This window comes from Trichocoleus sp. FACHB-90 (genome assembly GCF_014695505.1).
GTDB classification, from domain to species: domain Bacteria; phylum Cyanobacteriota; class Cyanobacteriia; order Cyanobacteriales; family FACHB-T130; genus Funiculus; species Funiculus sociatus.
In genome coordinates this window covers 1-47,049 of sequence record NZ_JACJOK010000018.1, presented here as the reverse complement: position 1 = coordinate 47,049, position 47,049 = coordinate 1, and the positions used below count along the sequence as shown (strand labels likewise).

Below are 47,049 nucleotides of genomic sequence, written 5' to 3'. Positions count from 1 at the left end.
GTTTCTGATTACTTTAGCCCGTCGTTTAGGCTGTCGCACTGTTCCCGATTGTATCCGCGATCTTGCCAATCAGGTTCACCAGGTTTTTCTCTGGCTAACATGAAACCACCCTGCCAACCCCCCTTAAAAAAGGGGGGCTTAAGAAAAAGTTGTCTTAACGTTTCCATTCCCCCAACCCCCCTTTCCAAGAGGAGCTTAAGAAAAAGTTGCATATTGCGTTAATTCTTAATTAACAGCCTCTCGCCTCTCCAGGGCGATCGCTCTTGGCTTTTGGGACGACGACCCTGTTCAGCACTCAACGCATAACTCTGGGTCAGCAACCACAGCCACAAAGCCGGATATCGGTCTTCCAGCCAAGGTTGTAGGCGCTGGATGAAGCCGGGGAACCAACCCCCCAGCAACCAGAGATATACAGCATTCAGAGTAAAGCTGAAGTAACTGCCCAGCCAACGCAGGATATCCTTTGGCCCCGCAAGTTCCCAAATCCAGGGCAGCAAAGAGGGGTTTTGCCAAGCAGCTATTAGCGCTAGGCGATTAAAGGTCAGCCAATCCACTCGGTCTTTAATAAAAGTATCTGCCACCTCTGGTGGTTCCGTCGCCAAAAGTCCAAAAAAGGTATTCAGCATCGAGTTAATCCGTTGAGGTGGCAAATAACGCCCCGTGGGAACCATCATGCCTTTGGAAAAGAGCCAGGTGACTGAGACGTTGCTTTGATAAGCGCGAATCTGGTTTAATTGACGCGCCTTCAACAAATCATGCTTTAGTGCAGTATCCAAAAGCGCCGTCAAACGTCCCAAATTGCGGACTAAAGAGCCAAAACCAGTAAATACGAGAGGAGATTGCAGAGAAGCCGCATCGCCAATGCCAATCAGTCGGTCATAGGCGACAGTGCGATCGCTACCTCCCACACTAAAATGACCCGGAATATACCCAAACGTCGGCTTTTTCCAAACCAACTTCTCCATATCGCACCGACGATACTCCGGCAAAATTGTAAAGAAGTCTTCATACATCTCTAACAAAGAGCCGGGATTATCGGGATGCACCTGATGGTAATGGAACAGATAAATAGTAATTTCCTCACCTTCCGCCGGGAATAGCTCCCAAATCAGCTGTCGTCCCCGCGAGATATCCCCGTGACTGTTCAACACATCGCCATACTGGGAATCCCAAACCCCAGGCTCAAAACCACTGGCAATGACAGCCCCCACCGTAGGACAGACACTATCAAAAGCGCGATCGCCATTCAGCTGCCACGCAATCGGTGACGCAGTACCCATCGCATCCACCAGCAACCGTCCAGCCGCTTGTCGCGGCGATTGGCTAGGTAGATGTTTCGCCGAAACTACAACTTCCTTTTTCCCAACATCAGCCCGGATAAACTCCGTCTCATCCCAGATTTCGCCCCCAGAAGCCAACAGCTTTTCCCCGCACAGTCGCAGCAGTTTCTCCGAATCCAAACCCACATTCAGCACCGTTGGCGTATGCAAAATCTGTGCTTTCAGCTTAAGCGGATTGTTACCATCGAAAAATTTGTTAAACCCGTCTACATACTCTGCTGCGATAATGCTTTCAAACTCCGCAGGGGTAAACAAACCCAAATTAATTAAACTTTGGAACTCATCGCGGGAAATATTCCACTCCCGGTTCATCCGTCCGAAAGGCAGCCTTTCCAGCAGCAGCACCCGATAGCCGAGTTTAGCCATAACAGCCGCGTGGATGACACCCAAAGCACCACCGACATAAATTAAGTCGTAGCTGGGGATTGGGGATTGGGGATTGGGGATTGGGGATTGGGGATTGGGGATTGGGGATTGGGGATTGGGGATTGGGGATTGGGGATTGGGGATTCTCCCAGTCTCCCCTGAATCTGAAAACACTACCTGACGGGCTTGCTGCGGATTGCGGACACTTTCTCGCCAACGCTGCTCCCACCAGTAGACGCGGTTAAGGTCATACTCGCCATTGGGCATTTTCTGAAAGAATCTGACTGTTTCTGGGTAATAGGGAGCCAAAGCCTCGAAGATAGATTGCTGCGACAAATCAATCTTTGGTGGTTCTGGGTACTGGTGGGGAAACTGGCGTCTCAGGCCTGAGTTGAGTTGTTGCAGGATTTGTTTTTCATTGGGGACGCGATCGCCCCAACGAAAAACCTTCAGGTAAGTCGTCCGCTGTACTGACCAAACAAATATCGAGAGTTCGGTTTGCGGAATCTTCGCCGTTTCGCTTGTATCGGTGTTGTTAGTGTTGCCACCACCCCTAAATTGCAGCCTAATACCATCGGATGTGATAATTTTCTCACCCAAAGATAGATGCTCGAATTCCTGCTGTAACCAGACACGGACGGCGGCTGTATCCGGGGTAGGAACTTCTAAGTAACAAATTTCTCTCATATTGGTGATCTCCATTAGGGAACCTCTTACTGAGGAAGACAGAGTAAACAGGTGTCAAAGTGCGCTAAACTTCCGGATACGAATTGCTTAGAATTGATTAAAAAAGTTTACACAAAGCTCATTTTCTTAATGTAAAGGGTGCAACTGTTGTACGGGCGGGAAACCGCTCTTGACGAAAGCCCTGAGCGCATGGTAGAGGAGCCAGTTTCTAGGAAGGCAAAAGACAAAAAAAAGAATTTTTTTGTTTTTTGCCACCTCCTCCCCAGTCCCTAATCCATAATTTCCCGTCCCTACGCCATGAATTATCCCATCCCAGCTAGTCCCCAAGAAATTGTCGATTTACGTCAAAAGCCTGTCGATGAAGAGTTAGTCGCAGCCGCGATCGCAGGCGTGATAAATATTGCCCGCCAAGAAGGGCAGTCTTTAGACGAGTTAACTGCCCAAGTGCTAGCAGAAGATGGTCTGCTAGATCCGGCGCAAAGAAGCTGGCTTAGTGACATTGTTGCCCAAGCCTGGGCTAGTCTATAAAAGACTGGAACGTTAAAAAATCGTGAAGGACATCATCAAGCATATCTTCTCAGCTTTGCCGCAGTGGATGAGTTCTCGGCTGTTTGGTTTGATATTTACAATTCGAGCAGCAGGGTTATTGCTTGCAGCCTTGGCGCTGTGGGGATTTGCCCAGATCGCTGACGAAGTTTTAGACAAAGAAAGCCAATTTATCGACACGGCAATTTTACTGGCTCTCCAGCGTCTGCATACGCCGCTACTAGATCAAGTAATGACAGGTATCACCTTTTTCGGCGAACCGGAGTTGCTGCTAATCATCTGTCTCGGCTTCGCGGCTTGGTTGTTGCTGCGAGGTAATCGGTCACAAGCGACAACCCTCGGAATCGCCTCTTTGGGTGCCGTTGGCTTAAATTATTTGCTCAAAGACCTATTTGCCCGCGATCGCCCGGCGCTGTGGGATCGGATCGTTGATGTCCGCTACTACAGCTTTCCCAGTGGTCATGCAATGATTTCAATGGTCGTCTACGGCGCGATCGCTTACTTGCTGATTAAAAACTTCGGCAAGTGGAGCAATTTGATTATCATCACCACAGTTGCATTGATTTTCAGCATTGGTCTGAGTCGGCTTTATCTAGGTGTCCACTGGCCCACTGATGTCTTAGCTGGGTATGCAGCAGGCATAGTGTGGTTAATGACCTGTATCTTCAGCCTGGAATTCTGGCAATATCGCCAGGTAAGCAACTCAAAGACAGTAGCGCGTAGTGAATAGGGATTGGGGATTGGGGATTGGGGATTGGGGATTAGGGAATTGGGGATTGGGGATTGGGGATTGGGGATTGGGGATTGGGGATTGGTAAAAAGTCTTACCTAGTCCCTAGTCCCCAGCCCCTAGTCCCTAGTCCCTAGTCCCCAGCCTCCAGTCCCTTTTCTCTAGTACCTTGCTCCCGAATATACTGGTTTCCATATTCTTCACCGCCTTGTTGTTGGGAGCGGATGAAACGACAGTAGCCGTTAAGAGCTTTTTCAATTTGCTCTTGGATCTGCCTAACCCAGCTTAATTGTTCTGTAGTACAGTATCCGACGCTTTCAGCAATGATGAAAGCACTTTTGGTTTCAGCCAAGGAACCACGAGCAATGTAGAGAAAACGCAAACGATCTAAGAAGTGATAGCGTCCATAGCCCTCAGCGATATTCAATACCAGGCTACAGGCTGATCGTCGCAATTGATCGCTCAAATTATAGCGTTCGCGCTCTGGCAAACTATCTGCCAACCGATAAGCTGCCTTAAGTAGCTTAAGGCTATCTTGATAAAATTCTAAAGACTCAAAACCTTTTTCTCCGATACATCCTAATCTGTAATCTTTGTTCTTCCCCAGTCCCCAGTCCCCAATCCCCAATCCCCAATCCCTAGCCCCTAGCCCGTCCAACCAGGGACGCGATCGCATTCACCAAAATATCAGGATCAATTGGTTTGGGCAGGTACATCTGAAAGCCTGCGGATAGCGCCTGTATTTTGTCTTCTTGCCTGCCATAAGCCGTCAGCGCGATCGCTTTTAACATCTCACCTTGTCCCTTCTCTTTGAGCCTAATTTGGCGAATCAAATCGTAACCATTGGCCTTTGGCATTCCAATGTCACTCACAAGTACATCAGGCTGGAATTTTTCCAAAGCTTGCAAAGCTTCATCCACAGAGGAAACTGCTGTCACTTTCGCACCTTCCCCTTCCAGAATCATTACCAGCAAATCCAACGTATCAGGGTCATCATCAACACTCAGCACTTGTAACCCATCAAGTAATTTTGAATTTTGGATTTTGGGTTTTGGATTGTCTGTTCTCGGTTCGCTGGCTTTCCTGGCATCTATTATGGGGAGATTGACGATAAACGTTGCTCCCTGTCCTTCTCCTTTACTTTCTGCAAAAATAGTCCCGCCGTGCAGTTCCACCAGTTGTCGAGCGATCGCTAATCCCAAACCTAATCCATTGCGCGAGCGTGTAGTGGTACTATCTGCTTGGCGAAAACGTTCAAAAGCATACGGGAGAAACTCGGCGCTAATGCCTTCACCTGTATCGCTAACGGTGATCCGGGCGTAGGAGATTGGGGATTGGGGATTGGGGATTGGGGAAGATAATAATTCTTGTTTTTGGCTTTTACCTTCCTCTTTTTGAACCTCTGTTGAGGGAATCGCCTTTTGCCTTTCTATTTCCCCATGTTCTAAAGAAAGGTGGACTTCTACTTGTCCGCCTGGAGGTGTAAACTTGATGGCATTAGAAAATAGATTCCAGACAACTTGCTGTAAGCGATTCAGATCGCCCATCACCACGAATTGTGGATTTTCGACAAGGGGCGGATCGGATTTTGAATTGATGGGAATTGGGGATTGACTCTTGACTGGGGAATCTTCCACTCTCCCATCCCCTGAACCCAAGGGAGAATCCAAAATCAAAAATCGAAAATTGATTGATTTGGCTTCGGCTGATAACCGGACAGTATTGAGAGTATTTTCAATTACTCCCACCAGATTCACAGGTGATATCTGTAGTTGCATTTGTCCTCGCATCAAGCGAGAAGTATCCAGAATATCTTCAATTAACTGATTCTGCTGGAGGGCGTTGCGTTCAATAACTTCCAGACTGCGCTTTCTGGTTGCTTCATCGAAGTTGCGACTGCGTAGCAATTGCGTCCAACCTAAAATTGCGTTCAAAGGGGTGCGGAGTTCGTGAGAAACGATCGCTAGGAACTCATCTTTTAAGCGATTTGCCACCTCTAATTCTTCTGCGTATTGCCGCAGTTCTACCTCCCGCTGCTTGCGATCGCTAATGTCCACATCAACCCCGATCATCCGCCTAGCTTTACCCTTTTCGTCGGATAAAACTTGACCTCTGCCTACCAGCCAGCGAACGCTACCGTCACTCCTGACAACGCGAAATTCTTGGTTAAAGTTCGTTCTGGTTGATAAAGCATTGCTTATGCCTTTGTCAACTACTTCTCGGTCTTCTGGGTGAACGCAGGCGAGAAATGCCTCATAAGTTCCCTGGAAGCTGCCTGGAGCCAAACCAAATAACCGTTCGCAATCCTCAGACCAAATCACCTCACCTGTTAAAATATTCCAGTCCCAGCTACCCATCTGGGCAGCAAAGAGCGCCAATCTCAGCCGCTCCTCACTCAGTTGCAATTCCTCAACAGCGGCAGCATATTCCCGACGCATCTTTTGCTTTTCCAAAGTGTCCCGCACAGCGATCGCTAAACGATGCAGAGGTTTTCGTTTTAGGACATAATCGCTTAACCCGGACTTCATCCCCTCCACAGCAACTTCCTCGCTGCCGCTATCAGTACACATAATTACTGGGCAGTCTGGATACAAAGCTTTAATAGCATTTAGAAGTGTCAAGCCATCAGTCCAGCCCAGCTCGTAGTCTACGATTGCTAGATCGAAATTGCCCATTTGTAGCACTTTGTCAAGACTTTTGGCATCAATAGGCGAAGTAAATTCAAGCTGGGGAAACTCTTGCTGAAGTTGCCGCGTAACCAGGATGCGATCGTCTGGATTATCGTCAATTAGTAGTATGCGTAACATGGGGATTGGGGGCTGGGGACTGGGGACTGGGAATAACGAATCTTGAATGCTGAAATTTTTTTATTTATCCTTTATAGTTCATCATTCCTCATTTTTCCTGAGTCGTTAATTGCCCCCTGTAAATCTCCAGTAGTCACTTATTCTCTCTGAGTAACCTTACCCAAAAGCGGCTGCCCTGACCAACCTGGGATTCTACCCCTACTTTACCCCCCATCCGTTCTACTGCTTTGCGGACAATTGCCAAACCGATGCCAGTACCGGGGTAAGTTTCCTCACCGTGCAACCGCTCAAAAACTCCGAAAATTTGCGATCGCTTCTCACTGGAAATACCGATACCGTTATTTTCTACCCACAGGCGTACAAATTCTCCCTCTGTTTCTCCTGATATTCGCACTTGCGGCTGTATGCCAGGAGCTACGAACTTGATGGCGTTTGAGAGCAAGTTGACCACAACTTGTAGTAACGTAGTGCGATTACCCTGCACTACAGGTAATGCCTCTACTACACTTACCTGAGCATCTCGCTCTTTAAGTTCCCTTTCCAGTTGAGACAGCGCTTGTGCGACAACAAAGGAGAGATTAACAGGCTCAAGCTGTAATGATAGCGCTGCTCAATTGGCTATAGCTCAGCAAGTCCTGAATCAAGGTATTCAACTGCTCTGAAGCAGCCACAATGCGAAGAAGATAGTCCTCTGCGGTGGCATCAAGTTGAGGTATATAATCCTCTAACAGTAACTGAGCAAAGCCCTGAATGCCCCGCAAGGGCGCACGCAAATCGTGGGAAACAGAGTAAGCAAACTCCTTAAGTGAGGCGTTGACTTCCTCCAGTTCGGCGGTGCGTTCCCTGACTCGACTTTCCAAGCTTTCATTGAGTTGTCGTAGGGAATTTTCAGCCTGCTTACGCTCAGTAATATCTTCTAGCAAGCCTTCTATGTAAGTCTCATCTTCAGGGGTATTCAAAGTTTGAGTCAGTAAAAGCCATTTCACTTGACCATCAGCTTGTGGCAGTTGAACTTCACAATTTTGGAGCGTAGGTATATTAGTGGATCGACCATGATGCTCGCCATCCGCTAATTCAGAGGCAGGCTGGACACTTATTCCACAAAAGTCATCCAAAAGCGAACGCAAATTTATCCCTTGTTCTACTGCTGTCGAACTTAGCCCCAACAGACGCATGAATGCACTATTACTCTCTAGCAGACGACCTTCTGGAGTAGTCCGAAACACGCCGACGTTTAATTGATTCAGAAGAAACTGAAGACGATTTTCCAGACGTGCTACCTGACGCTTTGCCGTCACTCGTTCTAAAGCTGAACGCACGGCAACTGCAAGGCGGACGAAGTGCCTGGGAGATTTGATAATGTAATCATCTAAGCCAGCTTTCATGGCTTCTACCGCTATCTCTTCGTTCCCGGTATTGGTGAACATGATTACAGGGCAGTCCGGATAGCGGGATTTAATAATATTGAGAATTGTTAAACCATTGTCCCAGCGTAGCTGATAGTCTGTAACTACCAGGTCAATGCGATCGCTAACCATTGCTTGTGCCAAATCCTCTGCTGTGGCAACTTCCGTGATCCGCAGGTCTGAAAATTCTCGGTTTAGCTCGCGAGTAGTTAAAACCCTATCATTCTGGTCATCATCGATTAAATGGAAATGTAGCATTAGAAACTGGAGACTGGGGACAAAAAAGGCAAAAGGCAATCATGCCAAAAAAAGAATCTTCGCTTTTTCCCTTTTCCTTACTCGACTCCACTCAGTCGAATTTCTGGCTGTTCGTTCAACAGCAGCCAATACAACTTGAGGGTTTTCATCACTTCTATTAAGGCGGTAAGACCAATAGGTTTAACCAAATAAGAATTAGCCCCTAAGTCGTAAGCATGATTAATATCAATATTTTCTTGAGAGGAAGTTAAGATAATCGCGGGCAGACGCTTGAGTTCGGGTTGCTGCCGTAGCCATGCCAGAACTTCATGACCTGAGCGGCGAGGCAATTTCAGGTCTAATAAAACTAGCGTGGGTATGGGATAACGCTCTCGGTCGGCGTATTCACCGCTACCGCTGAGATAGAAAACGGCAGCATCTCCGTCACTGACGACTTGCATTGAGGCATTGGCTAAATTCGCCTTGCGGAAGGCACGCTGGGTAAGAAGAATGTCGTTAGGGTCATCTTCTACTAGCAAAATGGTATGTGTTGTGGTCATTGGGGGCTGGGGACTAGGGATTAGGGATTGGGGACTAGGGGCTAGGTACTGGGGGCTGGGGGCTGGGTACTGGGGGCTGGGGGCTGGGGGCTAGGTACTAGGGACTAGGTACTGGGTACTGGGTAAGATTCTTCCTCTTCCTCTTCCCCAATCCCCAATCCCCAATCCCTAATCCCCAGCCCCTCTTTTTAATTCAATCCAAAAGCGGCTTCCCTGTCCAAGTTTGGATTCTACTCCTACTTGTCCGCCCATGCGATCAATGCCTTTACGGACAATCGCTAAACCAATTCCTGTACCGGGATAAGTCTCGATTCCATGCAGGCGCTCGAAAACGCGAAAGATGCGTTGCTGGTGTTCGGGAGCAATACCAATACCATTATCTACCACCCAGAGGCGCACCCAGTCACCGCGCATTTCAGCGCTGACTTGCACTTCTGGTTGTACGCCCACATCGACAAATTTAATTGCATTCGTCAGGAGATTGGCGATCGCTTGAACTAAAGTAGGGCGATGAGCAATTACTTCTGGTAGCGGCGAAGTAATTGTAACTTGAGCTTGCTGTTGCTTTAAGTCACCTTCTAGTTGAGCGATCGCTTCTTTCATTACATCTGTTAAATTTATCACCTTCAGTTGCAAGTCAGCGCGGCTGAGTCGGCTATAAGCAAGTAAGTCTTGAATCAGATTTTCCAACCGCTGGGCAGAAGAAACAATGCGCTGGGCATACTCTTCACCCAGGTTGTCTAGAACATCGCCGTAGTCTTCCAGCAAAGCTTCTGCAAAGCCTTGCATCGCTCGTAAAGGGGCGCGGAGGTCATGGGAAACTGAATAAGCAAAGGCTTGTAGTTCGTCGTTTGCTTCTTGCAATTGCAGAGTGCGCTCAATTACCCGCTCCTCCAAAGTTTCGTTAAGCTGTCTAATTTCGGCTTCTGCTTGTTTGCGAGCCGTAATATCATTGAGCATCCCGACCATCCGGTTAGGATGGTTCTCGGCATCATACTGGAACCGCCCGAAAGAATTTACCCAGCGTATGCTGCCATCTGGCAAAAGGACACGATACTCAGTTTGAAAGTCCTGCTGATCTTTTCGTGATGTTTGTATGCCCGCCTCAACTCGTGGCAGGTCTTCAGGATGAACGCGGTCTGCCCATTCTTTGTAGCTTCGGTTCGGCTTGCCTGGTTCATAGCCAAAGATGATTTCGTGATAGATTGTCCAAAATATCTCATTAGTGGTTATATTCCAATCCCACGATCCCATTTTGGCTGCGTCTAGTGCTAAGGCTAGGCGTTCACTCTTCTGGCGCAGCTTTTGGGCTTCCTGTTGGCGTAGGGCGCGATCGCGTCGCATCAGATAGTACACTAAACTCAGCAGTGCCAAGCTGACAAAGGTGGCAAGGGTAAATGTAAGTATGGTTCGTTGGAGACTCGCTTTTGATTCTTTAATCCGAGAAACCAAAAGTTGATTTTCTATATTTTTCATGTCAGCGATTTGCTGACGAATGCCATCCATAATTTGCTTACCCCGGTTGGTTCGGACAACCTGCTGGGAAGCTTCAAAGCCTTGTTCTCGCCGTAATTGGATTTTTTGTTCGAGATCGATTAGTTTAAGAGCGATCGCACCCTCCAAGGACAGGATGCGCTGCTGCTGTTGTGGATTATCTGCGGTTAATTGCTTGAGAGATTTGATGTGAGTATTAATTTCGGCGATCCCACTCTGATATGGTTGCAGATACTGTTCTTCTCCCGTAATTAAATAGCCGCGTTGTCCGGTTTCGGCATCTTTTAAGGTGGAAAGTGTCGCCTCTAGTTCATTTAAAACCTGATAAGTATGACTTACCCACCGCTCATTTTCAAACACCTTTAGAATGTTGCGATAGGATACTACAGCATTGGTGAGGATAAGCACCAGTGTTACCCCAAGCCCGACTGTAATTTGTTGTGCAGATCGTTTCATGGCGGTAGACGGTGTTGCTTGACGCTTATACCATAAGGTTATCAAGTTGCGCGCAGGCGATATCGGCAGCATTCAATTTTTTTAATGTTGCCGACATATATCGGTAATCCGAATTTGATCTCATTTATAGATTCAGATAATACTCGAACCGCTCCCGGAGTTGTTCAACAGTTAGATTCTGGCTCCAATATTCCGTTAAGGCGTGACCAAATGCCCAAGCGTTGCGGTCGGGTGAGGCAGCGTTTTCCAGCAACAAGGGCCAAAGGGATAATAAGTCAAAGTTAAGAAGGTTTTCCCCCGGCTTCAACAACGAAAACAGATCATACGCCATCTGGAGTTTGCCAAGAACGACGGGCAACTGTTCCACGGGAATTTGCTCTGCCAGGAGATATGCTAGGGTTGGTCGTCCGGTTGTCAGCGTAGCGATGAACTGGAGAACGGGACTTTTGAGCAGTGCAGCCAGTCCCTGAGTTGTCGTCATCTGAAAGGTGTAGCGGTCGATGATTTTGGCAGCGGCGACAGTGCGGGCTTCTAGGTTACGCAAAAAGCGGGCAAGGCGGAGTTGCTTGGTAGGTGCGATCGCATCCACCAGTGCCAAAGATAGCGCCTCTATGCCCCAAGCGACTCGACCTGTTTTGATGTCACCCGTCACAACAGGTAAAACTAAATTGCAGAAATCATTTAGACGTTCAGCGCGATACTTGGTGGCTTCCCGGATAGAAATTTCCTTCGGGCGATCGCCTGATTCCCAGTTGTAGGGCGGATTCCATTCGCGGATGGGACGCAGCCGATCTACTTGGGTGACAATTGCGATCGCGCTCAAGTCTGCAATGTCTGCTTTCATATCTTTGAGAAAGTCCACATCCATTTGCAGTGCCGGATCGAGGGCTGGAGTTACCAACAACAGCAGATCCGCGTTTGTGGCATAATCAAGCACCAATTCCCGCAGATCCGCATGGTTCACTTGTTCGTAACCGGGCGTATCCCAAAGGGTTAGCGTTTCTCCATTTTGGAGCTGCCACTGGTAATTCTGAATTTTATCAGTGCTGGGCAACACATCCACGGCGGCTCGATCTGCCTGAAACAGCGTATTAATCAAGCTGCTTTTTCCAGACCCAGTTCGTCCCGCCAGTAGAATATTGACAGGTTTTTGCTCAACCGCCTCCGCAGGTTCTGCTTGAGCTAAGATTTCTCTCAGGGTTTGGGTCTTTGCCTTGGGTAGCGTCGGTGCAGCAGAGGATTCTGAGGCTGGCAGGGTAGTGCCGCCGTAGAGAGCGATCGCTTGCCGGCATAAGTTCCTGAGAGCCGCTTCCCGCAACATCTGGCTCAAATTTCCCAGTAGCTCCTGAGTTGCCTGGTTGCTGGAACGTTGGCTGGCTACTTTTGCCACCGCCACCGCTGGGTTCAAAAGCCACTGCGCCCAGTTCCAGACTTGCCAAAGTTTCCGAGCCGATGGCTCCAGCTTGCGATAAACTCCGTAGGCTTCGTATGCTTGCCCAATCGTGACTTGAGCGAGGGCAGGGGATAACTGCTGTATCCACCGATCCAAATCATCGACCGTTCCCCTAATCAGTCCGAAAGCTTGAGGAACGTAAATGTTGAGTAGGGGATACTTTACTTCCGGATTATAGACATGAGCGATCGCACTGACAAGATCCTGACATCGCTGCCAAAAAGTTTGCCAATCTTCCCAAATTGGGCGATCGCTTTGTGCGGCTTTCAATATCTCTTGGAACCCGGCTTCTACTCGACTAGCGGTGTCATTTCCCTCTACTAGCCGTACTGTGTCTTCTCTACCAGATTCCAGTTCTGCACTAACTTCCGCTATTACAGATTCTATCTGCGCGATCGCCGGTCGAGTCCACTTCACCAGCAGCCAACGCCAACCCACGAATACGAGAGTAAATACAGCCCAAATCCAATTAATACGCCACTGGTGAATCTGCAATCCTGCCGATACCAGCAAGAAACCGACGATCGTTGCAATCGGCGTTGCCAACACCACCCACTGCCACACCTTTAATCGCATCATTACCCCACCCCTCGATTAGACTTCTTATACCGTTATTGTCCCTAACATTCCTCTGATGCTAGACCCCATAATGGGGGATAACATGAGGAATCAGCGTATGCGATCGCTGTTGGTGGTTTAACGACGTTTGGAACAAGTTGATGTGCGCCTTAGCCAAAGATGCGCCAAAGAATAGTGATAGAAGTTTAACGCCGTATGCAACTTTACAGTCAGAATCCACCAATTTATGGGGGCTTTCTTAAAGTTGCACATCGCGTAAGTTTAATATTCCTAAAGGGGCGTTGACATGAAACTGAAAATTTTACTGACAACAGTGCTGCTGACTTTCGCTTATCCTACAGCAGCATTTGGACCGAGTAAGGATAATCTGATTTACGGCGAGGCGATATTGTTAGCAAGTCTCGCAGCAGATTACATCTCCATTGGCAAGCTTGAGCCTGCTACACGGCTTCTTGATGAGGTATCTTCAGTCAGCCAAACAGTTGGCGGACTTTGCCCCAGATTGAGGCTATTGACAGATATGGCAGGCCAGTATGCTCTTCTAGGGCAGCAGGCACGTAGCGAGGCTATGTTTTCGCAAGTTCACAAGGCTGTTTCGATCAGGCAACCTTGTGAAGCTGAGGAGTCTTCCTCCAGCCGGAATGACCCACCAGCTTGGGTAATTGGGGCCATTTCGTTGCATGCTTATGCAGGGCGATATGATGTTGCACTAGCAATTGCCGATGGATTAACCGGAGAGAAGGGTTTTAATCCGCAAGATAGCGCATATGCAGAGAATTCTGGTATTGACATCCTTTTGGAGTTGCCATATCAATTAGATGATGTGAAATTACATGACCGAGCCACAGAGCTTCGCAAATATTTAGCAACCCTAGCCAACCGATATAATCAGGCTGGTCAAACCGATAAAGCTGGGAAAATATGGCATTTCCTAGCTAATCATTACAAGAGCATTGGTCAGCCGGAACGAGCGAGCGAATTTCAGAATTTAGTGGCGCAGGTGGGGTACAAACCAGAAAATCCACCATCACCACCGGGAAATCCAAACGCACCAGCTATTCAGCTATTGAGTCGTTGTCTACAACTAGAAACTTCCAATTTATTCTGGATGATCCCGGAAGTTCTGAGTAAGGAAAAACTGGCTCTGCTCATGGAAACCTGTAACAAGATTGCTACCACAGAAACCACAGAAGTTTCTACCCTCAGAGCCAGCTTATTAAAACAAATGGATGGGTTTGTGCAAGAAATTGCCGATCCAATCAAGCAGGGTAAGGCATTAGTCGCGGTTGCAAATGTATATTCGCAACTTGGTGAGAAGGACAAAGCAATCAAGCGACTTGGCCAAGCAGTATCTAGAGTTAGGAGCATTAGCGAACGTCTCCGCCAAGTTGGCCCGAAAAATCCGACTGGCTTAGATCGCAATTCCTTAGTGCCTCAAAATTTACCTCAAGCCAATCAGCTGGTTTCGACAGCGACAGATGCAGAAAGTCTTGTCGCAAGCATTGTCGAGGGATATCTACAGATAGGACAAATCGAGCAAGCCGTTGAAATTGCCGAACAGGTTCGGACTGGAAAAATTTACCTTCTCGCCAACTTCAATTACGCCTATGCACAAATCGCGCCTAGTATCGTCCAATTCTATGCACAAGCAGGACAGTTTGAACGAGCTTTTCAATTGGGAGGAACGTTCGGGGGAGGGAAAAGTAATGCACTGATGTATATTGCTCAGGAGTATTCAGCCAAAGGACAGCATGAGCAGGCAATTCAAACAGCTCAAAAGATTTCTGGGCTTGAATTGCAGAGTCCTGCACAGATTCTCAACGAAATGATTCTGGCAGCAATTCAGGCAGGGGAACTGGATTTGGCAGTCCGCTCAATTTCCTCTCTTGATAAGGCATCCAATCAGACAATGCAGCCAATAAACTTAAGCGGTGTTAAAGATGAATTGTGGCTTGAGGTAGTTCGTTCTTATGCACAGCGAAACCAGTTTGATATGGGTCTCAGAATGCTTGAAAGAATAGATAGAGACGGCGTAAAAGTAGAAGCATTAAGTCTACTTGTCCGTAACTTGGCTAAGGCAGGAGATGATAGACAAGCTTCTGAACTGATGGATCGCGCAGTGGCGATCGCGCGTTCAGTCTCACCCTAGTCGAGTGAGGCGACAATTTAAGGAATTTAGCGCGATCGCCTCACCCAAAGAGGAGGTGCCAGCCAACCAGAGCGATCGCCAGATCTGCCAGTAGATGACTGATATAACACGACCACAGGGAACGGTAAGTCAGATAGCACCATGACCACACAGCACCAGCAATGAAAACTCCCAGGGAACCTAACACCACAACAAGCCCGTTCCCGATGTACCCTGTCAGGGCAATAATATGATGCAGCGTGAAAAATAATGCAGCGAGATATACCGCACCAATTCCTGGAAGTAGGACTTCGCATTTGCGATACACAAACCATCGCCAGATGTATTCTTCGATCAGCGAGTTAATTACAGTAAAGTAGAAGGCACCGATCAGATAAACGGTGGGGGTAGCAATGCCGACCTGTTGTGCTTTTGCTCGAACATCGACCGAATCGATCCAGCGCTGCCCAACAATCCAGTAAGCACCGAGAATAATACCAAACATGAGCATTCCTAAAATCGTTCCAGCTAGGAATTCCCGTCGCGAAGGCACAGACAGGACGACTCTCCCCTGATCGATCCACAAAAACCATATCAGGGGTAGTGCCAGTATCCAAACTCTCGTCAGGACGAAGAGGAATTGTCCTACTGCTCCTGGTATGTACAACCTGCCAGCGATACCAATGCTGGCAGCAGAGACGAGTAGGAATAAAGCTAGCACTGCATTTTGAGCAGAATTAGTTTTGAGCATTCTGGATTTTGTTGGATTGTTATTAACCCTTTGTCCAATATAGTTAGATTTGAAAGTAGCTGGTCAGAACATACTTGTTAAGGTTTAATTCCCTTAAATCGTTCTTGTGATGAACTCCCGTCCAAGTATTTGTACCAGGAAGCAAAGCGCGATCGCTTTTGGTGAACTAACAGAGCGATCGCTGGTTTAAATTGGTTTTGGTTGCACGTAGGCGAAGCGTGCGATCGCCTGCGATCACGTCCTAAAGAGGTGACATCTCCTACACTGAATCAGAGATTACAGTGTAGGCTTCCAAGACAATCCGGCTATTGCTTAGGAGGCTCTTGGCTTTAAGAACGGAATGCCCTACCGCTCTGTTTTTTATATTTATGGCTGCATTATGATCTCGCTCTAGACTACACCCACAATGGAAGCAGTTATGCCAACGAACGTGCAGCTTCTTTGGTACTTTCTCGCCACAATTGGAGCAATTTTGTGAAGTATTATGGGCGCTGACTGGGACAACCAACAAACCAGCATTCTCGGCTTTGTTTGTCAGTATCGACAGAAAGTTTGACCACCCAGCATCCAATACAGATTTAGCCAATCTAGTACGAGCAAGACCTTTGATGTTTAAATCCTCATGAGCAACTACGTCATATTTTGATAACAACCAATTAGCTGTTTTGAAGTGGAAATCTTTTCGTTTGTCTGCAACCTTCTTATGTTGCTTTCCTAGTTGTTTGATGGCTTTAAGCCTACCATTGCTTCCTTTTTTACGGCGTGATACGCGCTTTTGAAGGACTCGCAGACGTTTTTGAGACTTGCGGTAGTGCTGAGGGATAGCAACAGTTTCGCCCTCAGAGGTTGTCAAAAATTCCTTTAAACCAACATCGATTCCAGTGATTTTGTCTGGGTCAAAGTCGGGCTTAATTCCTGGAACAGTTTTATCTTCCAGGGAAAGTGTTAAGTAATAGCCGTCTGCTTTTTTAGTGATAGATGCAGTTTTGATTTGGAAACCACATGGGATAGGGCGATGCAAGATAACCTTGACCTTTCCGAACATCGGCAGGTTAATTAGATTGCCTTGCAAACATCCCTCTTTCATCTGGGGATAAGTGAAGGTGCGATAACGGTTACGAGGTTTAAACCTTGGCTTGCCACTTCGCTTGCCATTGCTATCACCCTTGAGGAACCTGTCAAACGTTACTTTGACTCGTTTGACGACATCCTGAAGAACTTGAGAATAAATTTCACCGTACCAAGGATGAGTTTTCTTGAGCTGAGGTAACGTTTTCTTTTGACTGAAATAATCGGGGTTGTCCCTTAACTCAGGTAAATGGCACACCAAGGGACAAGCATTGACAGGTGAACGATTTTCCTCGTACCAGTGAAACCTATCAGCCAACAAATAGTTATATTGGCTACAGAGCATTGATAGCCATCTATCAATGTCTGCGGCTTGCTGTTTTGTTGGACGTAATCGGTACTGATAGGCTGTTCTCATGACATAATTGTAGCATACAGCTATACAACAAGAACAATGAATCAGGTCAACTTCAGGGCAACGGATGAAGAGTTAGCTCACTTAAAAAAATACTGCGAAATCAAGAAAAGACAGCAGAGTGAAGTTATTCGTGAGTTAATAAGGAAGTTATCAATCAAGGGGGCATTGAACCCCATCGATTGACCGCCTATCCATCCCAACGCCAACTTGAGTACAAGTATGGCGTTGGGATGGATAGGCGTTAAGCTAAGCTGGGAGCGGGCTTCCATTACCTGTGCAACAGTGACCTTATGCTAACGGTAACGATTGAGGAAATTCAGCGAGATATTGCAACTTACCTTCACCAAGTCGAAGCAGGTGAGACTGTTATTGTCATGCAAGCAGGAAAGGCTGTTGCTGAAATTAGACCAATTTCACCAACCGTTAAGCAACTTCGACCTTTTGCTCTTTGTGCTGGAGAGTTCACTGTACCAGATGATTTTGACACTCCATTACCAGAGACATTCTGACCGCATTTGAGGGTACATGAAGCTACTGCTTGATACTCATGTGTTTCTTTGGTTCATCAGTGGAGATCGCCGATTATCAAATGACCTGCTTGAGAGTATCCGCGATTCAGACAATGAGGTATATCTGAGTGTTGTCTCAGTATGGGAAGCAATTATCAAGTATCCATTAGGCAAGCTACCACTGCCAGAGTCTCCCGAAACTTATCTACCCAAACAGCGCGATCTCCATCTCATCGCCAGTCTTCATCTAGATGAAAATAGTGTTGCTCAACTTGCCAATCTACCCCTGTTACAGCGAGATCCATTTGATAGAATACTCATCTGTCAAGCTGTAGAGCATGGTTTGACAATTGCCACAGTGGATGCGGCAATTCGCGCCTATTCAGTTAGCGTCATTTAGAGTATCTAAACAGCACTGTAGTGGGCGATCGCTCGTTCAGTCTCACCCTAGTCGAGTGAGGCGAGAATTTAAGGAATTTAGCGCGATCGCCTGTGTCAAAAAGTCAGCAGCGATCGCTTTTGGTGAACGAACAGAGTCGCGCTCTTTCTAAGTTGGTTTTAGCTGCACTCTTACGCCAGCGCGCCTATTTCACTGCAAACTGGAGTAGCGATAGGACTATCTCAATACTGGATAGTGAACAACTGTTGACAATTGAGTTGTAAGTTTGCCTATCGTGCGCTTTAGAATATTTGAAGTTAGCAGTGACTTTCTCGCATAAGCTCGAAAATCTCCTACTACTTGGCAAGTGGGGCGATTTAGCGCGGGTTTTCTGTCTGGCGAATGAGCGCAATTATAACTGTGGAGTGACTTATCCTATCTTAGAGACTGTTATTCTAAAAATAATGGCTATAAAGCCTGATTGGAAAATGTAACATAATTTACAACCCAATAAGTTTTTAATTTAGCATAATTTCGGATGTTAGCTATTTAGTTTAGGTTACGTAACTATTAATCTAACTTATCTAGATTTTAGATTTTTTCCTTTTTTGCTTGGTCTTTTCTTACTCTTCGTTACATTTTGGAGAAACTATGCAAGCTCAGAACAGCATCTATGAAGTAGCTATCATTGGAGGGGGAGTCTCTGGAACCGCCTTACTATATAGCTTAAGCAACTATACCAACATAAACCGCATTGTTTTAATAGAAAAGAATTCAGAAGTTGCATTAGAAAATTCTCATAAAACAAGTAATAGTCAAACACTTCATTTTGGCGACATAGAGACTAACTACACTTTAGAGAAAGCTCAAAAAGTCAACAAAGCTTCAAGCTTAGTTAAAAATTATATTTTGAGAAACGATCCGCAGCAAGAAATCTACAGCAAATACCACAAAATGGTTTTGGGTATAGGAAAAGAACAAATTGAAGAACTTAGAGAAAGATACAAAGAATTTAAGTCGCTGTTTCCCAAGTTGAAATTGATTGTAAAAGAAGAAATTGAATCTATAGAACCTAATTTAGTAAACGATAGAGCGCCTGAAGAAGAAATCTTGGCTTTGTTTACTGAAGAAGGTTACACGATAGATTTTCAGAAGCTATCCCAATCATTTTTAGAAGGAGCAATTAATAAGGCTCAAGAAAGAATTGATTTAATGATGGAAACAAAGGTTAAACATATCAAAAAAGAAGGAAAACTATATCGGATTCAAACTGATAAAGAAGTAGTGGTTGCTAAGGTGGTTATTTTTACAGCAGCAGCCTATAGTTTACTGTTTGCCAAATCTTTAGGATATGGGAAAGATTATGCGCTCCTGAACGTAGCAGGGAATTTTTACCTTGCACCAGGGGTTTTAAACGGTAAAGTCTATACTGTGCAGATGAAAGAGATACCTTTTGCAGCTATTCATGGAGATTCAGAAGTTCACGATCAAAGTAAGACTAGATTTGGCCCAACTGCCAAAGTTACTTTTCAGTTAGAGGGGCGTAACTATGCTAGTATTTTTGACTATTTTAGAACAGCGGGACTCAGTATTAATGCTTTTTTAAGCTTTTTCAATATCCTTTCAGATAAGGTGATATTGAAATATATATTGAGAAATTATGTTTACGATATTCCCTTAATTGGCAGGAGGTTATTTTTAAAAGAAGTTCAAAAAATTGTTCCTTCATTACAATTGAGCGATTTGAAGCTGGCTAAAGGGTATGGAGGAATTAGACCTCAAATTGTGAATCTTAAGACTAAGCGCCTTGAGCTGGGAGAAGCTAAAATTTTAGGAGAAAATATAGTATTTAACATAACGCCTTCTCCTGGGGCTTCAACTTGCTTACAAAATGCCGAATATGATACAGAAAAAATTCTAGATTTTCTGGGTCAAGAGTATACATTTGACAAGAACCGATTCTTGCAAGATTTAGGGGATGAGCAAGCTTTGGCTCAAATTACATAACTATTGCATGGCAGTTGTCTCAATTTTTGATTCCCTTAAACCGTTCTTGGGCTGTCTTAAACGCTTCTTGCATAACAGACTGAATTTTCTTAGGGTCTGGTTTCTTGCCCCCCATTAAATCCCCAAAGTAGACGCAGGCGCCTTCGCCCAACGCCCAAGTGTAGGCAGCTGCCCAGGAAGCGGCTATTACACTCCCGATACCGGGTATGAATTTGATCAACTCTCGCCCGACTGCCCGCGCCAGAAACCCACTAGCGATCGCGCTGACAATACCGCCCGCCTGCGAAGGAGTCACGGTTTGCCCGTACAAATTCCCTAAAATACCCACCATCGATACTTGCAAAGCAGTCAGCACTGGCATGGTGGCAAATGGTAGTGGCACAGCTTCAACCGTGGCTGCCATGATGGAAAATGCCAACATATAGCGTCGTCCGACATCCCGGTAAAGGTTGCCAATTTTCTCGCTAGCTCCCTTATCCAACAACTGATAAATTGCACGGGCTTCAGCTTCCGGGAGTAGGTCTGCTAGAGCATCTCTGAGCGCCTCTAAGCCATAAAATACCGGATCGTAGCCGTCTTCTTCTAGAGTGAAGTCAATCAATACTGCGCGATCGCACACTCCGGAAAAGGCTTGCTGGAGCGCGGCGAAGGCTCGATTTACCTCCTGAATGTCAGGTGGATAAGTAGGATGATCGGCGGTATCGTTTGGATAAACTTCATGCAAGCAGGTGACAGCCAACAGACAGGGAACATCTGGATGCTGCTGACGCAATTTCTGTGCAATTTGTCGCAGCGTGTCGGTGGCAAAATCATTGATTTTGACGGTCAGAATCAAGATTTTGGCGCGGTGAGTTTCCTGTTGCAAATCTCCCACCAACTCCCGCACAATCGCCTGAGTGTCCTGATTGACATCTCCTAGCCCGACTGTATCTGTAAAAATGAGCAACGGCAGATCGTCAGAAGGATAGGCATAGCGTTCGGTGTGCTGGGTGTGGGGACGAAATCCCTGGCCCACAATCTCAGATGAAACGCCCGTCAGTCCTCGCACAATCGAACTTTTCCCAGCTTGGGGCTTACCAATCAACAGGGCTTCTGTGGTTGGTAATTCGGCTCGAACACTCTCTAAAATCTCTGCAATTCGATCTTCGCTGACGCTAAACAACCCAGCAGCCTTCTGAGCCGCTTCTATGGGTAGGAGTTGCCTCAAGCGTGTTGTTGCGTTGTTCCAGACACCTGCAATGCGGTTTATCGGGGAATCATCGACTGACCCAGTTGTTACATCAGTCGGTTCACTCAATTGCTGAGAATTAGCTGAAGGCGAGTCAGCATTACGTTGCTCAGTCATGGGCATCAAAAAAGCGGATAGGTTCAGACTACATCCTGTCTATTATCCAGACTACAAGCAACGGCACAAGAAGATCCGCTTTTATAGGGTTTCTCAGTTGTATCAAATACAGAAACTAATCCCCAGCCCCTTCTCTTCAAGGGAAGCAGGGCGGTTTCATTTATTAAAAGAAAATTCTGCAACCTTAATTTTGGTTAGCGGTAGGGGCTTTTTGATTGCATGGAACGAGGCATTGCATACACTTGGGGTCTACGGTCGAAAAGAGGCTAATGTCGTTTCCGTGCGATCGCAAGTCTAAACTTTCAATGCAACCTCTCTTGTTAGCTCTAGCAGCCTGGTGGGAATACTGAGAAAGGACGCGATCGCGCTGCTTAAGTTTTAGCAACCAGGAGAAAATCATGAGTTTGACAGTTACAGCAACGTTTATGCTTGCTGACTGGATCGCCAAGGGACTTGCAGATGGAACCTTTGAGCGCGTTGGGGGTGTGATCCGGGAAGTGGGGACGAAACACGTTGTTACGTGGTTGCGTGACATGGGAGCAAATTCTTCTCAAATACCAACGCCAGCTGGTTCTTCTCCGAATTTACTCAACCTTATTTTCTCTGGAGGGAGTTTGGTTGCTTCAGTGGCTAACGCCGCTGTTTCAGGAAAAGGATTAGCTGATGTTAACCAGCGTTTGGGTGGAATTGAGCAACAAGTAGGAAATATTCAGCAGGGTTTGCAACAGGTTCAAGGAATTTTGCAAGTGGCTTCTGCTGCTAGCGTACTAAATCTAGGTGTCTCAGTGATGGGATTTGCTGTATTAAACCAGCGTCTCAACGAACTGGAACAACGACTAAAACAGAGTGAGGAACTGTTAAACAAAATTAACCGCAAAATTGACATTGGATATTATGCTAATTTCAAAGCTGCTATTGGTCTGGCGATGAATGCCTTTACGATGACCAAAGTGGAAAACAGAGAACGTATGGCGATTGAAGCTATAAACCGTTTTCTAGAAGCTGAACATATTTACACTGACTACACAGACAAAGAACTTGAGCAAGGTAGCCAGATCGCTGATGAATATCTTTTGACCTTATCTCTAGCTTATATTGCTGAAGCACGTTGTCATCTTGAGTTAGGAGAACCCGAAACAGCACTAAGTCGCTTCCAAGAAGGCGCGAAAGTTCTTCGTTCTCGTATTCATAAATATGTTGAGCTTCTACTTACTTCTAACCCAGCCGCTTACTTACAGCCTCAGGGCAAGCGCATCTCAAATGCTATTGACAAGCGGGTTGAGAGTTTTCATCAATTTGGGTTAAACAAGCAGCCAAAATCTTGAGCATGTAATTATTATCCATAGCAGCTCGGTTCGATTTTTGACGAGTACTACGTCGAAAAGATTGTTCTCGATTTAGAGCATTAAGCGCAATTCGCCGTAATATAGCTAAGTTTTGTGGAGCATGCCCTGTACGAACACGGCAATCATCTTCTTTGAAAGTGACATCTAGAGTCCAATGGAGACCATTCTCAATGCCCCAGTGGAGACGGATAGCTTGTCCTAATTTGTGGGCATCACTTTCCAAACTGGTCAAATAAAACTGTACTTCATGGGTGGTTTTGTTCCATAGATGACGTACTCGCACCACCATGACAACACATTTGAGTCCCGCCCAATCTTCCTGGTTATGCAGGGGTGGTAGCTGAGAAACTGGAACGCACCAGACTTGACGCTTTTCAATGCGATGATGCCCTTTTTCAACCTGCTGTGAGTAGCTAACTTCAATGCCTTTAAAATCCTGTAATTGAGCTTGCTTAAACCATGCTTCTACTTGTTTATAAAGTGTAGGATGGTTGGCTTTGAGAGCTAAAACGTAATCAGCTTTGGCATTATAAATCTGAGATGCAATTGCTGTTTGTGTTCCCATTGCATCAATCGTGATAATACATCCAGCCAAATCAAGCAATTCCAACAGTACAGGGATTGCTGTAATTTCGTTTGATTTATCAGCTACTTTTACTTGCCCCAAAACAAGACGATGCTCACTTGCCCAGGCACTAACTAGGTGTAAGGCGGATTGCTTCTGTTCTCGGTCATAAGAACCTTTGAGGTTTTTGCCATCAATGGGAATTACTTGTGCCCCTAACGTTTCAACTATTGACTGTACCCACCTCTGAAAGCACCGCTCAAAAGCTTTGGGGTCAATGCGTTCAAACACCCTTCTAAAGGTATCCGGGCAGGGTATGCCATTGGGTAGGGCTAAAAACTGTTTCAACCAATCCTGTTTACTCAGACCATATGTTTCCATGTCTTCCCACCCCTTACCTCCTGCTATCACTGACAGGATGCCAATGATTAGAATATCTACCAATAAGTGGGCGCGAGTTCGTTGTACACGAGGATCTTTAATTTCACTAAACAGCGAGTGCATCTGCTCAGTTAGGGCTATGGCGCTTGCTGCACTTACTGATTTTGAGCGCTCACCTGGTGTAGTTGAGTCTAAGTTTTTTGTCATGAAACCGCCTCACCCTTCGAGGTAGATTGCATCTCTCTAGTATCATATTTACACCCGAATTTAGATGCGCTTACCCTGCGCCTCATAGGTATAGGTAGTAACGTGACCCAAAGCATTATTAACGCTCGTTATTAACGCTCGTTACATTACCAAACTCGTCATAATCAAAAGTCGTAACATTCCCTACTGCATCGGTGAGAACTCAGGTTAATCTACTGAACCAAAATCCGTTGCACCATTGCTCAATAACAACACTGTCAGTTCTGGATAACCGTTTGCATAACTAAGAGGAGTAGCGCCAATCCAACTTCTGCTATTAACATCAGCACCATAACGAATCAGTAATTCAGCGACTTCTAATTTCTTTCGCCAAGTTGCGTAGTGTAATGGCGTCTTAGCTTGAAATTTCGAGCGAGCATTCACTTGTGCGCCACTTTCTAGCAAGAGTTCTGCTATTTCTGTGTATCCATATTGTGCTGCGTCATGTAATGGAGTATCTACTCTTCCATCGTGCTGATTAACCTCTGCACCTTTAGCAATCAGTAAAGCCACCATTTCAATATTATTTTTGTATATAGCTAGGTGCAGTGGAGCGCCTACATTACCAATACGATTAATCTCTGCACCTTGATTGATTAATAGGTCTACTATTTGTGGTTGGTTGCCTTCTACAGCTTTATGTAAAGGAGTATCACTAGCGGGAGTATAGTGATTAATATTCGCACTCTGGTTCAGCAGTAATATTACTATTTCGCGATGGCCGCTTAAAGCCGCTAGGTGAAGTGGAGTGAAGCCTCCGTTACGCGTACTATTAATCGTATTAATAGAGTCACCCAATTCTAGATAAGTTCTCACTGTAGTAAAGTCTCCCCAAAAAGCAGCCAGATGAATTCCTACAAGAGCACCATGAGCTATAAGGCTCTCAACGACCTCGGAGTGCTTCTCTGTTGCTGCTTTCAACAACGGATTCCTACCTCCATTTTCATTGAGTCCTTGATTAACATCAGCACCATAAGTAATAAGAAGCTCTGTAATTTCTTTGTAACCTCCAGAAGCGGCTAGATAAAGTGGTGTTACACCATTGCTTCTGTGAGTATCTGCGTTTACCCCTTTCTCTAAACACTTTCTGACCGCTTCCAGGTTTCCATCCATAACCGCGCCATGTATTCGTTCGAGGGGATGAGTAAGTATGCGCCAGAAGACAAAAATACTGGCAAATAGGAGCCACACATAAAATAGTTGTGTTTCAAAACTCATATTTAAGAGCTACTTGTTGGATTGGAAATCAATAAGAGTAGGTCGAGATTAGCTAAGAGGCGATGAAATTCCTACAGCAAAGCTTAACTCAAAGGGGTCATATTCCACTGGGGCATTGAGAATGGTCTCCATTGGACTCTAGATGTCACTTTCAAAGAAGATGATTGCCGTGTTCGTACAGGGCATGCTCCACAAAACTTAGCTATATTACGGCGAATTGCGCTTAATGCTCTAAATCGAGAACAATCTTTTCGACGTAGTACTCGTCAAAAATCGAACCGAGCTGCTATGGATAATAATTACATGCTCAAGATTTTGGCTGCTTGTTTAACCCAAATTGATGAAAACTCTCAACCCGCTTGTCAATAGCATTTGAGATGCGCTTGCCCTGCTTACAGCCTCAGTTCAAAGGTCAGATAGATTTGCGGCGACTAACCCGAATTTACCAGTGGATTGACCCAGCTTTGGATGAAAATGCTGTGTTTGAGCTTCAACGTGAGAATTTCCTCAAGATGGCGAAAGAACCTGATAAATGGGCTGAATCGTTACCAGCAGCAATTCTAACTCGCGTTGAGGTTGCAGGAGGTTGGTTTGGCCCAAGTAATGAAGATTTGAAGCGAGAGGCTGATAAACGTCTTCCCGAAGTGTTGGAAGTAATAGAATCTATGGTGGAAACTAATCGCCGTTTTGAAGCGTATCAGACAGAAATACAAGCGATCGCGCAATTGGGAATTAGCTTCCATGATTGGCTGAAATTAACTCCCTCTAGAGAGTCTAAACCCGACGGCGCAGAATTAATGTACATCATCCCGTCTAAGCCTCTAGAATTGCAACTCTCTGTTTAAAGGGGTTTCTCTTATAGACGAATATCGCCTGACGCTCGGTTCTCAAACGTAGGCGATATCGTACCATTACATCACATCGGGTGTTACCAGTTAAAACTTGTAATTTCACAAGTTATTCTGGTTCTTGAACAAAACCCACCATCAAGAATTCATCGGAATTGAGTCCGCGCACACGGACTTGGTAGCCGCGATTTCCAATCGCCGAGTGTTTTAATTTTTACCGATTTGCTATCCAATACCCTAACGCCTGTCCCATCTTTTTGAGATAAAAAGGTCGCTGGTAACTGTAGTCTGCCAGATGTGCGGCGGGTGCGATAATGCCTCTGTACTTCTCACCATCGCACCAGTAACCATTGGGTTCGGATAGTGGCGTATCAACTTGGGTAAAGTGCATCAAACCAAATAATCCCGCATTAAGCAATTCTTGCTGACGCGATCGCAACTCCTGATAAACTAAAGCTCCACCATTATCCCAATCCGTGTTTGGATCTGCCATCAGGAAAAGGTAGTCTATCATAGACGATTTTCCCAATTTGGTCTTGATGAAGTTAGCAATCTCGATTATCCGGTCAGGCATATCATAAAGCTTAGCTTGATCCGGGGTTAAGCGTTGGCATCCGTTGCCATCATTACGCCACGGCCCCTGCGTCACTTGGAAGCCAAAAAACTCTACTCCTGGTGCTGCTGCACTCAGGGTGGTTAGAAATTTGTCTAAACCACCCGTTCCGGGGTTGAAGTCACCAAAAGCTAAACCGACTTTCACCCGCAGTCCGGTGACAGACCGACTTGCGTTGCGTAGTCTTTGGGCAGCTTCAGCCATCAATTTACCAAAATTTTGCGGTATACTCGCATCCCAACCAGATGATACTAAGGCGGGGTCGCGGAGGGTTCCCACTAAGTTATGCTCTGGTTCTAGCACTAAATATACTTGTCCTGTGGTTTTAGCTAGCACTTCCTTGGCGAAGCGGTCTAACTCGGAAAAATACCAACTTTTCCTAGCTTCAATTTCCGCCCAAGTTTTTTTAGTTTGGGCATCGGCTGTGATGAAGTCAAGGATAAAAACCGGGATGACACCTTCTTGTTTCATCCTAGCTGTACTTGTGCAAGTAGTCTGACCTGAGACGCAACCATACCAGATTGGCTCCCATCCCTTACCTACCCAAATCTGCTGCATATCTGGTTTGGGTAAGCCTGCTTCTTTAGAAATGTCCAGGCTATCTGTCCACGTACCTTGGACTAAGCTAGCGCCGCCACCATAACCGAGTAGAATCCGAGTGGTTTGGGATGTGGCGACGGTGTTGAATTCAAATGATAGAACGAACGCGATCGCAAACGCCAGCAAAAATTTCCACGTTTTGTTCTTGAAAAAACTTATATTCACAAAAGTTGCCTCAATTAGAGATAGGTGTATCTGTCGAGTCCTTTCCCAAGCCGATAAGTTTTTCGACAGCTTATCTCCGTGTCCGGCAAGTATTAAAAAGTTCAGTGATTTCGCTAACAAGTACGTAGATTAGCGTAAGAAGAATTGTATATTGGGTTTTGCGATCGCAACCTAATACCCACAAGGATTTGTTGGGTTTCGATGGCAAAACCCAACAAATCCTTACTTGCTAAATTAACGGATAATACCTAAGCAAGTTGGGTGCGTAAGTGCAACGTAACGCACCAAAACCCTTACAATCTTGGAGGTAGGTAAGGTTTTTGAAACTCAACATCCAGTAAACAAGCGTGAGTTATTGGGTGAAGTGCCTCAATCCAACCTACAAAATATGCACTATTCTAAGTGTGCTACGACAATACAAAATGGAAGAAAATTCAAAATGAGCAACACAGTTTCCGACATCGCAGTAAAAACCATCAACGGTGAAGATAAACAACTCTCCGAGTACGCCGGAAAGGTACTCTTAATAGTAAATGTGGCTTCCTATTGCGGCTACACGCCTCAATACAAAGGACTGGAACAGTTAAACCAAAAATATCGAGATACTGGGTTGCGCGTCTTAGCTTTCCCCTGCAACGACTTTGGAGCGCAAGAACCTGGAAGCAACGCAGAAATTATGCAATTCTGCACGAAAAACTACGGCGTTAACTTTGAGATGTTTGACAAAGTTAACGCCAAAGGTTCCCAACAGCACCCGCTTTATAATCGACTCACCAATGCAGTTGAACCTATAGGAAATGTTTCTTGGAATTTTGAGAAATTCTTAATCAGCAAGCAGGGTGAAGTAGTCGCCAGATTTAATAGTAGCGTTAAGCCAGAGTCCCCAGAATTGATTGCTGCAATTGAGCGTGAGTTAGCAAAATAACTGTAAAATTTATGTCCCTAAAAAACCCGGCTAATCTCACTGTTGAAGAAGCGCATAAAATCCTTAAGGCTTTCGACTGTGTAAAGAGCTTCAGTGAATCAGCACCAACCAAAGACTCAATTCGTCAAGCTTTACTTTTGGTGACAGAGCTTTGCGATAATCAAATATTAGGAATTTGCGCCGACACCTCAGAACAGGGTATTTTGGCTTTGAAAACTTATGCAGAAGCATTGGGTTATGAAGTACCCCAATTATCCGCAATAGATGGCTCTGTTTACATCAAATTCAACCCAAAAACAGGCTTATGTTATCTTGATTCTTACACAGGGGAACATCGCGGAGTCCTAATTTCCTGCCAGTCTGCATATGACGGAGGAATTAACGAAATGTACGGGCATTTACCACTAGATTTATTCACATCGGAATCGTCATGAACGTAGCAATTATTGGCTGTGGTTACGTTGGTAAAGCAGTTGCTCAATATTGGCAAAATTCAGGTTTTGTTGTCACCGCAACCACAACCACTCCGGAAAAAGTTTCAGAATTGGAAGCAGTTGCCCAACGAGTTGTAGTAGTTAAAGGCAACGATCCAGAAGGTTTAAAGTCAGTGTTGGAAAACCAGGATGCTGCGCTTTTGAGTGTTGGTGCAAAGAGTGCCAATGGGTACGAAGAAACTTATCTGGAAACAGCTCAAACTTCAGTCTCAATTTTACCCCAAATAGGTTCGCTGCGACAACTAATTTACACGGGAAGCTACTCTGTCTATGGCGATAGAAATGGCTCGTTAGTAGATGAAAAATCACCCGTTGCGCCTAAAAATTATACTGGTAAAATTCTCTCTCAAACTGAGGAAGTATTACTCTCAGCGTCAACTGAAAATGTAGGCGTTTGTATTCTTCGCTTGGGTGGAATTTATGGTTCTGGTCGCGAACTGGTGAAGATTTTTCGCAATGCACCTGGAACAACCAGACCTGGAAGCGGAGAAGATATTACAAATTGGATTCACCTTGATGATATCGTTGCTGGTATAGAATTCGTCCGTCAGCACCGACTGCAAGGCATTTATAACTTAGTAGATGATGCCCATCTAACAAGTAGAGAACTGCTGGATAGAATGTGCGAAAAGCACAATTCACCTAAAGTTTTATGGGATTCCTCTCTTAAGAGTCTTCGACCATGCAATGCCCTGGTTTCTAATCAAAAGATAAAAGACGCAGGGTATCAGTTAATTCATCCACAAATAATAGTGTAATTGATATATTATAAGGCATGAGCAATAAAGAATTACTTTCAAATACATCTTTAATTGTCGGCTGCTGGCAACTCGATGACCGCAGTTGGAAACAAATTTCAGAAAATGACATTGCCCGTGCGCTGGACATTTACTTAGCTTTGGGTATTAATACTTTTGATACAGCAGACATTTATGGACGGAGTGAAAGTGTTGTTGGTCGCTTGCTGAAAGGACGCGATCGCACAATTTATACTAAAGCTGTCTTTTTCGGAAATGTCCCCACTCCCGCACAAATTAAAAGCAAAATTGAAGCTTCTCTCCGCAATTTGCAACAGGATACCTTGGATTGCGTGCAAATCCACTGGCACAACCCGCAGCTAGATTTTGCCTCTACTTTTGCAGCTTTCAAGGATTTATTAGAACAGGGAAAAATTCGCCAGCTTGGTGTCACCAACTTCAATACTCCTATGTTGGAAAAAGCTGTAGAATACGCCCCCATCAGCAGTCATCAAGTTCAGTATAGTTTGATTGACAGACGTGTTGAAAACTCAATGCAGACGCTTTGCCTGAAGCACAATATTGCTTTGTTGCCATATGGCCCTTTAGCAGGCGGTTTCTTGTCAGAAAAGTTTCGAGGTGTCACCTCACCTCCAAGCGAATTATCTCACGCTCGTAGCTTCTATTACAATAGTATGATTAGAGCGCACGGTGGTTGGAAACCTGTACTGGAAATGCTGGAGACATTGGCACAGGTAGCGCAGAAATACAATAAGACTATTTCCCAAGTTACGCTAAATTGGGTTAAGCAACAGCCTGGTGTTGCTGCTGTAATCTCTGGCTTTACTACAGATCGTCAGCAGATACAGAAAAATGTGGAAGCTTTAAGTTGGAGTCTAAATAAAGAAGATTTACAATTACTTTCTCAGAGTTCAGATGCTTTGTTTAAGCAACCTGGAGATATTTACTCTTACGAACGATAGTTGTGAGTTTTTCAACCAAAAGGACGCAAAAAATTATGCAATCAGTATCTGAAAATTCAATGATTACTGAGAATGTGGCAGTTTCTCCAACACAGTTTTATACTTGGAAAAATCATCGCTGTGCTTACGAAATTTATAATCCAATTAATCAAACAACAGATAACGGAATTCCCTTGCTGTTAATTCATCCTATTGGTGTCGGGTTATCTCGCAAGTTTTGGGATAGATTCTGCCGCGAATGGTATGAAAAAGATTGCCAAAATTCAATTTACAATCCTGATTTATTAGGATGCGGTGAAAGCGATATGCCGCCTGTTGCTTATAATCCCGCAGATTGGGCTGAACAGTTGCAACATTTTTTGCAAACAGTGGTACAAAAACCTGTGATTGTAGTGGTGCAAGGTGCTTTGTTACCTGTAGCAATTGAGTTAGTTCGCCTACAATCTAACTTGGTTAGAGGTTTGGTGTTGGCTGGGCCTCCGGCGTGGGCGGTCATTACTAAACCTTCAAAAGGTTTGAAGAAAAAAATAGTTTGGAATCTGTTAGAATCTCCTTTTGGTAGCGCTTTTTACCGCTATGCGCGACGGCCGCAGTTTTTAGATTCGTTCTCGATTCGCCAATTATTTGCTGATGAGGATTCAGTAGATGAGGAGTGGTTGGATACACTGGTGAAAGGTGCGGTTAATCCAGATAGTCGCTATGCTGTTTTTTCATTTTTGGCGGGATTTTGGCGACAGGATTATCAGGATGCGATCGCATCCATTACCCAACCTACTCTAGTAGTCGTAGGAGACACTGCATCAAGTATCAGTCAGTCTGGAAAAGGGGAAACACCAGATGAACGAATAGCTGACTATCTGAAGTGTTTACCGAACGGTCAGGGTGTCAAAATGTCAGGCCGTAATGTTTTACCCTATGAATCTACGGCTAAATTTGTCACCGTAGTTGCAGATTTTGTCAAGGAGATCCCCCCAACAGGTCTTAATCAGGGGAGCTAGGATATTATTATACAAGAGGAATTTAACTAATGTCTGAACAAATAACTGCTGAAATAAGCGATCGCATCTGCAAACACATGAACGATGACCATGCAGATGCAATAGTTCTTTACGCTAAAACTTTTGGCGATACTCCCAATGCGATCGCAGCAGAAATGCTATCAATTGATTCTTTGGGAATGAATCTAATTGCCCAAATGAATGATGATGCTACGCCAATTCGCATTCAGTTCGACCATGCGCTAAAAGATGCCGAAGATGCTCACCATACACTCATTGAAATGGTAAAACAGGCGCGTTCCAATTCCAAACAAAACGTAGATATTTAGGCAGGTCACGGCACAGCATAACCCTCTAATTAACCATAATTGTAAGCTAGTCTCGTGCGACGCGAAACCCAACAAACGCTGATATTGTGTTGGGTTTCGTTGCTTTGCGGTTTGGAGTTTCTAGCTTATACTTCTTGATTAATCTGCGAACTATCGAGTCCCTGTTTTATCCAGTTTATACACTCGCGATCGCTTGTAAATATTTTGGGTGCAGCAACATTATTTAAACTTTCAGGTTTATAATGGTCATAAAAATATTTTTCTGATAATTGATAGACAATTATCAAATTCTCACGATAGACGTATCTACTCTTAAAATAATCGCCCATACTGCTAATATCTGAATGTTCATCCAGATGTTCTTTAGCAAAATCAATGATGCCAGCAATGCGACTTGAATAGATGCCAGCAGGATTTTCTACCTTATGGAATTTACCTTTATGTCCCAATTCAGAGAGTAATGTATAAGAGTAGATATCACCATTAGCCATCCCAAAAACAAACGGGATGATTAGATGTCCTTTATAGGAAACTGAGTTTTCGTAAAGTAAGCGACGCATACTATTTTAGATTTTAAATTTAAGGGATAGATAAAAAGAATTAGTCTAAAAAGAATTGTATCACTAGGACTTTTGATAATTGTCCCAGTAATAACAAAAATCATTCAGGCTTAAAGTAAAGAGCCGATTTATACAAAACTTGTTCTTGGTGGGTTTCCAAAGTGCAATCCGACAGGGGATAAGCCACACAGGTAACGATATACCCAGCCTCTAGTTCTTTTGGACGCAGAAACTTTTGTTCGCTTTGGTCTACTTCACCACTCACCAACTTGGCGACACAAGCCGAACATTCCCCTTGTTTGCACCCAGAAGGTAATCGAATCCTCGCATCTTCAGCCATATCCAAGATGTACTGATCGTCTGGTACTTCGATGATGCGGTCGAGATTGAGTGCCGAATTCACCAACCGGACTTGATAAACTGCCATTAAAACGACTCCTTTAAAACTCGTATCCTCTGCCAACCCAATAGTGCCAATCGGCTATTGCTTCCAAGGTTTCGCTATCAGCATCAATCGGTTCTATATCAGATAAACGAGCCGAGAACGTATCTTCACCTGTAGCATCTTTGTAAAGCACTTCTACAAACATATCGTGCGAGCATTCATCCTCCGATGACATTTCCACCACCTCAACTTCTTTACCTTCAGGTGAGGATGATTTGCGTCCCTTTCTCACCCACTTAGCTTTAAAGGGGAAGTTAAGATTATCGTTAAGGTAGTAGTACCATCCCATCGCCTGTTCTTCCTCGTCATAGGCATCGACGATGATCTCCATTGCAATGCGATTCTCTCGGATTTCGTCTTCCTCAACGTTAGGCATAAGACATCGGCTCTAGATAATTAAACTTTGAATATAATAAATCTTTCGAGCGATCGCGTTCTCGATTCTTCTCAACGATTGTCGTCACGATGCTCTATTTGCTGTCTCACCCAAGCGCGAAAAGACCGAATCATGGGGATTTCCCCAATTCTTAGACTTTCTTCCAGAAACCCTGGAATTTCTGTTGTTAAGGGTAGATTTGCAAAAGTAGGAGAGACAGTGCAAGGAACATACACTTCGTCTCGCAATTGATAAATTTGCATTACAGGTTCGTCGTAACGCCAAACTTCCGGAACACCCAAAGCCAGATAAATTGAAAGTCGGTCAACAGAAGCGCTGGTATAGTCCACCTCCACTGCTAAGTCAGGAGGTGGGTCAATCGTTAAATCGATATCCCTTTTCTGTCTGATTAGCGGTTCATTTTGAATATAAAAGCAAGAATCTGGTTCAACACCCCGCTGAAGATCTGGACGCTTACAAGTGAGAGATCCAGCGCTTCTGAGATTGAGGTTCAGTTCCTCAGCTAAAGCGAAAACCAAGTGTTCAAGCAGTCTATTGTTATGCTCATGAGGCATCAGGGGGGTCATAATTTCCAGCATTCCGCGATCGTAAGCCAGTCGAATGTTACGATCTTCTCCCATCTCTGCAAGTATAGTTTCAAACGTTTGCCAACTGATGTTTCTAAGTACACCCCGCCCTTGAGTGGTTTTCGCTGTCGTCACCATAGGACTCAACCCCGCGTTTTCTACCACGATATCAAGTTGAGTGGGTAATGAGGATGCGAGCGCGTTAATGAGGAGAAGACGCGATCGCGTCCTATAATTAAAAGCTTGCACCTCTACTATTGATACAGTTGCAGGTTTAATTCCTTGCTTACGTCCTTAGAATAGAAAAGACTTCTTGCACAAACTGCTTGTATTTTGTTGAGTCTTCGCTCAGAATTTCAGTCAAGTTAAAATAGGTAGAGATTGTTGAATCATTTTGAATACGAGTATGCACCTCAGAGGTAATACAGCTAGCAACGAGAATAGTTTTAACTTGACTGTTCCTGCGAAAAGCTTCCTCAAAAGATTTTTTTGCTGCACCGTAACGCTCAAGTGCGCCAGCGGGGTCAGTGCCTCCCTTAACCTCAATTACACCAACTGTTGTACCCTGATTACCCAGCAGTGAAATATCAGGCTCACTGGAAAAGAGCATTGAGGTTTGATTAACTAACCTCACACCCCGATAGCGCTCAATATTTCCTAACTGTTCCTCAAGCTTCTCAGGATTGTATAATTCAATTGCCGTACCCACACGTGGGAGCAGAGCTGCAAGAAAGTTGCGCTCTTTAGCCTCTTTCACGAGAAGCCGTTGAACAACTTTTTCTGCTTCTTTTCCAATAGCATTACGCCACGAGCCGTCAATTTGCGTCCCCGTTGATGCCAGCAATATTCCATATAATTCATCTTCTGTAAGACTTTCTATAGAGCTATCAATGATGAGCGAGATGTGTTCATTAAAAAGCTGGGCAAGTCTCTTGGCTTCGTCTTCATTTAGAAGACAGTGATTTTCTTCATCAATTTCAAATTCTTTAACATCTATATCTACTAAACACTTAACCGCTTTCTGGGAAAGAGCAGCAATATTACGATAGTAGGCTATTAGTATAGAGTGTTCGCGAATTAACCTGGGGTGGCAAAATACTTGAATGAGCTGTAAGTTATCATGCTCGTTGATGTAGGCAAAAGCATCCTCGCCAATGCCCCAATCAGCCCAGCATTGCCAACTGTATAGATGCTTTGCGGGTAATATTTGATCAATTTTATCGCGGAAAGATAGCGTCTTGTATTCCTTGAGTTTGCGATAAAAAAACGTTGATCGTAGTCGATACTTTATACGATTTGCTTCAGCTAAGAGTGAGGCTTCATCTGATGTCATGTAATCGCTGCTTTTTCCCAAATATATACACATTTCCGAAGCTCGGCGCGACCTCGATCTCTCATTTGCTGACTACTATTGCCCTTGCCACGACCCAATGTCCAAATGTATCGAGTTGTCAGCCCGAAAGACTCTGCCATATCAGATAAAATAAGGTCTACAGGTATCTCCTCACCAACATACTGAACGTTATCATTTACTATTGCCACTATGCCCCCCGGCTTAAGGCTTCGAGCTAATTCATAAGTGACAAAGCACATTTCGTAAAAGTAATTATGCACCATTCTGGCAATGTTGACGTTATTTAATTTCCCTTCTTTTTTAGCAGCTTCCAAAATTGTCAAAACTTCTTGTAACGCGGTTTGTTGTTGGAAGGTGGAATCGATTTTCAAAAACTCCTGAGCGCGTCCTATACCTGTGTAATACTGCTCTAGTTGAGTGCGTTTATCTCGGTTCTCCACAGTGCATGAAAGCATTGCCTGACGTAGCTGCTTTACTTTCTCTTCACTGCACCCCAGAAAGACTAGCTCAAGTGCATACGTGCGAGTGTAATCATATCGGTTCAAATAAGGCGGCGAAGTTATTACAAAATCAATACTGTTTTCTTGCAGAGTGGGAAGAATTTCGAGACAAGATTTTTGATAAAGTATAGGCTCCGGATTTTCAACATGACCAGGCTTTATGGCTGCAAATTCGGATACTAGACTATCGCCAAATAAATCTAGTTGGATTGAGCAGACATCTAAATCTGATCTTATCTGCTTAAGTTTTTGGGAAATTGCATCAGAAAAAGTTAATATTTCTCCTTTATTAAAGGTTTGCTTTCCCTGAGAACGACCTGAACGGGCATCCCAACGCAAATATTGTCCGTCTTTTCTGGTATAGCTAATATCCTCAAGCATACAAAAAGCGGCATATAAAAGTAAAGTGCGGATATCGTCATTTGTGACCAACTTGTGACAATAGGAAATATAACCAATAAGTTGGTTTTCTTCATTAGAGGAAAACGCACCACGAGTAATCGCAATGTGCTTGATTTGGTAGCAGGGGTCATAGTAATCGGCAAAGTTGATTTTTATTATTTCATCAACTACCAAATTAAACTCTTTAATATTGATTTTATTAGCTAAAATTCGAGATTGGATTGCATAAATGCCGACAGGCAAAAGTTCAATTCCCATATTTTGCCACCCCAAAGAACTTGCAGCAAATAAAGCTGCACCGCATCCCGCGAATGGATCGAGCAAAATACCTGGTTGTCGCTTGAAGTTTTGCAGAAGATACGTAACTAATCGTTCTGAAAATCCTTCTTTATACTTAAACCAGCTATAAAATGGAGTTTCCTTATTGGACTGAAAACTAACCAACCTTCTGTTCAAACAAGGATTAGGAATAATTTTTGCCTTAAACTTTTCGTAGAGAGCCGTTCTTGCTACTGAAGAATGAAGGGCTTGTGCAGAGTTGGTAATAGTAAAATTATTAAGCCTATTCCCGTGTATCATCTGTTTCATTACTTATCAAGGCTCTCGCAAGGCGGAATGATGATTGTAATATTGTAGGGCAATTGTGTATCTCTGGTGAAAAGCGATCGCATTCCCATAAAAACGCGATCGCGCCCTAAACAACTTATACTACTTATAGTATGACTCTAGGTAGGATATGGCTAAAATATCTATCTCATTGCCAGAGGAATTGCTGACTTACCTCGACCAAAAAGTTGAAAATCGCAGTGCTTTAATTGAATCTCTCTTGCAACAATGGCGACAGCAGCAAGAAGATGCAGCACTGGCAGCAGCTTGTTCTTTGGTAGATGAACTGGAATTAGGTTGGGAGAGCGAATGGCAAACGGCGGTGATTACGGACTGGGAAGCATCTGGATTGTGACCTTCGATCCATCTGTAGGTACAGAGATTAGAAAAACCCGTCCGGCGCTGATAATTTCTGGTAGCGTATTTAATGCACAGCGTAGTAAGGTAAAGGTTTTGCCCTTTACCTCAGCACGGATTGATGACCCTCGAATTTCGCCTGCGGTGGTGAGAATATCCTCATCATCACAAAATGGGCTATCTGTAGATAGCCTGCTGGTGTGCGTCGAACCTATGACCTTTGACAAAATGCGCTTAATTCAACGGGTAGGCGAATTAGAAGCAGAACTATTACAGCAAGCTCAAAACATTCTGCGCCAATACCTACAGCTTTAGGTACATTACAATAGAATTTAGCTAAGGTAGCCAACAATTAGGTAAGAAAGTTTTACCGAAACCGCGTATTGTTTGGTTAATTGATCGACCAAATTGAATATGCGGTTCATCTGCTTCTACTGGTAAAATCAAAGCCTTACTTCCACTACTAAAGCGGGAAATTACCAAATTTGCTGCTTCCAAACCTGTTACATAAGCTTTTTCCTGCGACCAGGAACCGTGACGGGTAACAATCCAATCGCCGCTCATAAAAACATTATTGATACTCGTTACTCCAGCTAACATATACTGATAGCTACCGGGGAGAAAGTGAGTAACTGCATTAGGCAGACGAATAACGCTGCTGTCAATTACCTTGGCTTCGCGAAAAGCTGGCACGCAAGTTGCTAAATCGCGCTGAACTAGCGGCACAATTTCCTCATCGCTTAACGGGAGAAACTGATTCGCGTGATAAAAATCAGCCTCAATAACTGTTCCCGGTTCATCGCGGTATTCATCATGCAGCCCGTTCAAATCAAAAAATGTCCAGCCAGTTGTTGCATTAAAACCAAAACAGGCATTGGAAGGACGAGGAATATTAATTTTGCGGTCAAACCAGAGGCGAGTTGCTAACACATCAACCGCGCCCAAATTGTGAATATCCCGAAATTCTTGACGACTTTGTAAGCTAGGGCTACTTGATACAATCTTCTTCATGCCGCTGATACCAACTGCAAAGATAACTGCATCAGCTTCAAAAACTTCATCACCGCAGACAACAGCTGTTGCTTGATTATTGCTATCAACAATTACGTCACTTACTCGACGGTTTGCGAGTAATTTTGCCCCCGCTTGTTCAATACGTTGCACCCAAGGACGAAATATCTTTTCTCCGACAGTTCCGCGACACCAGACAACATCAAAATCGGGTTGGTGAGCCAAAATGAAGTAATAAAGCATACCCAGTGCGGCGGCGGCGGAACACTGCTCTCCGGGAGCAAATAAGCCTACCAGCAGCATCGGCTCGAAGGAATCATGGTAAAGTCGTGCCGAAACACCAAAATCTTTGAAGAGTTCTCTTGCTGTCACCTTGTCGTAGCGTCGCCAAGCTTCATCAGAGTTGTCAAAATCGAGGACGGCGTAGAGTAGAGGTAAAGCTGAGATGCGATCGCTTAACGGCAACCGCTTAAACTGAGTGTAGAGAAAAGTCCCAAGCGGCGTAGGTAGTCGCGGCAAATCTTGAAAAATCGGCGATTCAACTTCTAATCCTGCGGGGGAATACTGGGAGGAACGAGTCCAAGGTGTGAAGGGATTTAGCCCTAATTCGTTTACTAGGGAGAATATATTTCGGTACGGATACCAGAAGCCGTGAATACCAGCTTCGACAGAACGCCCCGCCCCTGTTTTCCAACCTGCTACTAAGCCACCGGGATAAGAACCAGCTTCTAGAAGGGTTACGTCGTAGCCTTGTTTTGCTAGGTGGTAGGTAGCGCCTAAACCTGCCCAACCTGCACCAACGACGACTACCTTTGGGGTTTTTGTTTCTGTTGACATCGCGCACGCTCCATTTTTTTTCAGGATGACAATTAAGAACCCGCCCTGCTTGAAGAAAAGGGGAGTTAGCCCCAACCCTTCAAGGGCTGGGGGTCAGAGTGTATTGCATCCTAAGAACCCCTATAAGAAAAAATTCTCTAGGTTCAAAACTGCCGAGCAACGGAAGTCTCCGGCTCCGCAAAACTCAAAACTCTAGTCCGCATCTCCCCCGACAATGACATTTTTAATCCGCAGACTTGGGCCGCCACAGCCTACAGGTAAACCATTTTGTCCGCCTTTGCCGCAACCGCCGGATTCATCCCAGTAGAAGTCATCACCAATGGCTTCAATATCAGCCAATGTGCTGAAGACGTTACCGGAAAGCGTTACATCTCGAACTGGTTCAGCAATTTTCCCATCGCGGATCATCCAGGCTTCAGCGGCGGAGAAAGTGAACATTTCCCCGTTTGTCATCCCTCCTAACCAGTTGCGAGCATAAACGCCTTCTTTGATGCCTGTGAATAAATCTTGCACAGGTGTCTTACCCCGCTCAATCCATGTATTCGTCATGCGGACGAGGGGCGGATAGTGGTAGTTAAGACAACGAGCATTGCCTGTGGGGGCTTCTTCCAATTTCCCGGCGGTTTCGCGGGAGTGGAGCCGTCCGACTAAGATGCCATCTTTAATTAGCTGAGTTGTGGTGGCTGGTGTCCCTTCATCATCGTATAAGTAGCTACCGCGATGGCCAGCAGGTGCGGCACCATCAAAGATTTGCAACTCTTTTGGCCCAAATCGCCGTCCCAAGGTCATGACTTCCAGTAAGTCGGGGTTTTCGTAAGCCATGTCTGCTTCTGAGAGATGACCAAAGGCTTCGTGGACAAATAGCCCGCTGAGTATGGGGTCAATCACTACAGTGTAAGTGTTGCCTTTTACTGGGGGTAGTGAAAGGGCATCCACGCCTCGGAGTGCGGCACTTTTTACCTGCTCGTCAAGATTGGTTAAATCTTCGTAGGCTTTGCGGGAACCTGTGGTTTCGCGTCCGGTTTGCACAGTTTCGCCATTACGGGCGGTTGCAGCAAAGCGCATTTCCATATCCACCCAGGATTGTTCGATCATCGTTCCCTCAGAGGTGGCGAGGATGATTCGCTGGGATGTGTCGCTGTAGCGGATGGAGGTGGTGGTAATTGAAGAACTGGCGCTCTTGAGAATGGAGGTGTAGCGATCGCACAATTCTTTTTTGCTTTTCAGGGAAATTTGTCGCGGATCTGTGCCTGTCAACGCCAGCTTACATATAGCTTGTACTGGGTCTATGGGAGCCAGCAGGGTTTCTTCATCGCCAATCATCCGAGCCGCGCTTGTCGCTTCTTCCACCCGTTCTGCTAGGGTAGAAAGCTGATTGAATGAAGCAAAGCCCCAGCCTCCTTTGTAACAAGCCCGGACTTGTCCACCAATGGAGATGCCTTCTGTGAGGGTTTCTATTTTGTCGCCTCGCAAAAATATATCGGTTCCTTCGGCTTCTTCTAGTCGAATCGCTAAATAATCCACGCGGGAGGAGTAACGAGCGACCAGATCGGCGAGCAAGTTTTTGGCATCAGCGAGTAAGCTCGGCATTTGTCTTGCAGCAACATTTATAAACTGCCTCTATTGTGCAATTTTTTTGGCTTAGTCTACCACTGCATCAGGAATTAACAATTAAAAATTGAAATTCAGTTATTTGTAAGTTTGGGTTGAGCCGGAGCCACACCTAACAGATGGATATGGAAGGTTGGGTTAAGGCGACCTAACCCAACCTTCAGTTTAGTTGTTTCTTTTTTGCCTTTTACCTTTTACAGGATTGCCTTGTTTAAAGTTGTCTTTCTATTCTGTTAGTTATAGCTGGCGGTGGTGGTGTTGCTGCGTCGTAAATTCTCAATTCTTGAACATTCCAACGGCTGAGGATAGCTTCCGCTTGACGCACCTCGGCTTCTGTGCCTTCTACCATCACAAAATATTCACCGCTATGAATGCGATGCTCGTAAATTGCGGCTTGTTCTTCCGGAATACCGTAGCCGATTAATCCACCCAATAAGCTACCTGCTGTAGCACCAATTACACCACTGGTTAATGTGGTTGCCAAGGCTGTTGCTGCTGCTCCGATTAATGCGATCGCGCCGACACCGGGAATAGCTGCCAGGGTGCCTAACCCAAAAGCTAAACCGACCGTACCCCCAACTGCACCACCTGCGATCGCGCCAATGTTTGTTCCCTCTTGCGCCTTATTTTCCGGTGGCGGCGACACTTGCTGTGGCTCTTTGCTGATGGTAGAAACTTGATTCATCGGAAAGCCAGCGGCTTTCATTTCCTCAATAGCACCTTCTGCATTCTGAATGTCTAAGAAAACACCAAATGCACGTTTTTGCTGAGTAAGCACGATTCTTATTTCCTCCCGCTAGTTGGAGACTGGGAAAAGTTAGGAGTAATGATTGAATTAATAACTCCTCGCCTCCTAACTTCTAACTATCCCCGTCTCCTCAGTCTCTATTTTGACTCGCACCTGCAACCCATGCGTTTATAGGGTCTGTTCGCGACGGTCAATAATTTGAACTGGAGCATCTGTGCTAGGTGTAGGATCAACGACTGGAGTCGAATACGTGGGGCTAGGATCGACAGCAGTTGTATTATGGGTGGTACCAGTAGTGCCAGGAGCATCATAAATACCCCACTCTTCAATTCCCCGATGGCTCAAAATCGCTTCAGCACGACGAATATCATTATCATCGCCGTCCACCAACACTAAATAATGTCCTCTGGATACGCGATCGTTGTAAACTTTGGCTCGCTCTTCAGGAATTCCCAAACCAATCAAGGCGCCTAATAGACCACCCGCTGCTGCACCAATGGCTGTTCCCGACAGGGTTGTGGCTATGGTGGTGGCTGTAGCTCCTGCTAACATCACCGGACCAATGCCAGGAATTGCTAAGGCACCTAAGCCTACTAATAAGCCAGTCAAACCGCCCAAAGCACCGCCTGTAACAGCACCCGTTTTTGCGGCTTCGTCGGCTTTATTGCCTACCTTATTGCTTACATCAGCTCCAGCAATGTCGCCTCCTTTCTTTGCGTCCTGTGCTACCACAGAAACTCTGTCCATAGGAAAGCCAGAGTTCTTCAGCTCAGTGAGCGCTACTTCTGCATCGCGGTAGTTTGAAAATACACCTACAGCACGCTTATGATGTCCTACCATGATTCCTCCTATTTCCTATTAAAACAGCTTGCTTTATGTCACTAAAGAACAAGAACAAACTTTTTATTGCTTACACCTTGAATTTTGGAATTTATCTAAATTTATGCCATCAATCTTCAGATATAAACTCAACCTTTATCTGTCTTAGGTAGGAAAATATTATCTTCCTTAAGGCCTAAAAATCTCCTGTTTTAGGTAGTTGCCTTTAAACCTTTAATAGTGTTATGTTTCCTTAAACAAATTAAGCTTTATAAAATAACCTTTTAGTACAAAAAATACTTGCTTTAGCAAGGGCATCTCCAGGTTAATTGTCTACTGTTAGATAAGGATCTAGTCAGAAAATTATTGAAGGGCAAGTAATAAAGAGATTATAATTATTGAATAATAAATTTATTGATAACGCAGAAGTTGAATTGGAAAACAACGAGCGTGTGCAAATATACGCCCTACGCCTATCTAGGATGTAGGTATTCACAAAAATGCCTATAGCAGTCCTAAATGACTCGTGAAGGCGAGATCCGCGACTTCTTTAAGAAGTCGCGGATCAGAAGGGCTGGCACCTCACAACTCAAATAGGATTGCTATATATAGCGGCGATTTTAGCCGTCAGGTGTTTTTCAAGCATAGCGATGCACTGTTTTAATTTCGGTAGCAAAAGTGGGAATTATAAATTAGGTTTACTTGAGTGTCGTTTTGATTTCGTTGGAATGGAAAATTGCAGATGCGCTACCTTTTATTAATTTTTGTTTCTTCTTTCCTGAGTTTACTGTCGGGGCGGGTTGTTACAGCCTCGGAGATTCAAACGCCGAATTTAGTTAAGCAAAGTTCGTTTAGATCAACTTCGGCTCAAACTTTCTGGCCCGAAGCGCAACGACTTGTACAGGATCAGATAAATTTAATTAATCGCATTGAAAGAGCGATCGCATCGGACGATCCCTACGGCGTTTTTGTAGCCGAGGGAAAAATAACTCTCCACCAAGGAGAAGTAGAACGCTTTCTTAAAAGTCAATATCGAAATCCTGCTTTGTTGTGTACCCGCACGAACGGCGGCATAACACCAGCAGGCTCCGATTTAAGTGTAGAACAGGCGCAGGTATACTGCTCTCTCTATGCTTCAACTGCCCAGTTGATGCCCCTACGCCCAGTGCTGGAAAGACGGCAGGCGACACTGACACCAAACAATCCCTTAACATTATCTAGGAGCCAACAGTCGATTTTGGCAGTGCCTCCTCAGAAGTTGCCTTCCCCCCCTACAAGTTACGTAGCTCCAGAACCGCCGCTAGTGGGCATAAGCGCCAAAACACCGATTTCTGGCTATCAGCCCCCGATTGCACCTGCGATCGCGCCCCCACAACAAGCAACTACGGCGCTAGCATCTGCCAAACAGCTACTCTCCCAAGCAGTAGCTTCCTTTCCCTCAGCAACTCCTTTTATTGATGCAGGCGAAACAGCGCAACTCAAGGAACGCAACGCCTACGGGCTTGATCAGCAAGAACCTCAAGAGTACGAAAATTTTCTCTCTCAACCAAACACTGGCATCGCCCGCGTCTTGCCAAGTGGAATTGTCAACTCCCAACCGATGCAAAATCGGCTAATTCCCACAGTAGCAGAGCGTTTCGCCTATCCTCCCTTGCTGCGGGGAATTGGCGGTGATATTGCCGAGACCACTCCCTCATCTGGGCGCATCTCTCAGGAAGATGAATTTACCCCCAGATTTGCAGTTAAGCTGGAAAATGGCAACTTCCAGATTGCCCAACGCGGGCTGGATTACGGCTTTATGATCGATTTGGGGGAAGTGCCTTTAGAAAATCTCGACCCCACACTAAAGAAAGTTCGCGCCCTCTCGCCACAAACGCGCCAGTTTTTCCTAAATTATCGTCCCCCTAATGAGCTTGCAGCTTTGCAGGTAGATCGACAACGCTTCATCACTGGCAAACTAGGTGAAGTTAGTGTTAGCGAACCAGTGCAACAAACGACAGCGTTGGAATCGGCAATAAATCGCCTTTCTCCCGACGCGCCAGTGGTTCTGAACCACACTTATTTAATGCGGTTAGTTCAGTTTCAGGTGCCAGAAGTTGTTCTCAATCGTGGGACAGTTAACAGAGAGCAACGTCGCTATCTCGACCAAATTTTAGAAACACCCAGCAGTGATGCGCTGGTTGCCTTCCGTCCCGTCAACCGCCGTCCTGATGGCAGTTATACGGTTTTGTGGAGAGTCCTGAATCAGTTCCCAGATCCTCAAATTGAAGACTTGGAGAAATACGTCAATTTGGAGTGAAGAGTAAAAGTACCTGACCCGCCCAGAACTAAAGTTCCGGGCTAATAGCAAAAGTCCGTTAAAACGGACTAGAGATATGGCAATTAGTCGGTTAAAACCGACTTAAGCTATTAGCCAGGGACTTGAGTCCCTGGCTAAAGTTTCTGGGTAAGAGCAAAAGTCCGTTAAAACGGACTAGAGATATGGCAATTAGTCGGTTAAAACCGACTTAAGCTATTAGCCAGGGACTTGAGTCCCTGGCTAAAGTTTCTGGTCGCAGCCCAGGAACGAGATATTACTTTTGATTCTGAATAAAATCGTTAACTACTTCTTGTGCCTCTGGTGGAATTTCCGTAACGAGACGAATGGGGAAAGCATCTGTGGAAGCTAACTGTGCATATTCTGGCGTGAGAAAAATCGCGTAATTGGCAGCTTCGTCTGTGAGTTGTGCTGCCATTGCTAGCGCGATCGCTTTCGTGTAGTTGCGGATATCAACAGCTTTCTCCCCAACTACTTCACCGCCTGTATAAAATGTATTCAGTTGACCAGCTTGATCTTGGGTGGTGCTAGGATCTTTTACGCTCAGATGGGTTCCCCCAACAAAACCGACGAGCCATTTAGGGGATGGTATTTTCCCAAAACCGATAATCTGTTCAGTTAAAGCTGGAGTTGTTTTATCGGCGGAACCAGCTTCAACGAGTGTGGGAACGGCGACTGAGGCCAAACCAGTTTCGCCAAATAAAAGCGAGGTAGTGGGGTTGAGAGCGATCGCTGCTTTAACCCGTGGATCTCGCAGTTGGTAGCGGTCTTCCGGAAGTTCTCTGGCAAAACACTGAGAACCTTCCCCCAAACTGAAGGAAATCAAGTTACCTTTGCAGCGCTGTTTTAACTCAGTTAGTTGCAACTCACCACCAGCGATAGATAAAGCGGTGGAACCCCCCAGAGAATACCCAATTACCAGGACGCGATCTGGTGCCAGTTTACCTTTAAGTTGACTGTGGTTCAACTTCTCTAGTTCGTCGATGACAAAACTGATATCCTTGGGGCGATCTAAAAATTCCTGTGCTGATAAGAGGGGATTTCTGCCCTTAAGTGCATTCCTTACATGAGTTTCGTTACTCCCAGGATGTTCTAAAGCCGCTACCACATAGCCGTATGATGCCAAATGTTCTGCCAAGTAGCGCAAATCTGTGCGAACTGAACCCAGACCGTGAGACAAAATTACGATCGGTTTGCCGGAAGACGCAGCTTCAGACCAGTAAACATCAACTGGAATTTCCCGGCGGCGCTGTGTATCATTTAGTTTCAAGTTCAGCACCTGCACGGATGCGCTTCCCGCTTTGGTGGGGTCAAAAGGTAAATTTAGCTGGGGACGCCTAGGAACCAGTTGGGGCGCGATCGCTGCCATAAACGCCTGAGTTTGCCAAAAAGAGGTGTTAAAGTTTCCTACTACCCTGAACGCCCGATCTAAATCAATATATATAGTTTGCCGGGGATAAGCTTCGACAAAACTCAGCAGAGATAGTCCCTCAGGTTTTCTAGCTCCCAGCACCAGTCCCGATCGCACATCTAGCACTCCCACATTATCCCGTCGCTGTGTCGCACTAGCTAAAGCTGAAGCCAGCGTTCTGCCAATCTCAGTATCAAGTAATCTACTAACGCCCACAACATTCAGGTCAAATTTTGCCCGTAGCGCTGATAAAATTTGGCTGCGTTGTTGAGGAGACAGTTGACGAGCAAAACGTTGAAGATCGGGTGGAACTTTTCCGGTTTCCGCAACCTTTCGCAGATCGGCTATATCTATTGATTCCGTGGAGGAGCCTTTAGTTACAACAACAGTTTGAGCAGCTTGTACAGAATTTGGCTCTCCGCTTATGCTATAAGCGCAAGTACCGATAAAACTTATAACTGATAATAGCCATCTCAACCGGAGTTGCATGAAAGTCTTTCCTAATTTCTGCTCTTAAATAAGTATAATATGGCACCAGTTTGTAGCCAATTAGGTGATGGCGCTCCCCGCACCGCCTTAGCCTGATGCTACACAACCAAAAAGGGGATGCGCGATCTTAAAATATCTATAGCCTGCGGAGGCAGGTTTTGTTTTTGCGGTTGCGTCTACAGTCGTCAGGCTATCTAATTTTGCGCTACCCGATTTAATTCTTGATTCAGGTCATCCAATAAAGTATTTAACAATTGCAACTGATGATGCTGATTTGTCAGCTTTAATGGTTCTTCCTTTACTTGACAATTAATAACTTTTTCTGCGCCTTCTTCGTATTGGCGAAGCGTTGCTATAGCTTGAATGTTGAAGCGGAGTAAATAATCTTCCGCCGCCTCAGCATAAGCTTCTTGTACTTGATTTACATAAGAAGCTGATGATTCTGAGTTTTCGCCGTCTTGTGCCATTTGATTAATAAGATAAGTAGCACCTCCAACTACTGCGGCTCCCACAGGGCCTCCTAAAAGCCAACCTAATCCGGTTGTAAGCGCTATCGGAGCAACACCACTCGACTGAGTTGAAGTGCTTGGTTGATTGGGTAAAACTACTTCTGGAGGTTCAGGAAATGAAAACCATAAATTAGCAGGTTGAGGTTGCTCGAAAAATTCACAAGCTTGATGTACCCATTTGATAATTGCTTGTTGATGTTCTGAGAGTGCATTCTTAAATGCTCCTTGTTCCCAGGTTTGAAATTCACCTTTTTCAAGTGCTGAAATAATTGCAGATTTATAGCAGGGTTAGCGCGTCTCAAACTCTATTGACATGGGGATTATGGCAGAGGGTGTAAGTTTGGGAGAGCCGCAGCCAACACAGAAACCATGTAGAGATCATTCATAGCAGCTCGT

45 protein-coding genes and 1 pseudogene are annotated in these 47,049 nt (G+C 45.1%); 19 read left to right on the top strand and 27 right to left on the bottom strand.

What is annotated here, in order from left to right; genetic code table 11:
- Positions 1 to 218: 218 nt before the first annotated feature.
- Positions 219 to 2,393 carry a flavin-dependent dehydrogenase gene (locus H6F74_RS04875; RefSeq protein WP_190437146.1) on the bottom strand — a complete coding sequence of 725 codons (2,175 nt, stop codon included), beginning with the start codon at positions 2,391 to 2,393 and terminating at the stop codon, positions 219 to 221.
- A gap of 297 nt (positions 2,394 to 2,690) precedes the next feature.
- Between H6F74_RS04875 and H6F74_RS04870 the strand changes: the two genes are divergently transcribed.
- Together H6F74_RS04870 and H6F74_RS04865 are read left to right on the top strand one after the other, a co-directional pair.
- Positions 2,691 to 2,921, top strand: a complete 231-nt coding sequence (locus tag H6F74_RS04870) for a hypothetical protein (protein WP_190419923.1) — start codon at positions 2,691 to 2,693, stop codon at positions 2,919 to 2,921.
- Positions 2,922 to 2,988: 67 nt separating this feature from the next.
- Positions 2,989 to 3,669: a phosphatase PAP2 family protein gene (locus H6F74_RS04865; RefSeq protein WP_190437140.1), complete on the top strand. Its 681-nt coding sequence runs from the start codon at positions 2,989 to 2,991 to the stop codon at positions 3,667 to 3,669.
- A gap of 133 nt (positions 3,670 to 3,802) precedes the next feature.
- On the opposite strand, the gene H6F74_RS04860 is transcribed toward H6F74_RS04865, so the two are convergent.
- From H6F74_RS04860 to H6F74_RS04835, 7 genes are all read right to left on the bottom strand, one after another.
- Positions 3,803 to 4,345 (bottom strand): four helix bundle protein, encoded by a 543-nt coding sequence (locus H6F74_RS04860; protein WP_199300839.1) that lies wholly within the window; start codon positions 4,343 to 4,345, stop codon positions 3,803 to 3,805.
- Positions 4,308 to 6,476 (bottom strand): response regulator, encoded by a 2,169-nt coding sequence (locus H6F74_RS04855; RefSeq protein WP_190437125.1) that lies wholly within the window; start codon positions 6,474 to 6,476, stop codon positions 4,308 to 4,310. The genes H6F74_RS04860 and H6F74_RS04855 overlap by 38 nt, the downstream gene beginning before the upstream one ends.
- Before the next feature lie 133 nt (positions 6,477 to 6,609).
- Positions 6,610 to 6,960, bottom strand: coding sequence for an ATP-binding protein (locus H6F74_RS29185; RefSeq protein ID WP_199300837.1), 351 nt, complete (start codon positions 6,958 to 6,960; stop codon positions 6,610 to 6,612).
- Between the two features lie 103 nt (positions 6,961 to 7,063).
- Positions 7,064 to 8,140 carry a hybrid sensor histidine kinase/response regulator gene (locus H6F74_RS04850; RefSeq protein WP_199300836.1) on the bottom strand — a complete coding sequence of 359 codons (1,077 nt, stop codon included), beginning with the start codon at positions 8,138 to 8,140 and terminating at the stop codon, positions 7,064 to 7,066.
- 77 nt (positions 8,141 to 8,217) lie between these two features.
- Positions 8,218 to 8,679, bottom strand: coding sequence for a response regulator (locus H6F74_RS04845; protein ID WP_190437123.1), 462 nt, complete (start codon positions 8,677 to 8,679; stop codon positions 8,218 to 8,220).
- A 168-nt stretch (positions 8,680 to 8,847) separates the two neighbouring features.
- Positions 8,848 to 10,629 (bottom strand): sensor histidine kinase, encoded by a 1,782-nt coding sequence (locus H6F74_RS04840; RefSeq protein WP_190437121.1) that lies wholly within the window; start codon positions 10,627 to 10,629, stop codon positions 8,848 to 8,850.
- 124 nt (positions 10,630 to 10,753) lie between these two features.
- Complete coding sequence (locus tag H6F74_RS04835; protein ID WP_190437119.1) at positions 10,754 to 12,661, bottom strand: GTPase family protein; 1,908 nt, start codon at positions 12,659 to 12,661, stop codon at positions 10,754 to 10,756.
- 286 nt (positions 12,662 to 12,947) lie between these two features.
- Here H6F74_RS04835 and H6F74_RS04830 point away from each other — a divergent pair, with 286 nt between their 5' ends.
- Positions 12,948 to 14,810: a hypothetical protein gene (locus H6F74_RS04830; protein ID WP_190437117.1), complete on the top strand. Its 1,863-nt coding sequence runs from the start codon at positions 12,948 to 12,950 to the stop codon at positions 14,808 to 14,810.
- Positions 14,811 to 14,850: 40 nt separating this feature from the next.
- Here the strand turns inward: H6F74_RS04830 and H6F74_RS04825 are convergent, their stop codons facing one another.
- Positions 14,851 to 15,540 carry a type II CAAX endopeptidase family protein gene (locus tag H6F74_RS04825; RefSeq protein ID WP_190437116.1) on the bottom strand — a complete coding sequence of 230 codons (690 nt, stop codon included), beginning with the start codon at positions 15,538 to 15,540 and terminating at the stop codon, positions 14,851 to 14,853.
- A 259-nt stretch (positions 15,541 to 15,799) separates the two neighbouring features.
- Positions 15,800 to 17,026, bottom strand: a complete 1,227-nt coding sequence (locus H6F74_RS04820) for an RNA-guided endonuclease TnpB family protein (RefSeq protein WP_190437114.1) — start codon at positions 17,024 to 17,026, stop codon at positions 15,800 to 15,802.
- Between the two features lie 290 nt (positions 17,027 to 17,316).
- Here H6F74_RS04820 and H6F74_RS04815 point away from each other — a divergent pair, with 290 nt between their 5' ends.
- The 4 genes from H6F74_RS04815 (at position 17,317) to H6F74_RS04800 (ending at position 19,921) form a co-directional block, all read left to right on the top strand.
- Positions 17,317 to 17,535: a type II toxin-antitoxin system Phd/YefM family antitoxin gene (locus tag H6F74_RS04815; RefSeq protein ID WP_242021817.1), complete on the top strand. Its 219-nt coding sequence runs from the start codon at positions 17,317 to 17,319 to the stop codon at positions 17,533 to 17,535.
- A 16-nt stretch (positions 17,536 to 17,551) separates the two neighbouring features.
- Entirely contained in the window at positions 17,552 to 17,935 is a 384-nt protein-coding gene (locus H6F74_RS04810; protein WP_190437112.1) for a type II toxin-antitoxin system VapC family toxin, read from the top strand.
- A gap of 92 nt (positions 17,936 to 18,027) precedes the next feature.
- Positions 18,028 to 18,198 carry a hypothetical protein gene (locus H6F74_RS04805; protein WP_190437111.1) on the top strand — a complete coding sequence of 57 codons (171 nt, stop codon included), beginning with the start codon at positions 18,028 to 18,030 and terminating at the stop codon, positions 18,196 to 18,198.
- A gap of 367 nt (positions 18,199 to 18,565) precedes the next feature.
- Complete coding sequence (locus H6F74_RS04800; protein WP_190437110.1) at positions 18,566 to 19,921, top strand: FAD-dependent oxidoreductase; 1,356 nt, start codon at positions 18,566 to 18,568, stop codon at positions 19,919 to 19,921.
- A 19-nt stretch (positions 19,922 to 19,940) separates the two neighbouring features.
- On the opposite strand, the gene H6F74_RS04795 is transcribed toward H6F74_RS04800, so the two are convergent.
- Together H6F74_RS04795 and H6F74_RS04790 are read right to left on the bottom strand one after the other, a co-directional pair.
- A complete protein-coding gene (locus H6F74_RS04795) occupies positions 19,941 to 21,266 on the bottom strand; it encodes a GTPase (protein ID WP_190437109.1) in 1,326 nt (441 codons plus the stop codon).
- A 184-nt stretch (positions 21,267 to 21,450) separates the two neighbouring features.
- On the bottom strand, positions 21,451 to 21,666 hold the full coding sequence (locus H6F74_RS04790; protein WP_190437103.1) for a hypothetical protein: 216 nt from the start codon (positions 21,664 to 21,666) through the stop codon (positions 21,451 to 21,453).
- On the opposite strand from H6F74_RS04790, the gene H6F74_RS04785 reads away from it, so the two are divergent.
- Entirely contained in the window at positions 21,665 to 22,591 is a 927-nt protein-coding gene (locus tag H6F74_RS04785; RefSeq protein ID WP_199300834.1) for a hypothetical protein, read from the top strand. The genes H6F74_RS04790 and H6F74_RS04785 overlap by 2 nt on opposite strands.
- Here the strand turns inward: H6F74_RS04785 and H6F74_RS04780 are convergent.
- A complete protein-coding gene (locus H6F74_RS04780; RefSeq protein WP_190437137.1) occupies positions 22,530 to 23,681 on the bottom strand; it encodes an ISAs1 family transposase in 1,152 nt (383 codons plus the stop codon). The genes H6F74_RS04785 and H6F74_RS04780 overlap by 62 nt on opposite strands.
- A gap of 291 nt (positions 23,682 to 23,972) precedes the next feature.
- Positions 23,973 to 25,022: an ankyrin repeat domain-containing protein gene (locus H6F74_RS04765; RefSeq protein WP_190437100.1), complete on the bottom strand. Its 1,050-nt coding sequence runs from the start codon at positions 25,020 to 25,022 to the stop codon at positions 23,973 to 23,975.
- Positions 25,023 to 25,127: 105 nt separating this feature from the next.
- On the opposite strand from H6F74_RS04765, the pseudogene H6F74_RS29860 reads away from it, so the two are divergent.
- Positions 25,128 to 25,391: pseudogene (locus H6F74_RS29860) on the top strand (ISAs1 family transposase); the annotation flags it as partial.
- Positions 25,392 to 25,399: 8 nt separating this feature from the next.
- Positions 25,400 to 25,867, top strand: coding sequence for a hypothetical protein (locus tag H6F74_RS04760; protein WP_199300832.1), 468 nt, complete (start codon positions 25,400 to 25,402; stop codon positions 25,865 to 25,867).
- A gap of 217 nt (positions 25,868 to 26,084) precedes the next feature.
- On the opposite strand, the gene H6F74_RS04755 is transcribed toward H6F74_RS04760, so the two are convergent.
- Positions 26,085 to 27,248: a hypothetical protein gene (locus H6F74_RS04755; protein WP_190437097.1), complete on the bottom strand. Its 1,164-nt coding sequence runs from the start codon at positions 27,246 to 27,248 to the stop codon at positions 26,085 to 26,087.
- Positions 27,249 to 27,687: 439 nt separating this feature from the next.
- Between H6F74_RS04755 and H6F74_RS04750 the strand changes: the two genes are divergently transcribed.
- From H6F74_RS04750 to H6F74_RS04725, 6 genes are read left to right on the top strand one after another with little or no spacing between them, the layout of a single operon-like run.
- Positions 27,688 to 28,173 (top strand): glutathione peroxidase, encoded by a 486-nt coding sequence (locus H6F74_RS04750; RefSeq protein ID WP_190437094.1) that lies wholly within the window; start codon positions 27,688 to 27,690, stop codon positions 28,171 to 28,173.
- Between the two features lie 11 nt (positions 28,174 to 28,184).
- Positions 28,185 to 28,607, top strand: coding sequence for a DUF1824 family protein (locus H6F74_RS04745; protein WP_190437091.1), 423 nt, complete (start codon positions 28,185 to 28,187; stop codon positions 28,605 to 28,607).
- A complete protein-coding gene (locus H6F74_RS04740) occupies positions 28,604 to 29,425 on the top strand; it encodes an SDR family oxidoreductase (protein ID WP_190437089.1) in 822 nt (273 codons plus the stop codon). Before H6F74_RS04745 ends, H6F74_RS04740 begins: the two co-directional genes overlap by 4 nt.
- Positions 29,426 to 29,442: 17 nt before the next feature.
- A complete protein-coding gene (locus tag H6F74_RS04735; RefSeq protein WP_190437087.1) occupies positions 29,443 to 30,387 on the top strand; it encodes an aldo/keto reductase in 945 nt (314 codons plus the stop codon).
- Positions 30,388 to 30,422: 35 nt separating this feature from the next.
- Positions 30,423 to 31,385: an alpha/beta hydrolase gene (locus tag H6F74_RS04730; protein ID WP_242021815.1), complete on the top strand. Its 963-nt coding sequence runs from the start codon at positions 30,423 to 30,425 to the stop codon at positions 31,383 to 31,385.
- 29 nt (positions 31,386 to 31,414) lie between these two features.
- A complete protein-coding gene (locus H6F74_RS04725; RefSeq protein ID WP_190437084.1) occupies positions 31,415 to 31,714 on the top strand; it encodes a DUF2470 domain-containing protein in 300 nt (99 codons plus the stop codon).
- 125 nt (positions 31,715 to 31,839) lie between these two features.
- Here the strand turns inward: H6F74_RS04725 and H6F74_RS04720 are convergent, their stop codons facing one another.
- From H6F74_RS04720 to H6F74_RS04695, 6 genes are all read right to left on the bottom strand, one after another.
- A complete protein-coding gene (locus H6F74_RS04720) occupies positions 31,840 to 32,274 on the bottom strand; it encodes a hypothetical protein (protein ID WP_190437081.1) in 435 nt (144 codons plus the stop codon).
- Positions 32,275 to 32,374: 100 nt separating this feature from the next.
- A complete protein-coding gene (locus H6F74_RS04715) occupies positions 32,375 to 32,701 on the bottom strand; it encodes a 2Fe-2S iron-sulfur cluster-binding protein (RefSeq protein WP_190437078.1) in 327 nt (108 codons plus the stop codon).
- Positions 32,702 to 32,714: 13 nt separating this feature from the next.
- A complete protein-coding gene (locus H6F74_RS04710) occupies positions 32,715 to 33,095 on the bottom strand; it encodes a calcium-binding protein (protein ID WP_190437077.1) in 381 nt (126 codons plus the stop codon).
- 71 nt (positions 33,096 to 33,166) lie between these two features.
- Positions 33,167 to 33,820 carry a Uma2 family endonuclease gene (locus tag H6F74_RS04705; protein WP_190437131.1) on the bottom strand — a complete coding sequence of 218 codons (654 nt, stop codon included), beginning with the start codon at positions 33,818 to 33,820 and terminating at the stop codon, positions 33,167 to 33,169.
- A gap of 148 nt (positions 33,821 to 33,968) precedes the next feature.
- The gene (locus H6F74_RS04700) at positions 33,969 to 35,015 is read right to left on the bottom strand and encodes an XcyI family restriction endonuclease (RefSeq protein WP_190437074.1); all 1,047 of its coding nucleotides are present in this window, start codon (positions 35,013 to 35,015) and stop codon (positions 33,969 to 33,971) included.
- A complete protein-coding gene (locus H6F74_RS04695) occupies positions 35,012 to 36,526 on the bottom strand; it encodes a site-specific DNA-methyltransferase (RefSeq protein ID WP_190437071.1) in 1,515 nt (504 codons plus the stop codon). The genes H6F74_RS04700 and H6F74_RS04695 overlap by 4 nt, the downstream gene beginning before the upstream one ends.
- A 148-nt stretch (positions 36,527 to 36,674) precedes the next feature.
- Between H6F74_RS04695 and H6F74_RS04690 the strand changes: the two genes are divergently transcribed.
- Both H6F74_RS04690 and H6F74_RS04685 read left to right on the top strand, forming a co-directional pair.
- Complete coding sequence (locus H6F74_RS04690) at positions 36,675 to 36,899, top strand: ribbon-helix-helix domain-containing protein (RefSeq protein ID WP_190437068.1); 225 nt, start codon at positions 36,675 to 36,677, stop codon at positions 36,897 to 36,899.
- Complete coding sequence (locus H6F74_RS04685) at positions 36,854 to 37,216, top strand: type II toxin-antitoxin system PemK/MazF family toxin (RefSeq protein WP_190437065.1); 363 nt, start codon at positions 36,854 to 36,856, stop codon at positions 37,214 to 37,216. The genes H6F74_RS04690 and H6F74_RS04685 overlap by 46 nt, the downstream gene beginning before the upstream one ends.
- A gap of 21 nt (positions 37,217 to 37,237) precedes the next feature.
- Here H6F74_RS04685 and H6F74_RS04680 read toward each other — a convergent pair whose 3' ends face one another.
- From H6F74_RS04680 to H6F74_RS04665, 4 genes are all read right to left on the bottom strand, one after another.
- Positions 37,238 to 38,749, bottom strand: coding sequence for an FAD-dependent oxidoreductase (locus H6F74_RS04680; protein WP_190437062.1), 1,512 nt, complete (start codon positions 38,747 to 38,749; stop codon positions 37,238 to 37,240).
- Between the two features lie 192 nt (positions 38,750 to 38,941).
- Positions 38,942 to 40,339: a TldD/PmbA family protein gene (locus tag H6F74_RS04675; protein ID WP_190437059.1), complete on the bottom strand. Its 1,398-nt coding sequence runs from the start codon at positions 40,337 to 40,339 to the stop codon at positions 38,942 to 38,944.
- A 232-nt stretch (positions 40,340 to 40,571) separates the two neighbouring features.
- Entirely contained in the window at positions 40,572 to 41,138 is a 567-nt protein-coding gene (locus tag H6F74_RS04670) for a DUF1269 domain-containing protein (RefSeq protein WP_190437056.1), read from the bottom strand.
- Positions 41,139 to 41,276: 138 nt separating this feature from the next.
- Positions 41,277 to 41,951 carry a general stress protein gene (locus H6F74_RS04665; RefSeq protein WP_190437128.1) on the bottom strand — a complete coding sequence of 225 codons (675 nt, stop codon included), beginning with the start codon at positions 41,949 to 41,951 and terminating at the stop codon, positions 41,277 to 41,279.
- Positions 41,952 to 42,669: 718 nt separating this feature from the next.
- On the opposite strand from H6F74_RS04665, the gene H6F74_RS04660 reads away from it, so the two are divergent.
- A complete protein-coding gene (locus tag H6F74_RS04660; protein WP_190437053.1) occupies positions 42,670 to 44,226 on the top strand; it encodes a hypothetical protein in 1,557 nt (518 codons plus the stop codon).
- A gap of 274 nt (positions 44,227 to 44,500) precedes the next feature.
- Here H6F74_RS04660 and H6F74_RS04655 read toward each other — a convergent pair whose 3' ends face one another.
- Complete coding sequence (locus tag H6F74_RS04655) at positions 44,501 to 46,144, bottom strand: alpha/beta hydrolase (protein ID WP_190437051.1); 1,644 nt, start codon at positions 46,142 to 46,144, stop codon at positions 44,501 to 44,503.
- Between the two features lie 194 nt (positions 46,145 to 46,338).
- Positions 46,339 to 46,656 (bottom strand): hypothetical protein, encoded by a 318-nt coding sequence (locus H6F74_RS04650; protein ID WP_190437048.1) that lies wholly within the window; start codon positions 46,654 to 46,656, stop codon positions 46,339 to 46,341.
- Positions 46,657 to 47,049: the final 393 nt, after the last annotated feature.

Bases quoted from the DNA above. Each gene is read 5' to 3' on its own strand.
- H6F74_RS04675 (WP_190437059.1), bottom strand. From the start codon at position 40,339: ATGCCGAGCTTACTCGCTGATGCCAAAAACTTGCTCGCCGATCTGGTC.
- H6F74_RS04825 (WP_190437116.1), bottom strand. From the start codon at position 15,540: ATGCTCAAAACTAATTCTGCTCAAAATGCAGTGCTAGCTTTATTCCTA.
- H6F74_RS04860 (WP_199300839.1), bottom strand. From the start codon at position 4,345: ATGCGATCGCGTCCCTGGTTGGACGGGCTAGGGGCTAGGGATTGGGGA.
- H6F74_RS04720 (WP_190437081.1), bottom strand. From the start codon at position 32,274: ATGCGTCGCTTACTTTACGAAAACTCAGTTTCCTATAAAGGACATCTA.
- H6F74_RS04705 (WP_190437131.1), bottom strand. From the start codon at position 33,820: ATGGTGACGACAGCGAAAACCACTCAAGGGCGGGGTGTACTTAGAAAC.
- H6F74_RS04725 (WP_190437084.1), top strand. From the start codon at position 31,415: ATGTCTGAACAAATAACTGCTGAAATAAGCGATCGCATCTGCAAACAC.
- H6F74_RS04785 (WP_199300834.1), top strand. From the start codon at position 21,665: ATGAGTTTGACAGTTACAGCAACGTTTATGCTTGCTGACTGGATCGCC.
- H6F74_RS04830 (WP_190437117.1), top strand. From the start codon at position 12,948: ATGAAACTGAAAATTTTACTGACAACAGTGCTGCTGACTTTCGCTTAT.
- H6F74_RS04750 (WP_190437094.1), top strand. From the start codon at position 27,688: ATGAGCAACACAGTTTCCGACATCGCAGTAAAAACCATCAACGGTGAA.
- H6F74_RS04780 (WP_190437137.1), bottom strand. From the start codon at position 23,681: ATGCACTCGCTGTTTAGTGAAATTAAAGATCCTCGTGTACAACGAACT.
- H6F74_RS04820 (WP_190437114.1), bottom strand. From the start codon at position 17,026: ATGAGAACAGCCTATCAGTACCGATTACGTCCAACAAAACAGCAAGCC.
- H6F74_RS04745 (WP_190437091.1), top strand. From the start codon at position 28,185: ATGTCCCTAAAAAACCCGGCTAATCTCACTGTTGAAGAAGCGCATAAA.
- H6F74_RS04865 (WP_190437140.1), top strand. From the start codon at position 2,989: ATGAGTTCTCGGCTGTTTGGTTTGATATTTACAATTCGAGCAGCAGGG.
- H6F74_RS04690 (WP_190437068.1), top strand. From the start codon at position 36,675: ATGGCTAAAATATCTATCTCATTGCCAGAGGAATTGCTGACTTACCTC.
- H6F74_RS04685 (WP_190437065.1), top strand. From the start codon at position 36,854: ATGGCAAACGGCGGTGATTACGGACTGGGAAGCATCTGGATTGTGACC.
- H6F74_RS04845 (WP_190437123.1), bottom strand. From the start codon at position 8,679: ATGACCACAACACATACCATTTTGCTAGTAGAAGATGACCCTAACGAC.
- H6F74_RS04660 (WP_190437053.1), top strand. From the start codon at position 42,670: ATGCGCTACCTTTTATTAATTTTTGTTTCTTCTTTCCTGAGTTTACTG.
- H6F74_RS04735 (WP_190437087.1), top strand. From the start codon at position 29,443: ATGAGCAATAAAGAATTACTTTCAAATACATCTTTAATTGTCGGCTGC.
- H6F74_RS04875 (WP_190437146.1), bottom strand. From the start codon at position 2,393: ATGAGAGAAATTTGTTACTTAGAAGTTCCTACCCCGGATACAGCCGCC.
- H6F74_RS04730 (WP_242021815.1), top strand. From the start codon at position 30,423: ATGCAATCAGTATCTGAAAATTCAATGATTACTGAGAATGTGGCAGTT.
- H6F74_RS04835 (WP_190437119.1), bottom strand. From the start codon at position 12,661: ATGATGCGATTAAAGGTGTGGCAGTGGGTGGTGTTGGCAACGCCGATT.
- H6F74_RS04850 (WP_199300836.1), bottom strand. From the start codon at position 8,140: ATGCTACATTTCCATTTAATCGATGATGACCAGAATGATAGGGTTTTA.
- H6F74_RS04795 (WP_190437109.1), bottom strand. From the start codon at position 21,266: ATGACTGAGCAACGTAATGCTGACTCGCCTTCAGCTAATTCTCAGCAA.
- H6F74_RS04870 (WP_190419923.1), top strand. From the start codon at position 2,691: ATGAATTATCCCATCCCAGCTAGTCCCCAAGAAATTGTCGATTTACGT.
- H6F74_RS04715 (WP_190437078.1), bottom strand. From the start codon at position 32,701: ATGGCAGTTTATCAAGTCCGGTTGGTGAATTCGGCACTCAATCTCGAC.
- H6F74_RS04655 (WP_190437051.1), bottom strand. From the start codon at position 46,144: ATGCAACTCCGGTTGAGATGGCTATTATCAGTTATAAGTTTTATCGGT.
- H6F74_RS04810 (WP_190437112.1), top strand. From the start codon at position 17,552: ATGAAGCTACTGCTTGATACTCATGTGTTTCTTTGGTTCATCAGTGGA.
- H6F74_RS04710 (WP_190437077.1), bottom strand. From the start codon at position 33,095: ATGCCTAACGTTGAGGAAGACGAAATCCGAGAGAATCGCATTGCAATG.
- H6F74_RS04815 (WP_242021817.1), top strand. From the start codon at position 17,317: ATGCTAACGGTAACGATTGAGGAAATTCAGCGAGATATTGCAACTTAC.
- H6F74_RS04765 (WP_190437100.1), bottom strand. From the start codon at position 25,022: ATGAGTTTTGAAACACAACTATTTTATGTGTGGCTCCTATTTGCCAGT.
- H6F74_RS04760 (WP_199300832.1), top strand. From the start codon at position 25,400: ATGCGCTTGCCCTGCTTACAGCCTCAGTTCAAAGGTCAGATAGATTTG.
- H6F74_RS04855 (WP_190437125.1), bottom strand. From the start codon at position 6,476: ATGTTACGCATACTACTAATTGACGATAATCCAGACGATCGCATCCTG.
- H6F74_RS04740 (WP_190437089.1), top strand. From the start codon at position 28,604: ATGAACGTAGCAATTATTGGCTGTGGTTACGTTGGTAAAGCAGTTGCT.
- H6F74_RS04800 (WP_190437110.1), top strand. From the start codon at position 18,566: ATGCAAGCTCAGAACAGCATCTATGAAGTAGCTATCATTGGAGGGGGA.
- H6F74_RS04840 (WP_190437121.1), bottom strand. From the start codon at position 10,629: ATGAAACGATCTGCACAACAAATTACAGTCGGGCTTGGGGTAACACTG.
- H6F74_RS04680 (WP_190437062.1), bottom strand. From the start codon at position 38,749: ATGTCAACAGAAACAAAAACCCCAAAGGTAGTCGTCGTTGGTGCAGGT.
- H6F74_RS04790 (WP_190437103.1), bottom strand. From the start codon at position 21,666: ATGATTTTCTCCTGGTTGCTAAAACTTAAGCAGCGCGATCGCGTCCTT.
- H6F74_RS04695 (WP_190437071.1), bottom strand. From the start codon at position 36,526: ATGAAACAGATGATACACGGGAATAGGCTTAATAATTTTACTATTACC.
- H6F74_RS04700 (WP_190437074.1), bottom strand. From the start codon at position 35,015: ATGACATCAGATGAAGCCTCACTCTTAGCTGAAGCAAATCGTATAAAG.